At 63.9% G+C, this 57511-nt stretch carries 53 protein-coding genes (1 of these 53 cut by a window edge); 30 read left to right on the forward strand and 23 right to left on the reverse strand.

What is annotated here, in order from left to right; translation table 11 throughout:
• The 4 genes from HWX08_RS32465 to HWX08_RS32480 form a co-directional block, all read left to right on the forward strand.
• On the forward strand, positions 1–406 hold a 406-nt coding region (locus HWX08_RS32465), incomplete at its 5' end, for an acyl-CoA dehydrogenase C-terminal domain-containing protein (RefSeq protein WP_175869758.1).
• Between the two features lie 79 nt (positions 407–485).
• Entirely contained in the window at positions 486–2114 is a 1629-nt protein-coding gene (locus HWX08_RS32470) for an electron transfer flavoprotein-ubiquinone oxidoreductase (protein ID WP_425128496.1), read from the forward strand.
• Positions 2115–2162: 48 nt separating this feature from the next.
• Positions 2163–3356: a beta-ketothiolase BktB gene (gene bktB, locus HWX08_RS32475; RefSeq protein WP_069258304.1), complete on the forward strand. Its 1194-nt coding sequence runs from the start codon at positions 2163–2165 to the stop codon at positions 3354–3356.
• Between the two features lie 38 nt (positions 3357–3394).
• Positions 3395–4249 (forward strand): 3-hydroxybutyryl-CoA dehydrogenase, encoded by an 855-nt coding sequence (locus tag HWX08_RS32480; protein ID WP_174919708.1) that lies wholly within the window; start codon positions 3395–3397, stop codon positions 4247–4249.
• A 79-nt stretch (positions 4250–4328) separates the two neighbouring features.
• Here HWX08_RS32480 and HWX08_RS32485 read toward each other — a convergent pair whose 3' ends face one another.
• The 6 genes from HWX08_RS32485 to HWX08_RS32510 are packed head-to-tail and all read right to left on the reverse strand — an operon-like array spanning position 4329 to position 10463.
• On the reverse strand, positions 4329–5429 hold the full coding sequence (locus tag HWX08_RS32485) for a type VI secretion system protein TssA (RefSeq protein WP_174919710.1): 1101 nt from the start codon (positions 5427–5429) through the stop codon (positions 4329–4331).
• On the reverse strand, positions 5426–6499 hold the full coding sequence (gene tssG / locus HWX08_RS32490) for a type VI secretion system baseplate subunit TssG (RefSeq protein WP_174919712.1): 1074 nt from the start codon (positions 6497–6499) through the stop codon (positions 5426–5428). Before tssG ends, HWX08_RS32485 begins: the two co-directional genes overlap by 4 nt.
• Positions 6499–8388 (reverse strand): type VI secretion system baseplate subunit TssF, encoded by a 1890-nt coding sequence (gene tssF, locus HWX08_RS32495; protein ID WP_174919714.1) that lies wholly within the window; start codon positions 8386–8388, stop codon positions 6499–6501. The genes tssG and tssF overlap by 1 nt, the downstream gene beginning before the upstream one ends.
• A gap of 38 nt (positions 8389–8426) precedes the next feature.
• On the reverse strand, positions 8427–8984 hold the full coding sequence (tssE, locus tag HWX08_RS32500; protein WP_069258779.1) for a type VI secretion system baseplate subunit TssE: 558 nt from the start codon (positions 8982–8984) through the stop codon (positions 8427–8429).
• The gene (locus HWX08_RS32505; RefSeq protein ID WP_174919716.1) at positions 8977–9828 is read right to left on the reverse strand and encodes a type VI secretion system accessory protein TagJ; all 852 of its coding nucleotides are present in this window, start codon (positions 9826–9828) and stop codon (positions 8977–8979) included. Before HWX08_RS32505 ends, tssE begins: the two co-directional genes overlap by 8 nt.
• On the reverse strand, positions 9825–10463 hold the full coding sequence (locus HWX08_RS32510) for a TagK domain-containing protein (protein ID WP_174919718.1): 639 nt from the start codon (positions 10461–10463) through the stop codon (positions 9825–9827). The genes HWX08_RS32505 and HWX08_RS32510 overlap by 4 nt, the downstream gene beginning before the upstream one ends.
• Positions 10464–11006: 543 nt before the next feature.
• Between HWX08_RS32510 and tssH the strand changes: the two genes are divergently transcribed.
• From tssH to icmH, 15 genes are all read left to right on the forward strand, one after another.
• Complete coding sequence (gene tssH / locus HWX08_RS32515; RefSeq protein ID WP_174919720.1) at positions 11007–13688, forward strand: type VI secretion system ATPase TssH; 2682 nt, start codon at positions 11007–11009, stop codon at positions 13686–13688.
• A 37-nt stretch (positions 13689–13725) separates the two neighbouring features.
• Positions 13726–14268: a type VI secretion system contractile sheath small subunit gene (gene tssB / locus HWX08_RS32520; RefSeq protein WP_069258312.1), complete on the forward strand. Its 543-nt coding sequence runs from the start codon at positions 13726–13728 to the stop codon at positions 14266–14268.
• A gap of 27 nt (positions 14269–14295) precedes the next feature.
• Complete coding sequence (tssC, locus tag HWX08_RS32525; RefSeq protein WP_069258313.1) at positions 14296–15789, forward strand: type VI secretion system contractile sheath large subunit; 1494 nt, start codon at positions 14296–14298, stop codon at positions 15787–15789.
• An 88-nt stretch (positions 15790–15877) separates the two neighbouring features.
• Entirely contained in the window at positions 15878–16363 is a 486-nt protein-coding gene (locus HWX08_RS32530; RefSeq protein ID WP_034180312.1) for an Hcp family type VI secretion system effector, read from the forward strand.
• Positions 16364–16444: 81 nt separating this feature from the next.
• A complete protein-coding gene (tssJ, locus tag HWX08_RS32535; protein WP_174919722.1) occupies positions 16445–16948 on the forward strand; it encodes a type VI secretion system lipoprotein TssJ in 504 nt (167 codons plus the stop codon).
• Between the two features lie 31 nt (positions 16949–16979).
• Positions 16980–18326, forward strand: coding sequence for a type VI secretion system baseplate subunit TssK (gene tssK / locus HWX08_RS32540; RefSeq protein WP_174919724.1), 1347 nt, complete (start codon positions 16980–16982; stop codon positions 18324–18326).
• A gap of 162 nt (positions 18327–18488) precedes the next feature.
• On the forward strand, positions 18489–21137 hold the full coding sequence (locus HWX08_RS32545; RefSeq protein ID WP_174919726.1) for a type VI secretion system Vgr family protein: 2649 nt from the start codon (positions 18489–18491) through the stop codon (positions 21135–21137).
• Positions 21138–21216: 79 nt separating this feature from the next.
• On the forward strand, positions 21217–23091 hold the full coding sequence (locus HWX08_RS34230; RefSeq protein ID WP_208454970.1) for a zinc metalloprotease: 1875 nt from the start codon (positions 21217–21219) through the stop codon (positions 23089–23091).
• Between the two features lie 80 nt (positions 23092–23171).
• Positions 23172–24017 (forward strand): hypothetical protein, encoded by an 846-nt coding sequence (locus HWX08_RS32555; RefSeq protein ID WP_174919727.1) that lies wholly within the window; start codon positions 23172–23174, stop codon positions 24015–24017.
• 39 nt (positions 24018–24056) lie between these two features.
• Positions 24057–25031, forward strand: coding sequence for a hypothetical protein (locus tag HWX08_RS32560; protein ID WP_174919729.1), 975 nt, complete (start codon positions 24057–24059; stop codon positions 25029–25031).
• Complete coding sequence (locus HWX08_RS32565) at positions 25028–25174, forward strand: hypothetical protein (RefSeq protein ID WP_174919731.1); 147 nt, start codon at positions 25028–25030, stop codon at positions 25172–25174. Before HWX08_RS32560 ends, HWX08_RS32565 begins: the two co-directional genes overlap by 4 nt.
• On the forward strand, positions 25171–25422 hold the full coding sequence (locus HWX08_RS32570) for a PAAR domain-containing protein (RefSeq protein WP_174919733.1): 252 nt from the start codon (positions 25171–25173) through the stop codon (positions 25420–25422). The genes HWX08_RS32565 and HWX08_RS32570 overlap by 4 nt, the downstream gene beginning before the upstream one ends.
• Before the next feature lie 200 nt (positions 25423–25622).
• Entirely contained in the window at positions 25623–26855 is a 1233-nt protein-coding gene (tssL, locus tag HWX08_RS32575) for a type VI secretion system protein TssL, long form (protein ID WP_425128481.1), read from the forward strand.
• 26 nt (positions 26856–26881) lie between these two features.
• Positions 26882–30970, forward strand: a complete 4089-nt coding sequence (tssM, locus tag HWX08_RS32580) for a type VI secretion system membrane subunit TssM (protein WP_174919735.1) — start codon at positions 26882–26884, stop codon at positions 30968–30970.
• 19 nt (positions 30971–30989) lie between these two features.
• On the forward strand, positions 30990–32210 hold the full coding sequence (gene icmH, locus HWX08_RS32585; protein WP_174919737.1) for a type IVB secretion system protein IcmH/DotU: 1221 nt from the start codon (positions 30990–30992) through the stop codon (positions 32208–32210).
• A gap of 196 nt (positions 32211–32406) precedes the next feature.
• Here icmH and HWX08_RS32590 read toward each other — a convergent pair whose 3' ends face one another.
• Positions 32407–33072 (reverse strand): TetR/AcrR family transcriptional regulator, encoded by a 666-nt coding sequence (locus HWX08_RS32590; RefSeq protein ID WP_174919739.1) that lies wholly within the window; start codon positions 33070–33072, stop codon positions 32407–32409.
• 95 nt (positions 33073–33167) lie between these two features.
• Here HWX08_RS32590 and HWX08_RS32595 point away from each other — a divergent pair, with 95 nt between their 5' ends.
• A complete protein-coding gene (locus HWX08_RS32595) occupies positions 33168–33998 on the forward strand; it encodes a Rossmann-fold NAD(P)-binding domain-containing protein (protein ID WP_174919741.1) in 831 nt (276 codons plus the stop codon).
• On the forward strand, positions 33995–34480 hold the full coding sequence (locus HWX08_RS32600) for an anthrone oxygenase family protein (RefSeq protein ID WP_107313425.1): 486 nt from the start codon (positions 33995–33997) through the stop codon (positions 34478–34480). Before HWX08_RS32595 ends, HWX08_RS32600 begins: the two co-directional genes overlap by 4 nt.
• 8 nt (positions 34481–34488) lie before the next feature.
• Here HWX08_RS32600 and HWX08_RS32605 read toward each other — a convergent pair whose 3' ends face one another.
• Positions 34489–35289, reverse strand: a complete 801-nt coding sequence (locus HWX08_RS32605) for an AraC family transcriptional regulator (protein ID WP_174919743.1) — start codon at positions 35287–35289, stop codon at positions 34489–34491.
• A gap of 90 nt (positions 35290–35379) precedes the next feature.
• Between HWX08_RS32605 and HWX08_RS32610 the strand changes: the two genes are divergently transcribed.
• Together HWX08_RS32610 and HWX08_RS32615 are read left to right on the forward strand one after the other, a co-directional pair.
• Positions 35380–36288 carry a DMT family transporter gene (locus HWX08_RS32610; RefSeq protein ID WP_174919745.1) on the forward strand — a complete coding sequence of 303 codons (909 nt, stop codon included), beginning with the start codon at positions 35380–35382 and terminating at the stop codon, positions 36286–36288.
• A 26-nt stretch (positions 36289–36314) separates the two neighbouring features.
• A complete protein-coding gene (locus HWX08_RS32615) occupies positions 36315–37235 on the forward strand; it encodes an ATP-binding protein (RefSeq protein ID WP_425128484.1) in 921 nt (306 codons plus the stop codon).
• A gap of 161 nt (positions 37236–37396) precedes the next feature.
• On the opposite strand, the gene HWX08_RS32620 is transcribed toward HWX08_RS32615, so the two are convergent.
• Both HWX08_RS32620 and HWX08_RS32625 read right to left on the reverse strand, forming a co-directional pair.
• Positions 37397–39193 (reverse strand): hybrid sensor histidine kinase/response regulator, encoded by a 1797-nt coding sequence (locus HWX08_RS32620; RefSeq protein WP_174919747.1) that lies wholly within the window; start codon positions 39191–39193, stop codon positions 37397–37399.
• Between the two features lie 70 nt (positions 39194–39263).
• Positions 39264–39905: a response regulator gene (locus HWX08_RS32625; RefSeq protein WP_107313415.1), complete on the reverse strand. Its 642-nt coding sequence runs from the start codon at positions 39903–39905 to the stop codon at positions 39264–39266.
• 375 nt (positions 39906–40280) lie between these two features.
• On the opposite strand from HWX08_RS32625, the gene HWX08_RS32630 reads away from it, so the two are divergent.
• The 3 genes from HWX08_RS32630 to HWX08_RS32640 are packed head-to-tail and all read left to right on the forward strand — an operon-like array spanning position 40281 to position 43231.
• A complete protein-coding gene (locus HWX08_RS32630; protein ID WP_174919749.1) occupies positions 40281–40604 on the forward strand; it encodes a flagellar transcriptional regulator FlhD in 324 nt (107 codons plus the stop codon).
• Complete coding sequence (locus HWX08_RS32635; RefSeq protein ID WP_425128482.1) at positions 40601–41233, forward strand: FlhC family transcriptional regulator; 633 nt, start codon at positions 40601–40603, stop codon at positions 41231–41233. The genes HWX08_RS32630 and HWX08_RS32635 overlap by 4 nt, the downstream gene beginning before the upstream one ends.
• Positions 41234–41278: 45 nt before the next feature.
• Positions 41279–43231 (forward strand): ATP-binding protein, encoded by a 1953-nt coding sequence (locus HWX08_RS32640; RefSeq protein WP_244122801.1) that lies wholly within the window; start codon positions 41279–41281, stop codon positions 43229–43231.
• On the opposite strand, the gene deoC is transcribed toward HWX08_RS32640, so the two are convergent.
• Positions 43197–43877 (reverse strand): deoxyribose-phosphate aldolase, encoded by a 681-nt coding sequence (gene deoC, locus HWX08_RS32645; RefSeq protein ID WP_174919753.1) that lies wholly within the window; start codon positions 43875–43877, stop codon positions 43197–43199. The two genes, HWX08_RS32640 and deoC, sit on opposite strands and share 35 nt — an antisense overlap.
• Before the next feature lie 146 nt (positions 43878–44023).
• On the opposite strand from deoC, the gene deoR reads away from it, so the two are divergent.
• Positions 44024–44794, forward strand: coding sequence for a DNA-binding transcriptional repressor DeoR (gene deoR / locus HWX08_RS32650; protein ID WP_069258335.1), 771 nt, complete (start codon positions 44024–44026; stop codon positions 44792–44794).
• A 22-nt stretch (positions 44795–44816) separates the two neighbouring features.
• On the opposite strand, the gene HWX08_RS32655 is transcribed toward deoR, so the two are convergent.
• The 5 genes from HWX08_RS32655 to HWX08_RS32675 all read right to left on the reverse strand — a co-directional run bounded on the left by HWX08_RS32655 (position 44817) and on the right by HWX08_RS32675 (position 49853).
• Positions 44817–45869: an aldose 1-epimerase family protein gene (locus HWX08_RS32655; protein ID WP_174919754.1), complete on the reverse strand. Its 1053-nt coding sequence runs from the start codon at positions 45867–45869 to the stop codon at positions 44817–44819.
• Positions 45870–45871: 2 nt separating this feature from the next.
• The gene (gene fucP / locus HWX08_RS32660; RefSeq protein ID WP_174919756.1) at positions 45872–47245 is read right to left on the reverse strand and encodes an L-fucose:H+ symporter permease; all 1374 of its coding nucleotides are present in this window, start codon (positions 47243–47245) and stop codon (positions 45872–45874) included.
• Positions 47246–47286: 41 nt separating this feature from the next.
• Positions 47287–48213, reverse strand: coding sequence for a ribokinase (rbsK, locus tag HWX08_RS32665; protein ID WP_174919758.1), 927 nt, complete (start codon positions 48211–48213; stop codon positions 47287–47289).
• Between the two features lie 561 nt (positions 48214–48774).
• Positions 48775–49284 carry an AidA/PixA family protein gene (locus tag HWX08_RS32670; protein ID WP_069258339.1) on the reverse strand — a complete coding sequence of 170 codons (510 nt, stop codon included), beginning with the start codon at positions 49282–49284 and terminating at the stop codon, positions 48775–48777.
• A 65-nt stretch (positions 49285–49349) separates the two neighbouring features.
• Positions 49350–49853 carry an inclusion body family protein gene (locus HWX08_RS32675; protein WP_069258340.1) on the reverse strand — a complete coding sequence of 168 codons (504 nt, stop codon included), beginning with the start codon at positions 49851–49853 and terminating at the stop codon, positions 49350–49352.
• Between the two features lie 661 nt (positions 49854–50514).
• Between HWX08_RS32675 and HWX08_RS32680 the strand changes: the two genes are divergently transcribed.
• From HWX08_RS32680 to HWX08_RS32690, 3 genes are all read left to right on the forward strand, one after another.
• A complete protein-coding gene (locus tag HWX08_RS32680) occupies positions 50515–50970 on the forward strand; it encodes a hemerythrin domain-containing protein (protein WP_174919760.1) in 456 nt (151 codons plus the stop codon).
• Between the two features lie 37 nt (positions 50971–51007).
• A complete protein-coding gene (locus HWX08_RS32685; RefSeq protein WP_174919763.1) occupies positions 51008–52132 on the forward strand; it encodes a zinc-binding metallopeptidase family protein in 1125 nt (374 codons plus the stop codon).
• 151 nt (positions 52133–52283) lie between these two features.
• Entirely contained in the window at positions 52284–52505 is a 222-nt protein-coding gene (locus HWX08_RS32690; RefSeq protein WP_069258342.1) for a hypothetical protein, read from the forward strand.
• Here the strand turns inward: HWX08_RS32690 and HWX08_RS32695 are convergent.
• The 7 genes from HWX08_RS32695 to HWX08_RS32725 form a co-directional block, all read right to left on the reverse strand.
• Positions 52499–52879 carry a PHB depolymerase family esterase gene (locus HWX08_RS32695; protein WP_244122802.1) on the reverse strand — a complete coding sequence of 127 codons (381 nt, stop codon included), beginning with the start codon at positions 52877–52879 and terminating at the stop codon, positions 52499–52501. The genes HWX08_RS32690 and HWX08_RS32695 overlap by 7 nt on opposite strands.
• Before the next feature lie 130 nt (positions 52880–53009).
• Complete coding sequence (locus tag HWX08_RS32700; protein WP_069258343.1) at positions 53010–53264, reverse strand: GlsB/YeaQ/YmgE family stress response membrane protein; 255 nt, start codon at positions 53262–53264, stop codon at positions 53010–53012.
• A 183-nt stretch (positions 53265–53447) separates the two neighbouring features.
• Positions 53448–53759 (reverse strand): hypothetical protein, encoded by a 312-nt coding sequence (locus HWX08_RS32705; protein WP_174919765.1) that lies wholly within the window; start codon positions 53757–53759, stop codon positions 53448–53450.
• The gene (locus tag HWX08_RS32710; RefSeq protein ID WP_069258344.1) at positions 53759–54130 is read right to left on the reverse strand and encodes a phage holin family protein; all 372 of its coding nucleotides are present in this window, start codon (positions 54128–54130) and stop codon (positions 53759–53761) included. Before HWX08_RS32710 ends, HWX08_RS32705 begins: the two co-directional genes overlap by 1 nt.
• A 52-nt stretch (positions 54131–54182) precedes the next feature.
• The gene (locus HWX08_RS32715) at positions 54183–54431 is read right to left on the reverse strand and encodes a CsbD family protein (RefSeq protein ID WP_069258345.1); all 249 of its coding nucleotides are present in this window, start codon (positions 54429–54431) and stop codon (positions 54183–54185) included.
• Between the two features lie 595 nt (positions 54432–55026).
• A complete protein-coding gene (locus HWX08_RS32720; protein WP_244122803.1) occupies positions 55027–56409 on the reverse strand; it encodes an MFS transporter in 1383 nt (460 codons plus the stop codon).
• A 717-nt stretch (positions 56410–57126) separates the two neighbouring features.
• Positions 57127–57511: the final stretch of a CaiB/BaiF CoA transferase family protein gene (locus tag HWX08_RS32725; RefSeq protein ID WP_174919769.1), read on the reverse strand. The gene runs 797 nt beyond the window's last position; only the last 385 of its 1182 coding nucleotides appear in the window; the start codon falls outside the window, past its right edge; its stop codon occupies positions 57127–57129.

Here is a 57511-nt window from a genome sequence, read left to right on the forward strand (position 1 = left end):
GAAGGCGCTGATCGCGGAGATCGGCGAGACGGTGGCGGCGCTGGGCAAGCTGGACGGCGCGGCGGCGGCCTCGGTGAAGGCGCAGCTGGAGAAGGGCGCGAAGGCGCTGTCATCGGTGGTGGATTACGTGGTGGCGAACGTGAAGCAGGACCCGAACGCGGTGTTCGCGGGCAGCGTGCCGTACCTGAAGCTGGCGGGGGTGGTGCTGTGCGGGTGGCAGATGGGGCGCGCGCTGGTGGCGGCGCAGGCGCAGCGGGCGAGCGACCCGGCGTTCTTCGACGCGAAGATCGCGCTCGCGCAATGCTATGCGGAGCACGTGCTGGTGCAGGCCGGCGCGCTCGAAGCGTCGATCGTCGGCACGAAGGGCAACGAGGGCGTGCTCGCGTTGACGGAAGACCAGTTCTGACCGTAACGGTCGGGACGCAGGAGGAGACAGGATTTTGACCACACAGGACTTGCTCGCGCAGTACGGCCCGCGCGAATCGATGGAATACGACGTCGTGATCGTCGGCGGCGGCCCCGCCGGGCTGTCGGCGGCGATCCGGCTCAAGCAGCTGGCCGCCGAGAAAGGCACCGAAATCGGCGTATGCGTGCTCGAGAAGGGTTCCGAGGTCGGCGCGCACATCCTGTCGGGCGCGGTGATGGACCCGCGCGCGATCACCGAACTGTTCCCCGACTGGAAGGAACGCGGCGCACCGCTCGACGTCGAGGTGACGGAAGACCGCTTCCTGTTCCTGTCCGAGAAAGGCGCGGTCACCACGCCGAACTGGGCGCTGCCCGCCAACTTCCAGAACCACGGCAACTACGTGATTTCGCTGGGCAACGTCACGCGCTGGCTCGGGGCGCAGGCCGAAGCGCTGGGCGTCGAGATCTTCCCCGGCTTCCCCGCGGCCGAGATCCTGTACAACGACGACGGCTCGGTCAAAGGCGTCGCGACCGGCAACATGGGCGTGGGCAAGGACGGCGAGCCGACCGAGAACTTCCAGCTCGGCATGGAGCTGCACGCGAAGTACACGCTGTTCGCCGAAGGCTGCCGCGGCCACCTCGGCCGTCAGCTGATCTCGAAGTTCAAGCTCGACGCGAACGCCGATCCGCAGGCGTACGGGATCGGCATCAAGGAACTGTGGGAAATCGATCCGGCCAAGCACAAGCCGGGCCTCGTGATCCACACGGCCGGCTGGCCGCTGAAATCCGATACGTACGGCGGCTCGTTCCTGTATCACATGGACAACAACCAGGTCGTGGTCGGCTTCGTGGTGGGCCTCGGCTACACGAACCCGTACCTGTCGCCGTTCGAGGAATTCCAGCGCTACAAGACGCATCCGTCGATCCGCGCGTTCCTGGAAGGCGGCAAGCGCGTGTCGTACGGCGCGCGCGCGATCACCGCGGGCGGGCTGCTGTCGCTGCCGAAGACGGTGTTCCCGGGCGGCGCGCTGATCGGCGACGACGCGGGCTTCCTGAACGCGTCGCGAATCAAGGGCAGCCACGCGGCGATCAAGACCGGCATGCTGGCGGCCGACGCCGCGTTCGACGCGGTGCAGGCCGGCCGCCAGTCGGACGAACTCAACGCGTACCCGGACGCCTTCAAGCAATCGTGGCTGTACACGGAGCTGTACCGCGCGCGCAACTTCAAGCAGTGGATGGCCAAGGGGCTGTACCTGGGCACGCTGATGGTCGGGCTCGAGCAGAAGGTGATGGGCGGCAACGTGCCGTGGACGCTGCACCACAAGCACGCGGACCACGAGATGCTGAAGCCGGCGTCGCAATGCCAGCCGATCGAGTACCCGAAGCCGGACGGCAAGCTGACGTTCGACCGGCTGTCGTCGGTGTTCATCTCGAACACGAACCACGAGGAGAACCAGCCGGCGCACCTGACGCTGAAGGATGCGAACGTGCCGGTGAACGTGAACTTGCGCACGTACGCGGGGCCGGAGGGGCGTTTCTGCCCGGCGGCCGTGTACGAGTTCGTGAAGAACGACGACGGCAGCGACCGGCTGGTGATCAACGCGCAGAACTGCGTGCACTGCAAGACCTGCGACATCAAGGACCCGACGCAGAACATCGTGTGGGTCACGCCGGAAGGCGGCGGCGGGCCGAATTACCCGAACATGTAACGCAATGCATCCCCGCGCCTGCGGGCGCGAACGAACCGGAGTGAGACGATGAGCAATGCAGCGAAAGAAGTCGTGGTGGTGAGCGGTGTCCGTACCGCGATCGGTGATTTCGGCGGCAGCCTGAAGGATTTCTCGCCGACCGACCTCGGTGCGAAGGTGGTCGCCGACGTGCTGTCGCGCGCGAACGTGCCGGGTGACGCGGTCGGGCATGTCGTGTTCGGCCACGTCGTGAACACCGAGCCGAAGGACATGTATCTCGCGCGCGTCGCGGCGATCAATGGCGGCGTCGCGCAGCACACGCCCGCGCTGACCGTGAACCGCCTGTGCGGTTCGGGCCTGCAGGCGATCGTGTCGGCGGCGCAGACGATCATGCTCGGCGACGCCGACGTCGCGATCGGCGGCGGCTCGGAAAGCATGAGCCGCGCACCGTACACCGTGCCGGCCGCGCGCTTCGGCCAGCGCATGGGTGACGGCAAGCTCGTCGACATGATGCTCGGCGCGCTGCACGACCCGTTCCAGACGATCCACATGGGCGTGACGGCCGAGAACGTCGCGGCGAAGTACGGCATCACGCGCGACGCGCAGGATGCGCTCGCACTCGAATCGCATCGTCGCGCGGCGCGCGCGATCGCGGAAGGGCGTTTCAAGGATCAGATCCTGCCGATCTCGATCCGCACGAAGAAGGGCGAAGTCGCGTTCGACACCGACGAGCACGTGCGTCACGACGCGAGCGCCGACGATTTCACGAAGCTGCGCCCGGTGTTCAAGAAAGAGGACGGCACCGTGACGGCCGGCAATGCGTCGGGCATCAACGATGCGGCCGCCGCCGTGCTGATGATGAGCGCCGACGCCGCGCGCGCGCAGGGCGTGAAGCCGCTCGCCCGTCTCGTCGCGTATGCGCACGCCGGCGTCGATCCGGCGTACATGGGCATCGGCCCCGTGCCGGCCACGCAGAAGGCGCTCGAACGCGCGGGCCTGAAGATCACCGATCTCGACGTGATCGAGGCGAACGAAGCGTTCGCCGCGCAGGCGTGCGCGGTCACGCAGGAGCTGGGCCTCGATCCGGCGAAGGTCAACCCGAACGGCTCGGGCATCTCGCTCGGTCACCCGATCGGCGCGACCGGCGCATTGATCACGGTCAAGGCACTGTACGAACTGAAACGCATCGGCGGGCGTTACGCGCTCGTGACGATGTGCATCGGCGGCGGCCAGGGGATTGCTGCGATCTTCGAGAACATCTGATAATCGAACGCTCAGCACCCGAACACACAGGAAATTTCATGGCCATCGAAATCGTTGGCGTCGTGGGCGCCGGAACCATGGGCAACGGCATTGCGCAGACCGCCGCCGTTGCAGGGCTCAACGTGGTGATGATCGACGTGAGCGACGCCGCGCTCGAGAAGGGCATCGCGACGCTGAAGGGCAGCCTCGAGCGGCTCGTGTCGAAGGACAAGCTCGACGCCGCCACGCGCGACGCGGCGCTGGCGCGCATCACGACGTCGACCGACTACGCGAAGCTCGCGTCGGCCGATATCGTGATCGAAGCCGCGACCGAGAACGTCGAGCTGAAGGGCCGCATCCTGAAGCAGATCGAGGCCGTCGCGCGGCCGGAAGCGATCATCGCGACCAACACGTCGTCGATCTCGATCACCGCGCTCGCGGCACCGCTCGCCGATCCGTCGCGCTTCGTCGGCATGCACTTCTTCAACCCGGTGCCGCTGATGCCGCTCGTCGAGATCATCCGCGGGCTGCAGACGAGCGACGCGACCGCGTCGGCCGTGCGCGAACTGACCGAGCGTTTCGACAAGTCGCCGATCGGCGTGCGCAATTCGCCGGGCTTCGTCGTGAACCGGATTCTCGTGCCGATGATCAACGAAGCGTTCTTCGTGCTGGCGGAAGGCATCGCATCGGCGGAGGAAATCGACGCGGGGATGAAGCTCGGCGCGAACCATCCGATCGGGCCGCTCGCGCTGGCCGATCTCGTGGGCCTCGACGTGTGCCTCGCGGTGATGGACGTGTTCGTGAAGGACTTCGGGGATCCGAAGTATCGCGCGTGCCCGCTGCTGCGCGAGATGGTGACGGCAGGGCGGCTCGGGCGCAAGACGGGGCGCGGGGTGTACGACTACAGCAAGTAAGCGGCACGCCATGCCACTTCGCGCGGCCGCCTTCGGGCGGCCGCGTGCGTTGAGCGATGCAATCTTGTTTTCTGGTCGGTCACGAACCGTCGTCTTCCCATTGCGCCAGAAGCTCGGCCGGAATTGCCTTGACGACTTCGGCGTAGCGTTTGCCGACGAACTGTTCGGCGCGTTTGAGTAACACCGGAATCGGGCTGCTCGGTTCGTGATGTTCGAACCATGCCCGTGCGGCTCGAATCGTTGCAAGCGCCGAGTCGCGGTCGGACGGCATGGACTTATTTGGCGCCGAGGCACATTCAGGATCGCTTGCCGATACGGAATTCGCCGGCGCGGTCAGCATTACCGCGTTGTCCTGCGAAGATGTGTCGGGCATCGCGGTCGGGGCGGGAATCGTATCGGGCGGTTCGGCCGATTCGGCCTGCGTGGGCGTGCCTAATCTGTCGAGCAGTCGCGTCAGCATCGAAAGGTCTGGCTGGTGGGATTCGAGATGACTGTTGCACCACGCGTTGATCGTGGCGAGATGGGCGATCGTATCGTCGATGCCTTCGATCGTTGCGGGGTGCTGCGTGCGCAGATCCTGCAACTGCTGGATGACGGATTCGGGCGCGAGCGCATCGGCCGGACGCGGATGCGCGAAGGCGCGTTCGACGTCACGCACCTGCAGGCGGGTAACGGTCGACTTCACCAGTACGATTTCCCGGACATCGGCCAGCAACCCTTCGGCGTCCGATAGCGCTTGCAATGCGTTCATTCGCATTTCCAGCGCCGCGTCGCGATCGTTATCGGTGCTCGTCTGCGGATGGATATCGTCCGGAAAGGCTTGCACCCACGCAGCCAGCACCGCGGTTCCCTCTGCCAGGCCCACGACACCACCGAGACGTACGCGGCAACGTGTATACAGCACGGCGACACGCAGGTCCTTCGTGCGCATCATGAGCCGCCGGCAATCCCGTTCGATCTCGCTCCAGTTGAGCGGATCGGGCGCGCCCACGAACGCACCGTACTGTACGTCCTGTTTGGGGGCAACTCGGGAGAACAGCACGACGAAATCGTGGTCGTATTCGAGGTCCGGGCCACAGAGCAAGTCATCGCTTACGGGCGTGAGCCAGTCGAAATTCGGCACATTCGCGGCGGACGTCCGGGCCGGTTTGCCGGGCGCGGCGGATTGCTTCTTGCTCATGGTCGGTTCTTGAGATCAGTGGCACGGCGATCGAAATGCCGCACGTAACGTTCGGGCTCGAATCGCATGCCGGTAATGGACTTATGCGGAGACGGGCGACCGAGCCACCCGGACCAGCCCATGCGCTGCCGGCCGCCCATAACCGCAGGCGGAGCACTCTCTGGCTTGATACGCAACTCAAGCTCCCATCCCAACTCGTAGCCGACGAACGCCCGTACCCACTCGACGAGCCGAGGCAGATCCTCGCCCTGCGGCGTGAAGCGTAGGTAGGCGTCGAGATCGACCGGACCGATCACAATGCGAAAGCGATGCTGTCGATCCGGGGCGACGCGGCCGAGCATTGCACCTTGTCCCATTGTCGCCGTCGCTCCAGGACGACCCATGCGGCCGAGATCGGCGGGATCGATCTCGATCCAGTGAAACACGTTCTCCGCGATCGTGACCGGCACGCCGAAGTAGCGTTCGAGCGTGGCGCGTAGTCCGTCCGGATTGCGCGCTTCGCGCACGAGGTGCGCGGTGGCGGCGAGACGCGCGTGCGAGGGTAGGGGGCGCCGGCTGATTTCGCCGACGTCTTGCCCGACGAGGCACGCGATGTAAAACGAAAACCGCTCGTTGTCCTTCCGGTCAAGTCCGGCTGTGGACTGGGACGAAGCCCACGCGCGATAGAGCAGCGTGAAGAAGCGGTGATGGAAGAGGTCAAGAAAATCAACCGTCGTCGTATCTCGCCGGCTATCCTCGCGATCCTTCGCGATCTCGGTCACGTGGATCGGCAGCGGACCATTGGGGCCAAGCGTCCCGAGACCGAACAGTCGCACCTTCAATCGTCCATCGGATTCCTGAGCGTTGGCGATTTCGCGCGGTGCGAACGCAAGGCTCGGTTGCTGGCCGAGTCGGAACGGTTCCAAACGCGGTCGGGGTGCGGTGCCGATCGGATCGATCGCTGGATTCGCGCCGATGCGCCGTAACAGCGACAGGAATCCGAAACGCCAGGGCTCGGCCTGCAAGTGTTCGAGCAGCTCTGGCGACAGCGTGCTGTCGCGTAGCAGCACCGGCAGCGTCGCGCGCTTCATTACAATACTCCGCGCGTGCCCGTGCGCACTGGCCAGCGGGCAATGCGGCCACGCTGCATCGAATGCAGCTCGGTGTGCGTAAAGCTGTTGATCGAGACGTGCCGTGCGAGCCAGTGCTCGAGGATCGTGCCGAAGAGATAGGGGCTCATGCCAGAGAAGCCGGTCTCATCTACCGTCAGCGCGCACTCGATGCCGCGCCCGAACGTCATCGGGCCGGTCCCCGGCAGCTTGCGCGTCACCGGGCGTGTCTTGACGCCGACAAGGCTTTCGACTTGCCGGTTTTGCGCGGAGTCGCCTTCCGCGAGGTACAGGCGCAGCAGATCGCGAAGCCCCTGACCGCCTTCGCGGTGATCGAGATCGTCGAGCGGCAGATAGTTGAAGTTGAGTTGGCGGATCAGGCGCCACGCCATTTCCCGCTCGGCATACGGCGGCAGCGGCGGACTCGGCGGCCGGATGAGGCCGATGCTTTCCACCGGCGTGGACTCCGCGGTCTCCAGATCGCGTACGCCGTTGCGCGGCACGAGCGTGGCCAGATCGCGGTTGGTCAGGAGCGCGTCGACTGACAGGAAGCGGAGGTTTTCGGCATAAGGCGCCTCGTTCTGGTCGACGAGCGAGAGAAACACTTCGGTGCCGACGTAGGGAGTACGCGTGCCGTAACGACGCGCGGAATTGGACACGAGGCGCTGTTCACGCCGCGTTGAGAAGTAACGCCCGTGATTACCCTCGTCGTTGTTCAGTGTCTGGTAGAGCGAACGGAATTCAAGCTCTTCGGATGTGAGGGCCACCTGACCGTACACGGTCTCCACCGAAAACACCTCGTAGTCGAGCGGCGCCAGTCGCGCTGGCACGAGGTGAAACTCGGTCTCGCGCGGCGAGATTTCTATTCTGTCGGTGTGTTTGCTGAAGAGATTGATGACGGGCGTGCAGAAAAGCGCAAAGCGAGAAGCGTCAGCGAGGTTTGCGAGCGGCCCTGGCACCCGGTCGAGCAGGACGACGATTTCGGCTTCCCGGCCACGAATACGCGAGAGTCCTTCGGCGAGGCCGTTCAACGCAAAGAACCAGAACCGTCCCGGGCATGCAAAGTACTCGTGCAGCAGGTTGTGGCCGTGAAATTTCGCCCAGCTGAGCGGAAGCAGATTTTGGTCGATGCGCAACCCCTCGTGCTCTACCGCGCTCTGAGTAACCGCGGCAAGCGGACGACCGGGTACGCCGAATTCACCGGGTACGCCAATCACGGAAGCGATTCCGCCTGCGTGCAGCAGTTCGAAGAGATGCGAGGCGACCTGCTCATCACCTGCCAGGTAGACGGGAAGCCGATCGAGCCCCTTCAGATCGGCGATATGCACGTCGCCGGTCGTGGCGAGCTTGATCCGTAACGCGCCTCGTACTTGCGTATCCGGTGGCGTATAACGTTCGAGCGCAGGAATGTCGGGCGGAATACCGGTCAGGCGTGCGTCGGTGATCGTGAGCGGCCACAGCGTCACGTCTTGTCCACTCGTAAACTGGCACGCGGTTCTTTCTCCATCAGGAACCCGCGCAGTGAACGATGTGCCGCGCGCGATACGATACCCTTCGGTGAGTTTGCCTTCAGTCCGGCCCGGATACAGGCGTGCGACGGCAATCGAGGGAGTGGGCGCGACATAGTTCGGGTAGATAACTTCGAGCAACCGCTGCGTGAAGCGTGGGAACTCGGCGTCAAGCTTGATCTGCATGCGTGCGGCCATGAAGCTGAACGATTCGATCAGGCGCTCGACGTAGGGGTCGGCCACTTCGCCTGCCTGCATCCCGAGTCGACGCGCGATTTTAGGGTGTGCATGCGCGAATTCAGCAGCCAGCTCGCGCATGTAGATGAGTTCCTGGTTGTAGTAGTCGAGCAGTCGCGGGTCCATCGGAGTGGTCTCTTTGTTGTCGTTGTGTCGCGCCGGGCTCAGCTGGTGCGCATGCCGATGATGCGAATCTCGCTCGTTTCGAGATCCAGCGAGCTCTGCACCATGAATTCGAGCGGGTACGGATCCATGTGAATCAGTCCGCGGACTTCGAACGCGAGGACATTGTGATGCTCGCCGGCCTCGATGGCATGGCGAGGCGATACCACCAGCGAATCCGGAATCAATCGCGGTTCGAAATCGGTAATGGCCTGCCGGATCATGCGTTCGACGTCGTTCCACTGACGTGACGCGAGAAAGGCCCCCGCGAGCGGCGGCACGCCGAAGTTGACGGTCGAGGCGGCCGCATGCGGATGGCGCGCGCGATCGATCTGATCCTCGATGCTGGTCGTGTTCAGCAAATAGGCGAGGTCGCGCTGCACGATGTCACGCATCTGCTTGCGCGTGACCGTGTATTCCTCAGGGGCTTCGACGTGTCGATGCGGCGCGTCGTCGCGCAGCCGGTCGAGCAGGGTTGGCATCAGGTGCGCGTTGGCCCGGCGGGGTGTGCGAACAGCCAGCGTATCCGGGGCGGATGACGGTCTCTTGCGATCAGTCATCGACTCGCTCCCCGCCGGCGGCACCGTCAGCGACATGCGTGCCGAATTCCGCATTCGCCAATTCGAAGAGACTGAAGTCGCCTTGATCAGTGGTCCAGGTTTTCTGGCCGAGACCGATAACGCCGGTTCGTCCATGCTCGTGCCAGACGGTCGTGCGCCCGAGACGCACCGCATCGTCGCCGCTCTCCGACCCTGGATATCGTGCAGGCATGAAGCCACGGACGATGCTTCTGTCGACGAGCGTGAGCGTACATGGCGCCCATACCAGATCGACCAGTTTCGTCGGCAGTGACACGCGCCATGCAGCCAGATCGGCGAACGGCACCCAGCGATAGTGCCCGGCCGTGATGACCTCGCAGAACGGGCCGAAACGGGAGTCGCTATCGACGATCCAGTTCGCCGTTCCGTGCAGGACGTGCACCGGAACGGTCGACGCGGCATCGAGTGAAGCCTCACGCGCGGCGTCGGCCTGCTCGTTCTGTTCTCCGGCAGCCAGGCGCAGCGCATTCAGCAGACCCTCGACTCCTGCTGGCGGTTCGAGCACGAAGCCCGGGCGAGCGCGTCCCTCGACGACCTGCTTGCGCCAGCTTTCAGCCCGGATCAGGTCGCGATACACCTGTGCGGCTTGCGTCTGGCCAGGTTCGAGTTTTGCCCACATCTGCAATTGCTGGATCGCTCGCGGCCATTCGCCCGTTATGCACATCAACTGGAACAGCGCCCACCGATGAGACGCAGTGGCCGGCTGCGTGCGCAGACGCGTCGAGATGCACTCGATCCGTTCGCCGAGGGGGGGCTCGCTCAAGCGTTGGTTTTGAGGCGAGTCGGAGGCGGTGCGCCGGATCATCCCTCGTCCTTGCGTGTAGGGGCGGATAGCGGACTGTCTACCGACAGCGCATGGTGTTCGCGCCGAGTGAGCGGAGGCGGCAGGGCCGGCCCCCGCCGCGCGGCCGCTGCGTGAAATTCAGGAGGGGCAAACAGTCGCAAGATCTCCGGCACGGGTTCATCGCCCGGGATGTGCTCGGCGTGCAGATCGAGTTGCTCAAACATGTCTTCGAGCGAGTGATTGCCACACAGTAGCGCATCGATCGAATCGCATTCGCCGCGTACGCCCGGATCGACCTGCGAATCTGGCGCGAGCGTGTGCGGTGTCGGTTCATCCCCCGGTGGCATCAGTTCTGTGGTAACCGACGCATGGGGATCGGTCAGCGCGCGCCAGTACTGCGCGTGCAACGTCTCGACCAGGGAGTCGGCGCCGTCGGCGTTGGCTACGGTGCGTACCGGTGCATCGGCACCATCCATGCATCCGATACCGAGTTCGCGCAGCACATCATCGCTGTTGTACGGGTGGTCGATTACTTCGTAATCCGGAAGGTATGGGCATTCCACGCCGGGCGTCTGCCGCTCTCGGTATCCGTCAGGCACGGGCTCGGTGTGCGAGATATTCGGTTGGCGACGCCACGGCTGACGAAAGGAACGCATCTGGGGGTCCGATGACTGGAATTTCGCATTTTAACCACGAGTCCGGGCGGTTCGTCTATCGTCGCGGAGATAATCGACTTTTCGAGATGGGTTGTGAATATTTTTGAGATTGATCGTGAAATGTTAAATGCAGTAACGGTTGGTGTGAAAAAGATATTAAAATCAATTGGCTGCATATTTGTGAAAAATTGCAAATAATTGGGATATCGAAAATATCTCAAAATAACAATGACTTGGATTGTCTTGATCTGAGTGTGTCGGCCTGGGGCGCTCGCGGGAAAGTGTGTGATTTGGGGCGGGGGCGATGCGATGGATTCCGGGTGGTGCAGCTTGATTTCGGTAATTGAGGTCAATGGAATGGATTGACGGAAATTGAATTTCGTGTCGATAATGCCGCTCCGATTCTAATTGGCCGATTGAATCGGATCTAAGAGAGAGCGATGGATCGAGTATTTCCAGCGATATCAGTCGAAGCATCTACGTAGCAGTCCTGATATCAAGGGAATGATGCTTGGGGCATCGCGGCCACCAACTAAGAACATCATGACCATTTCGCGCCAAGCACTGTTCGGTAAGCTCGGGGTTCGGCTTTACCGGAGCATCGAGTCGGCGACGAGTTTCTGCAAGTTGCGCGGGAATCCGTTCGTCGAGCTCATCCACTGGCTGCATCAAATGCTGCAGCAGCCGGACGGCGACCTTCAGCGGATCGTTCGTCACGCCGGTATTGATCGCGACACGCTCGAGCGTGACTTCGCGCGGGCGCTGGCTGCGTTGCCGGCGGGCGCAAGTTCGATCAGCGATTTTTCGTGGCACATCGAATCGGCAATCGAGCGCGCGTGGGTGCTTGCGACGCTCGAACACGGTGACCGCCGCGTGCGCGGTGCGTGGTTGATCGCAGCACTCGTGTCCACGCCTGACTTGCGGCGTGTGCTGCTTGGCATCTCCCCCGCGTTCGGCAAAATCCCGGTCGACGGCCTCGCCGACGTGCTTCCGGCCTGGATCGGCGGTTCGCCGGAAGCGGCTGATGATCCGTATGACCGCAGCGAATTGTTACCTGCCACGCCGGGCGAGGCGTCCAGCGCGATGCCGGGTGCGCCGAAGAGCGGTTCGCTTGAGCAGTACTGCACGGATCTGACGGCACTGGCCCGCGCTGGCGAAATCGATCCGGTCATCGGCCGCGAGCTCGAGATCCGCACGATGATCGACGTGTTGCTGCGCCGGCGGCAGAACAACCCGCTGGTGACCGGCGAAGCCGGCGTCGGCAAGACGGCCGTGGTCGAAGGTCTCGCCCGCGCGATCGCGTCGGGCAACGTGCCGCCGAAGCTGGCCGACGTGCGGTTGCTCAGCCTCGATGTCGGCGCGCTGCTGGCCGGTGCCAGCATGAAGGGTGAGTTCGAGGCCCGCTTGAAGGGGCTACTCGAAGCGGCCGCGAAGTCGGCTGCCCCCGTGATCCTGTTCATCGACGAGATCCATACGCTGATCGGCGCGGGCGGCCAGGCGGGCACGGGCGACGCCGCCAACCTCCTGAAGCCGGCCCTCGCGCGCGGCACGATCCGGACGATCGGCGCGACGACCTGGGCCGAGTACAAGCGGCATATCGAAAAGGATCCCGCATTGACCCGGCGCTTTCAGGTGCTGCAGGTCGCGGAGCCGTCCGAGGTCGCTGCCATCGATATGGTGCGGGGGCTCGCGCAAACGTTCTCGGCGCATCACGGTGTCGTGGTGCGCGACGATGCGATCCGGGGTGCAGTGACGTTGTCGCACCGCTACATTCCGGCACGCCAGTTGCCGGACAAGGCGATCAGCCTGCTCGATACCGCCTGTGCGCGGGTCGCGCTGTCGCAACATGCAACGCCGCGCGAGCTCGACGACGTCCGCCAGCGCCTCGCGGCCGCGCGCACGGAAGAGGCGCTGCTCGTGCAGGAGGCCCGCGTCGGTCTGGACGCGGAAAAGGCACTAGCCAATGTGCGGGTGCGCATCGACACGCTGGCAACGGAGGAGGCCGCGGTCGACATGCGTTGGCGTGAACAGGTCGCCGCCGCGCAGGCGCTGCTTGCCGCACGCGGGGGCGCGGCAGGATCGCCCGATGATTCGCCGATGCCCGTTGAACGGCTGCGCGAGCTCGAGCGCGCGCTGGCTGACCTTCAGGGCGAGGCACCGCTCGTGTTTCCGGAAGTCGACGAGGCGATCGTCGCGGAGATCGTTTCGGATTGGACCGGTATCCCGGTAGGTCGCATGGTCACGGACGAGGTGGCCGCCGTGCGCCGACTACCCGAAACGCTGGACGCGCGCGTGATCGGTCAGGCGGATGCGCTGCGCCTGATCGGCGAGCGCGTGCAGACCGCGCGGGCCGGCCTGACCGACCCGAAGAAGCCGCTCGGCGTGTTCCTGCTCGCGGGGCCGTCGGGTGTGGGCAAGACAGAAACAGCACTGGCACTGGCCGAGGCGCTGTACGGCGGCGAACAAAACCTGATCACGATCAACATGAGCGAGTATCAGGAAGCCCACACCGTGTCGGGCTTGAAAGGGGCGCCGCCCGGGTATGTCGGTTATGGGGAGGGCGGGGTGCTGACCGAAGCGGTACGCCGCCGTCCGTACGCGGTCGTGCTGCTCGACGAGATCGAAAAGGCCCATCGCGACGTGCATGAAATGTTCTTCCAGGTGTTCGACAAGGGCTACATGGAGGACGGCGACGGTCGCCACATCGATTTCCGCAATACCACCATCCTGCTGACCAGCAATGTCGGCTCCGATCTGACCGCGGGCCTGTGCGCCGATCCAATGTTGTCGCCCGATATGGACGGGTTACGGGATGCACTCGTCCCCGAATTGCTGAAAGTCTTCCCGGCTGCCTTTCTCGGACGAGTGACGGTCGTGCCTTACCGGCCGCTGGCCGACGCCGCGCTTGCTCGCGTCGTCCGTCTGCATCTGGGGCGCGTGGCGAAGCGCATGGCCGACAGTCATGAAATCGCGCTTACCTATGACGAGGCGTTGGTCGACTACATCGTCGGCCGTTGCCTCGTACAGGAGACCGGTGCGCGAGTCCTCATCGGTTTTATCGAACAACATGTGCTGCCTCGCCTGTCGGCCCTTTGGCTCGACGCGTTCACGTCGAACGCCGCGCTTGCACGTATTGCAATCGGTGTCGCCGATCCAGCCGCAGCGCCTGTGCAGGCGTTGACGTTCGATGCATTGCCATCCCGTTTGGACGAAGCGCTTTGCTGAGCGCAGTCCACTTACCACCGTCCAGGAGAACCTGTTCATGTCCGCTTCCAGCAGTTCGCAGAAATTCATCGCGCGCAATCGTGCGCCGCGCGTGCAAATCGAGTACGACGTCGAGGTCTACGGCTCGGAGAAAAAGGTCGAGCTGCCGTTCGTGATGGGCGTGCTGGCCGACCTCTCCGGCAAGCATCCGGTCGAGCCGCTGCCGGCTGTATCGGATCGGCGGTTCCTCGACATCGATATCGACAATTTCGACGAACGCATGAAGGCGATCCGTCCTCGCGTCGCGTTTGCCGTGCCGAACACGCTGACGGGTGAAGGTCAGATGATGGTCGACATGACCTTCGAGAGCATCGAGGACTTCTCGCCGGCCGCCATCGCTCGAGAAGTCGAGCCGCTGCGCCGGCTGCTCGAAGCGCGTACGCAGCTTGCGAACCTGCAGACCTACATGGACGGCAAGTCGGGTGCCGAAGCGCTCGTTACCCAATTGCTGCAGGATCCGGCGCTGCTCGAGTCGCTTGCCTCCGCGCCCAGGCCCGTGCGTCACGAGGGCGATGAAGCCGAACGGAACAAAGCGAACTGACCGACGAAGCGATCGAGGATGACCACCATGGCGAAACAGCAAGCACAGGCCGACCACGCTCAGACGGCCATTCAATCCGACTTTACGCAACTGCTCGAAAGGGAGTTCCGCCCGAAGACCGAGCAGGCGCGTGAAGCAGTCGAACATGCGGTCCAGACGCTCGCCGAGCAGGCGCTGACGCAATCGACCACGATCAGCGACGACGCATACAAGAGCATCGCCGCGATCATCGCGCAGATCGACCACAAGCTCTCCGAGCAGATCAATCTGATTCTCCACCACGACGACTATCAGGCGCTGGAGTCGGCCTGGCGTGGTCTGCATCACCTTGTATCGAACACGGAGACGGACGAGCACCTCAAGATTCGCGCCCTCGACGTATCGAAGACCGAACTGCACCGCACGATGCGCCGGTACAAGGGCATCGCATGGGACCAGAGTCCGCTCTTCAAGCAGATCTACGAACAGGAATACGGCCAGCTCGGCGGCGAACCGTACGGCTGCCTGGTCGCCGACTACTATTTCGACCATACGCCGCCCGACGTCGACCTGCTGGGCTCGATCGCGAAAGTCGCCGCGGCCGCGCATACGCCGTTCATCACGGGCGCGGCGCCGTCGGTGCTGCAGATGGAGTCGTGGCAGGAGCTCGCGAACCCGCGTGACCTGACGAAGATCTTCACGCAGAACCTCGAATACGCGGCATGGAATTCGCTGCGCAACACCGAGGACGCGCGCTATGTTGGGCTCGCGATGCCACGCTTCCTCGCGCGCGTGCCGTATGGTGCGAAGACCAATCCGGTCGACGAGTTCGATTTCGAGGAAGACACGAATGGGTCGGATCACAGCCGCTACGGCTGGGCGAACGCCGCGTATGCGATGGGCGTCAACATCAACCGCTCGTTCAAGCAGTACGGCTGGTGCTCGCTGATCCGCGGCGTCGAGTCGGGCGGCACGGTCGAGAACTTGCCGTGCCACACGTTCCCGACCGACGACGGCGGGGTCGACATGAAGTGTCCGACCGAGATCGCGATCTCGGATCGGCGCGAGGCCGAACTGTCGAAGAACGGCTTCATTCCGCTCGTGCATCGCAAAAATACCGATCACGCGACCTTCATCGGCGCGCAGTCGCTGCAAAAGCCGGCCGAGTATCACGACGCGGATGCGACTGCCAACGCGAACCTGTCCGCACGCCTGCCGTATCTGTTCGCCTGCTCGCGCTTCGCGCACTACCTGAAGTGCATCGTGCGCGACAAGATCGGCGCGTTCAAGGAGCGTGAGGACATGCAGCGCTGGCTCAATGAATGGGTCATGCACTACGTCGACGCGGATCCGGCCAACTCGTCGCAAGACACCAAGGCGCGCCGGCCGCTCGCAGCAGCCGAAGTCCTCGTCGAAGACGTCGAAGGCAATCCCGGCTACTACCAGGCGAAATTCTTCCTGCGTCCGCACTTCCAGCTCGAGGGGCTGACGGTTTCGCTGCGGCTCGTCACCAAGCTGCCGTCGATCAAGGAAGCCGCTTGATTTAGAAGCTTCGCCCTCTTGGATCGGGCGTCGGACCATTCTCTCCCGTAGCGCCCGACCCGTTTTCACTCACTCAAGGAGCATTGGCATGGCACAAGACATTTTCCTGAAGATCGACGGCATCAACGGCGAATCGCTCGACGACAAGCACAAGGACGAGATCGAAATCCTGAACTGGGACTGGGAAATCCTGCAGGAATCGACGATGCATGCCGGTAGCGGCGGCGGTGCAGGCAAGGCGACGGTCAAGGATCTGACATTCGAACACAACATCGATCGCGCGAGTCCGAACCTGATGAAGTACGCGCTGACCGGCAAGCACATCGACCAGGCGACGCTCGTGATGCGCAAGGCCGGTGGCAACCCGCTCGAGTACCTGAAGCTCACGATGAGCGACGTGATCGTCACGCGCGTGAAGCCGTCGGGCAGCAAGCTGGATGCCGAGAAGAGCCGCGAAACGGTGTCGCTGTCGTTCGCGAAGGTGAAGCAGGAGTACGTCGTGCAGAACGCGCAGGGCGGCAGCGGCGGTGCCGTGACGGCCAGCTTCGACATCAAGGGCAACAAGGAAGCGTAAGCCCGGGAGGTGCCGCGCGTTGGGAGAAGGCTGCTTTCTCCGCGCGCGGCGCATCTCGCTGTCCATCAAGGTGAAATCTGCATGCGTTCGATCCTGACTGCCGCCACCCTCGCCAGTGTTGTGTTGATTTCCGCCTGTGCGAGCGGCGAGCCGAAACCCAAGGAGCCGATCCGGCTTGACATGATGGTCGACGCGAAGGTCGACGTCAATCCGGACGACCGCGGACGGGCGGCGCCGATTGTCGTGCGCCTCTATGAGCTGAAGAACGACAACGCCTTCAATGCGGCGGACTTCTTCACGCTGCAGACCCAGGAGAAGACCGTACTGGGCGACGACGTCGTGAAGCGCGACGAAGTACAACTGCGGCCTGGCGAGCATCGGACCATTGCTCGGCGCCTGGACCCGGCAACGACCGTCATCGGCGTGATTGCGGCTTATCGCGACTTGCCGAATTCCGTGTGGCGGACGGTCTACACGATGCCGATCGCACCCGACAAGGCGTGGTACCGCTTCTTCACGCCGAAGCTGAAACTGAAGATCGATCTCGAGGCCAAGGCCGTCCGGATCGAGGAAGCCAAGAAATGAATCACGTCGCGCAACGAAACGGACGATACGTATGAGCTGGTATGCCAAGGTCGCCTGGCAGGAAGGATTGTTTTTCCGTCCGCAACTGTTCCAGCAGCAGGATCGCTATTTGGAGAAGTACGCGCACATGCGCGCGGCGCCGCTGTCGCCGTTCTTTTTCGGTTTTTCGCACTACGCACTCGATCTGGAATCGCTCGCGCTCGGCAAGGTGATCGTCAAATCCGCCGCCGGCGTGTTCGCCGACGGCTCGCCGTTCGACGCGCCGGGTAACACGCCGCTGCCGCCTCCGTTGACGATTCGACCGGAGCATCTCGATCAGGTGATCTATCTGGCGGTACCGGTCCGACTGCCGAATTGCGAAGAGACGACGTTCGTGAACACTGCGGATTCGCTGGCGCGCTACCTCGTGTTCGACACTGAGTTGCGCGACACGAATTCGGTCGGCCTCGCACCCGAGTCCGTGCAGCTTTCGAACCTGCGCTTGCGCCTTCTGCCAGAGAAGGAACTCGGTGATGCGTGGATCGGCCTCGCACTCACATGCGTGAAAACGATTCGTGCGGATGGCAGCATCGAGCTCGACAATACGCTCGTGCCACCTGTTTCGGGTTTTGGGGCGAGCGATCTGCTGACCAGCTGGGTCACGAAGATTCACGATCTCGCGAGGTTGCGCGCGAATGCGCTGGCACAACGGCTGGCGGGCACCGAGGACACCACCGCGAGTGCCGCAACGGTCACGGATTACCTGTTGCTGCAGATCCTGAACCGGTACGAGCCGTTGCTGCAGCACATGCTGCGCGTGCCGACCACGTCGCCCGCGGACATCCATGCGTTGTTGATCGGCATGGCGGGCGAGCTGTCGACGCATCTGCGCACGGATACGCGCCGGCCGCTCGATACACATCCGCCTTATCAGCACACGACGCCGCACCTGTGCCTGAAGCCGGTTGTCGACGACACGCATCGACTGCTCAACGCCGTGCTGGTGCGCAGCGCACAAAGCATTGCACTCGAGGATCGGGGCCACGGCATGCGAAACGCGGTGGTCGATCCGGTCGACATGCAAGGTTTTACCGCCGTCGTGCTCGCCGTGCATGCCGCCATGCCGCCTGACCTGCTGAAGCAGCAGTTCCTTGCACAAGCAAAGGCCGGTCCGTCCGACAAGCTGCCAAGCCTCGTGCGCAGCCACTTGCCGGGAATCAGTCTCCAGACCTTGCCTGTTCCGCCGCGGCAGCTCCCGTTCAACGCGGGCTACATCTACTACGAGTTGACCCAGGATGGGCCGCTGTGGGAGGAGGTTGTGCGTCACGGTGGTTTGGCGTTGCACGTAGCGGGTGATTTTCCATCACTCAAACTGGATTTGTGGGGCGTCAGAGGGTGATTGGCGAAGACGGGCGATTGACCTGCATGAAGGTACCGGGTACCCGAGGCAATCACGAACCGGCGGCAATTGGACACGATAGTCGGGAATGGGCGTCGGCCCTCGGCGGATCTTCATGGCGCTGCCATGACACGAATCGATAGAGCTTGAGAAGGGGAGTCCATGTACATACCAACGCAATCCCGCGTCGTGTCGATTTCGGGTGCGGCGCTTCCTGGCGTGGCAGGCCGGTCAATCCTTCTGCCTATCAGACTTCATGGTCAAGAAGAACTCGGTACGCTCGCCGAGTTCACGCTGGAACTCAAGACCTTGCATATGCCGACGTTGCCCGTCTATGAGGCACGTGATCGCATCCAACCGGAAAAGCTGGTCGGAACGGAACTCACCATCTCAATCGAATTCGATGGCAAGGGGACGTTCTCTCCCGGCATACCAGGCGGTGCCGGGCTGGGCAACCTGGGCGCAGGCAAGCGCGAAATCGTCGGCTTGATCACCGAGTTTACGTCTACCGGCGAGGACGATCGGTACGCCTATTACGAGATGAGCGTACGGCCGTGGCTGTGGCTCACGACGCTCAACCGCGAAAACCGCATCTTCCAGAACAAAAACGTCGTCGAGATCACGGAATCGATTCTCGGTTCGAGCCTCTATCCGTTCAAATACGAATGGCGGTTAGGTGCGGTTGGATTGAAGGGTGTTTACCCGACGCGCGACTATGTGCGGCAGATGTGGGAATCTGATTTTGAATTCCTGAGCCGGTTATGGTGCGAGTGGGGCATCTACTACTTCATGGATAGCTCGACGTTGGTGCTGTGCGACTCGCCTGGATCACACAAGCCGCACGGAAACATGTATGACACGATTTCTTATCACGCACCGGCGGGGAAGCAAGTCGACGAAGAGCATATCCATCGCCTGACGGTGTCGCGCCGGCTTACCGCGGGAGCGGTGAGTTTGATCGATTACGATTCGACCCAATCTCGTGCAAATCTGTCGACGGTAGTCGATCGTCCGAGTGATATTCCATTTAGCAATGCAGAGCACTATGCGTGGGGCGATTACTCGCAGCCGTTGGCAGGGACGATGGGGCTGTCTGGAATGCCGAACAGTTGTGTTCAGGAGGCGCGATATTTGGCAGGGGTGCGTGTCGACGCAGAGCGTTGCAGGAGCTTGCGTGCGAAGGGGCGCGGCAACCTGCGTGGAATAGCGACGGGCCACACCTTTCACCTCGAAGGGTGTCCGCAGGCGCGCACCAATGCGGAATACCTGGTGGTCGCCGCGACGATCGACATTCGTAACAACGATGAAGCCACGGGCGGCGAACCGTACCACTGCGTAACGGATTTTGTGCTGCAGCCCGCTACGACGTTTTTTCGTAGCCGCCCGAAGCGCAAGCCGCCATGCGGATCGGAAACGGCCGTCGTGGTGGGGCCTGCTGACCAGCCGATATGGGTCGATGGCTATGCGCGCGTGAAAGTCCAGTTCGTGTGGGACCGGCTCGGTTCGCGTGACGAGAATTCGAGCTGCTGGATGCGGGTGTCATCGCCGTGGCAGGGGAGCGGCTTCGGGTTCGTGGCGTTGCCGCGCATCGGCCAGGAGGTGACGGTGAGCTATCACGAAGGGGATCCGGACAAGCCGTATGTGTCGGATCGTCAGGTGAACCAGTTCAACCAGCCACCGTGGGTGTTGCCGAAGAATCATGCGTTGATGGGCTGGTGCAGCATGAGCCTGACTGGCAGTCAGGCTAACCAGGTAGTGGTTGACGACACGCCTGGAAAACTTCAGGTCCAGATTTCGAGCGATTACGCGCAGTCGAGGTTGGTGCTTGGGTATAACACCCGCATCGAGGGAGGCACGGGACGACAGCAGGAGCGTGGCGTCGGGTTCGAGATGGCGACGGAAGCGCACGGGGTGATGCGGGCAAACCGCGGAATGCTGGTGACGACAGAGGCGCGGGAAGGGGCAAGCGCACCGGCGAAGGACATGGCAGAGACCGTGGCTCGCTTGACCCAGGCGAGGGAACTGCATGAGGAGATGGCGCATCTGGCGCAGCGGCACAACGCGCAGGAAGCCGGGGTGAGCCAGCATGATGCGACGCAGGCGATCAAGACGCAGAACGAAGCGATAAAAGGCGATGTCGCCGATCCGAGCGAGAACCTGTTTCCGGAAATGAGTCGCCCTGACATCGTGTTGGCGAGCGCGTCGGGTATCGGCATGAGCGCGGCGCAAGGCGTGCATATTGCAAGCCAGGGGGACCACGCAGTGACGGCGGCACGAGACGTGAGCGTGTCGTCCGGCAGATCCTTGATCGGCTCGATCAAGGGCGCGATCTCGTTGTTTGCCGCGAAGCTGGGTATCCGGCTGGTCGCAGCGCAGGGCAAGGTCGAGATTCAGGCGCAAGACGATGCGATGGCGCTCGCGGCGCTGAAGGATCTGACGGTTACCAGCCTGGACGGAAAAATCGTGCTGAACGCGTCGAAGGAGATCTGGATCGGCGTAGGCGGCTCGTTCATTCGCATCACCGCCGACGGCATCGTAAACGGGACCACCGGGCAGATCCAGGAGAAGTGCGCGAAGTGGAGCAAGGCGGGAGCGGAATCGATGCGAATCCCGTTTTCCGACAGCTTCGGCAAGATCTACGAAGGATTCTTCAAGCTGCATTGGGAAGGTACCAATCAGATTGCGCCGTATCACCCGTATCGCATCACGCGTGCCGATGGCAGTCGGATCGAGGGCATCACCAATGCCGACGGGGAAACCACACTGCATCTGGCCGAATACAGCGAATCCTTGAAAATCGAACTTCTGTGACTCACCGATGACGAGCCAACGACCCACCAGGAAAACGTCCGCGCCTCCACCTGAACTGAAGCTGAAGTCAGGCGGCTCGGTGTGCAAGGTCGAACTGCCGCAGCGCCCTCTGCGCATCTACTTCCAGACCTATCCGGGCGTGAGCGGTAGCGAGGCAGACCGTGCGTTAGCGGGTATCCCGTACAAGCTGCGTATTCCCGGTCATCCCGAAATCGAGGGCAAGACGGAGCCGAACGGGCAGATTCTGCTGCCGGGCCTGCAGCCCGGTATGGCGGGGGAGCTCCAGATCCTGGGAACCGTGATCCACCTGCGCCCGCGAGACTACAGCGCCGATGAAACCACCGACGGCAGAACCACCATGGGCATCCAGGGCGCCAAGCGTCGCTTGATGATCATGGGTTACTACGACAAGCCGTATCGTTTCAACGGTTTGAGTCAAACACCCGACGACAAACTGGATCATGTCGAAATCGAGGAGGCGATTCTGCAATTCCAGGTGGACAACGGGATGGTGCCAAACGGGGAGATTGAACGCCATGAGATCGTCGGCGGCAGGATCGATACCAGCCTGCGATATGGTTTCCATCGTGATCTGTCCAGTTCGACGATCAAGCAGTTCCATCCCGACTTCGTCGCGAAGCTGGCGGCGGGTGGTGGCAGCGCCCCGCCGGGCACGATGGTGCCATGCGCCGTGCCGCCATCAACGCCAGCCAAGGGAAAATCGCCGGCCAAGGCGAGTTCGGCAGCGGCGCCTCAACCGCTCGTTCGCGAGATCTACGAGGGGCATCGATTCGTTCCCGTTCGCTTCGTTCGCCAGAATCCGGGGCGTTTCAATCCACGGCAACCGGAACTGGACGAGCGGGGTTTTGTGGACGGCCGTGCCGGCCCGGTTGTGAGCCTGATGGCGGGGGAAACCATTCAGGTGCGGATGGTGCGCGTGCATGTGGCGAGGGGTGTGCCGCTGTTTCTCAAGAGCAGTGATGAAACCGTGGTGAGGGTTCGGTTCCTTGCTGATGATGTTGTTGAGCTCACGGGTGTTGCAAGGACAGGGCGGTCCATCGCAGTTGTCGATCCGCGAAACTCGACGGTTGAGGTGCGCTATGGAAGTTCTGATGGCCCGCTACTGCACAGGTTGTTTGTGGAGCACTACGATCCAATTACAGTTGCGGTGGCCGTTCATCTGGTATCCATCGGGCAGAACGGACATCCTGAAATTCCACGCGTTCCCCCTTCGTTGCAGCGTTCGACTATTGAGCCGATCTTCGACAGCATCAACGACATCTGGCGTACAGCCGGTATTCGCTTTCAAGTCACGCAATGGCTTGACGACACCATCGATTTGAATCAGGCGGGGGTGATGACCGTCCAAGGCGCTATCAATGAGTTTAACGACGTGACCGGTTTGAACCGCATAGCCGCACATCTGAATATGTACGTCGTGGACTCGATGATTGGAGGCGGTATTGGTTGGGGGGCGAGGAATACAGCGTTGGTGGCTGCTGAGCAAATGCATGGCGCCGGACCTTCCACAACAGATCAGTTGGTACAGACCTTTGCTCACGAGATCGGTCATTTCCTTGGCCTTTGGCACCCCGGCACGGCGAATTCGGAAGGCGATAACCTGCCATTTCCACCTCAGCATCCAGAAGACCATGCCATGCAGGACTACTGGTCTCGTCGAAGCTTGATGTATGTCTACACCAGTCTAGGGCCCACTAATCCGCTGGCGCCCAATGTCAGGCAGCGCGGCCGTCAGTTGGACGTTGGAAATGGATGGTTCGTAGGCGGAAAGATGCTTTGCTGCAAGGTGGTGCCGAAGATCGTGTCAAGTGAAAAAGATTCAGAGATTGTCACCACACGCAGTATCGCGATACTCAATCAGGTCATTGAAACAAGGACGACAGCATGGAACTCACGAATCGATACCGAAATTGGCGATGGCTTGTTTGCTTGATCCTGATGCTTGGAGGAATGGGTACAACACGGGCACAAGATATTTCTGCTTCAACCACCTCTACCTCGGAGAGTAAAACCATGCCGACACTGGTGCACCTGATCAAGCTGGAGAAATGGGATGATGCGCTCCAGTATTGCCAAGACCACAAGGATGCAGCTATTCCAGAAATCAATTTTGTCCTTGATACGCCAAAGCTAAGTTCTGCAACGGCAAATTTCATGTATCACTGCCTTCGTCAGATTCGAACTGCAGAGTCCGCGATACTGATGGCAAAAGATTTTCATGGCGGATGGCGGGAGACCGTGTACGGACTGATTGAGAACCCCCGCCCGGAGGCCTACCCCATCCTCAAAGCAAGGTTGAAGTTGCCACAGGAAGAGAGGGATAAGGATCTTCTGCTGACTATGGCGCAGATGGATGTGCCGGTTGAGCAACGCGTTGCCGACATCAAACCATACCTCGAGGCCAAATACTACGGGACACGTCAGGGGGCTGTTCTTAGTCTGGCTCTGCTGGACGATCCAGACAGCACGGAGCGCATGGTCTATGAGCTCGGCACGAAATACCGGCAATCCAAGTCGAATTTCTTGCGTGTCTTCTACGATTTCCGAGCCTGGCGCATCCCCAAATTCGTACCGGTACTGATCCCGGTACTCAATGATCCGATGCCGCTCGATGACATCGGCATTCGCATGTACCTGCCTGGCGGTGGCGAGCAATCGATGACTCCAGAGGAAGAGCGTTATAGCCGTGCTCGCGACTACGCGCTGAACATCATTGCGAAAACGCTCAATCTCGACTTGCCATTCAAGATCGAGGATCAGACCACGTACACGAAGGAGCAACGTGACCTGGTCAAGCAGAAGCTGCGGGACCTCGGTTATACCGTGACGGACGAGCCGTATCCGGTCACGCCTGCTTGAGCGGATTTTCAATCAAATCATTCCAACTACGTCAACGGCATGGAACTCACACATCGACACCGAAAATTACGATGGCTTGTTGTCTTGATTTTGTCGCTGGGAGCGACGGGTACAGCGTTGGCTCAAGGTGTTCCCGCTTCAACCACCTCTGCCTTGGAGAGTAAAACCATGCCGACACTGACGGATCTGATCAAGCACGAGAAATGGGATGGCGCGATTAAATACTGCAAAATATATAAGGACGTAGCCATTCCAGAAATCAATTTAGTTCTTGATACGCCAGAGCTAAGTTCTGCAACGGCAAATTTCATGTATCACTGCCTCCGTCAGATTCGAACTGCAGCGTCCGCGATACTGATGGCAAAGGATTTTCACGGGGGGTGGCGGGAAACCGTGTATGGCTTGATCGAGAATCCGCGCCCGGAGGCCTACCCCATCCTCAAAGCAAGGTTGAAGTCGCCACTGGACGAAGTAGACGAGGATCTTCTGCTAACTATGGCGCAGATGGATGTTCCGGTTGAACAGCGCGTCGCCGACATTAAGCCATATATCGAGGCGAAGCATTACGGGGTGCGTCAGGGGGCCATTCTCGGTCTCGCGCTACTGGATGATCCGGGCAGCATGGAGCGTGTTGTCAAGGAGCTTGGTACTGATCGGCTACAGCGTAAGCAGGACTTTCTACGCGTCTTCTATGACTTTCAAGCCTGGCGCATCCCCAAATTCGTACCGGTACTGATCCCGGTACTCAATGATCCGATGCCGCTCGATGACATCGGTATTCGCATGTACCTGCCGGGTGGTGGCGAGCAATCGATGACTTCAGAGGAAGAGCGCTATAGCCGTGCCCGCGACTACGCGCTGAACATCATTGCGAAAACGCTCAATCTCGACTTGCCATTCAAGATCGAGGATCAGACCACGTACACGAAGGAGCAACGTGACCTGGTCAAGCAGAAGCTGCGGGACCTCGGTTATACCGTGACGGACGAGCCGTATCCGGTCACGCCTGCTTGAGCGCATTTTCCGATCAAATTATTCCAGCAAGCCAACAGCATGGAATTCAAGAATCGCCACTGAAACTGGCGATGGCTTGTTCGCCTGATCCTGTTGCTTTGCGCAAGCCGAAGTTGTTTAAAAAACGAGGAAACATTTCATGATCAATTTCATCCGCCTCGGCGACACGACTGACCATGGGGGCAGGGTAACGACCGCGTCCGAAACGGCTGACTACGACGGCATCCCGCTTGCCCGAAAGGGGGATTTGATCGAATGCCCTTGGCATCCTGACGTGCAGCCGAACGTGATCGAGGAGGGCGACGAGGACATGCTCGACGAGGGCCGTCCCATTGCCCGTGCGGGGCATCGTGGCACCTGCGGTTGTCACCTCGTTTCGAGCTTGCAGTGAGGCCACGCGACCGTGCTGGATTTGACTCGTCTGCCGGGACTGACCGTTCTCAGCATGCTGGATACGGTAGCGCCTGTACGTATCGGCACAATTCGCGAGCGCGCGGGGCCCATCAGGTCGTGCCAAGCATATCGACGCACTGTACGACACCGAAACCGGCCAGTGGCATTTCGTAAGAGAGACATGAAGGAACAGGTATCGTGACGAACGAAACGGACGGACTGGAAAATCCCGACACGCTAGATGGATCGATCCCGTCCGGAGAAATGCCGGAGGACCGTCTGCGCCGCATCCTTGCGGCGACGAATCCGCTGCTCGAGGCCTCGCGCGTGCTGCTGCGGGCACTGGCCGACATGCCATATTCGCTGTCTTCCAGTGCGGTCGAGCAATTGCGGGAATTGCTGGGGCAGGAAGTCGATGAGTTTAAAAAGCTGTGCACACAGGCCAATATCCGACGCGACCATATGGTCGGCGCCAGCTATTGCCTGTGTACGGCGCTCGACGAGGTGGCGATGCGGACCGCCTGTGCACACGATCGAGCGCTGGCGGCGGCATGGGTCCACACGAGCCTGGCAGCGACGTTTCATCGAGATGTCGACGGCGGTGAAAAGATATACATGCTGATTGGAAGACTCATGTCGGAACCCCGAGAGCACCGCGATCTACTGGAAGTCATCTACCGTGTTCTGAGTCTTGGTTTCGAAGGCCGGTACCGGTTTGAGGCAGGGGGGGCACGCCGTCATGGCGAGATTCGCCGGCACATCTATACCGAGATCATGTCGAGGCGCGAGCCGGTGCCCCAGGCACTGTCGCCGCACTGGAAGAGCGATGCGCGCAAGCCGCATATGTCGTTCTGGGAGTTTCCCGTATGGATCACGGCCACGGTGCTGTCGGTGGCGCTGCTCGGCCTGTTCGGCTACTTCAAGTATGAACTGGCGACACACAGTGTCGGTATCCAGAAACAGATCGCGGACATCGGCCGCATGACACCGCCACCCGTGCCGCAGCAACTGCATTTGAAGCAACTGCTCAAGGACGAGATCGCGGCAGGCACGGTCAGCGTGGACGAAGATGCGCGCCACAGCGCGGTGACGTTTCGGGGCGATGCGATGTTCCAGCCCGGCGGCGTCGCAGTCAAGCCTGCAATGGCACCGCTCGTCGCGAAGATTGCGGGCGAGATCGTGAAAGTACCAGGCAAAGTGACTGTCCTGGGTTATACGGACAATCTGCCGATCCGCAGTCGCCAGTTCCCGTCGAACGGCGCACTGTCGGAGGAGCGGGCGACGCAGGTGATGCAGATGCTGCAAGCCGCCGGTGTGCCGGCCAACCGTCTTGAAGCGGTTGGCAAGGGCGACGCCGAGCCGATCGGTGACAACCGTACTTCCCAGGGGCGTGCGCTGAACCGACGTGTCGAAATCGTCGTCGCGCATTAGCCCCCGATCTGCATCCGGAATTGAACATGAAGAAGTTCCTGTCGTTTCTCGCATCGCGCCAATTCCTGGCGTTCCTCGCGCTCATCATCGTTGCGTTGACGATCTGGTTTCTCGGGCCATTCGTCGCGTTTGGCGGTCTCAAGCCCCTGGCCGGGGCCGGTATGCGCGTACTCCTGATCGCGCTGCTGCTGGCCGGCGTGCTGCTTTGGCTTGCGGGATTGCCGACGAGCGTCGTGTCTGTGGCGTTACTGTGTCTGTTGATCTGGTATGCGTCGCCACTGCTGTCGTTCGGACGCAGCGCACCGTTTGAGCCGGTTTCAGCTCGCCTGATCGCGATCGCTCTTGTGCTCGTGGCGTACCTCGTCTACGGGATATTCAGTCTCTGGAAGAAGATGCGCGACGACGCGCGGTTCCTGGAGAAAGTGCTGCGAGCCGGCGGCAAGAAGGAGTCGTCGCCTGCGGCGCCACGATTGCAAAAGATTGAAGCAATCGTCGCGAGTGCGTTGTCGCGGCTGAAGTCGATGCGCACCGGCGCTCGGGGGCCACGCAAGCTGCTCCAGGGCAAGCGCTACCTGTATGAATTGCCCTGGTACATCACACTCGGCTCGAACGGCTCGGGAAAAACGAGCGCATTGCTCAATGGCGGTCTCGCATTTCCGGTGGCGGAGCAGATGCTACGCGCAGCCGGGGAACGCTCGGATCGTGCTGCTTCGATGGACTGGTGGTTGACCAACGACGCGGTGTTGATCGACACGGCAGGGTATTACACGAACCATGGCACCTCGATAATCGGAGACGTTGACGCTTCGGGTATGAAATCGGACAAGCCGGCACCTGGCGTGCCTGGTGAGGATGGGCCTGGACATCCGAAGCCGGAAGCAGGTGATGACGTTGCGAACGGCGCTGTTTTGACCGAATCGCGGGCCGCCGCAGCGCCGAAATCAAGTGCGAAGGTCGTTGCGGTTCGTGCCAACGCTGGCCACCCGAGGCAGGCTCTGGACCGCGCCGAATGGCTGGGCTTTCTCGGCATGCTGCGCCGGCATCGGCCTCGCGCGCCCATTAATGGCGCGCTGCTCACCGTCGATCTTGCGACGCTGGCGAGTGTGGACGAGCAGGCACGTATTGCCGAAGCGGCTGCATTGCGCGCACGACTGACCGAGTTGCGCAATGAACTGGGTATTCGGTTCCCGGTCTACCTCCTCGTGACGAAGATGGATCGCCTGACCGGGTTCACCGACTATTTCGGCACGCTGACCTCGGAAGGACGCGCACAAACCTGGGGTTTTACGCTTCCGTACGGCGAGGAGACGGTTGTGACGGAGGGGCTGCGTGCACGCTGCAACGATGAGCTTGCCCTGCTCGCTGATCGGCTTGCCGGCTCGGTCGATATGCGCTTGCAGGACGAATACGATCCCGTAAAGCGGCGACAGCTCGTCGCATTGCCGGAAGAATTTTCGGCGTTGGTCGGGCCGATGGTCGACCTGATTGACCGTGTGTTTCTCGACTCGCGTTATGACGACACTCAGTTGCATTCAACGCTGAGGGGCGTGTATTTCACGAGTTCGCAACAACGCGGCGGCGAGTTCGTCGCCGAGCACCGTACGGTCGTACAACGTCTTGCGTCGACCCAGAAGCTGGCGTCCGTTGCACCGGCACGCCCGGAGGGCAGCCAGAGCTTTTTCTTGCACGATTTGCTGACTCGGGTGATCTTCCCGGAGGCCCATCTCGTTGTCCCCAACTTGCGTTGGGAATACCGCTTTCGGCTACTGCGCATGATCGGTCATGCGCTTGCCTTGCTGCTGTTCGTCTGGTTCGCGCTGGGTTTGCGCGTGAGCTTCGGCAATAACAGCGACTATCTCGATGTGATCGGCCGAAAGGTTCAGGCATTGGCGAGCCGGGTAACACAGCTCTACAAGGAGCCGAAACCTGAAGCGGTGCCCGATACGCTGACGGAGGCACGCTACCTGCCGGCTTTCCCGAACCTGGACCTGTCTGGTCCCGCCAGTACGTGGCGCTATGGTCTTTACACTCCGACCGATATCGTGGCGGAAAGTCATCGCACCTACGACGCGCTGGAGGACAATCTGCTGTTGCCGCAGATTGTGCGTCGGATGGAGGAGGTGATGTCGGGCGCGATTGCGGCCAAGGACGCGAAGACGGCCTACGACGCGCTGCGCGTCTACCTGATGCTTCACGACAACGCGAAATTCAATGCCGCCGACGTCAAGGCGTGGGTGCTCGATGATTGGGCGAAAAACGACAGCGCGGCGATTTTTGGCGGCCGCGCGTCGATGATCGAGCACGTGCAGCAGCTGTTTTCAGGCGACCGCGTCGTGAAGTCGCCGTTGATTCGTAACGACGGACTGATCCAGCAGGCCCGAGCGTTTCTCGACGGCAGCAACGCGACGGACCGCCTGTACCAGCGTGCGAAGGCGGCGATGCTGAAGGAGGCGCCCGACGAGTTCACGCTGCTGCGGGCCGTCGGGCCGCAAGCCGGCACCGTGTTCACGCGGGCGAGCGACCAGCCGCTCTCGCGCGGCGTGCCGGGCCTCTTCACGTTCGACGGCTACCGCAATCTGTTCGACAAGCGACTGCCGGAATTCGTCCAGATCGCGCGCGACGACGATGCGTGGGTGATGGGTCGCTCGTATCTGGGCGAGGCTCAAAAAAAAACGGCTGAGATCGTGAGTAATGCGACCGGGGTGGACGATGCACTGACGGATGCTGTCCGCCGCGAGTACCTGATGGAATATGCGCAGCAGTGGGACGCGTTTCTCAACGACATCCGGACGGTGAGCGGCACGAGCCTCGCATTCAACCTTCAGGTGCTGCGCAGCTTTGCGGCCCCCGACTCGCCGCTCGCGCGACTTGCCCGCGCGGCCGTGCATGAAACGACGCTCACGGCGCCGGTGACCGGGGCGGACGGTTCTTTTCTTCAGAAGGCGGCCGGTCAGCTCAACCAGAATGGCGACAAGGTACTTGGCATCCGCGCATCGGAACGCGTCGAACGCGATCTCGTTGACAACCATTTCGCAGCGCTGCGCGAGGTCGTGACGGGCAACGCCGACTCGCAGGCTGGTCCCCAGGCGGCGGCCGCGCAGGCCGGAAGGACGGGCCTCGACGGCGTGGCCAACCTCGTGAACGATTACTACACGGCGCTCACGGTTTCCGACAACGCATTGTCGAACAACAGCATGCCGCCGGCGACCGACACGGGGGCGAAGCTCAAGATGACGGCCAACACGATGCCCGCGCCTTTCCGGGCAGTGCTGTTGCAACTTGCTGCAGACGGCTCCCGGGAAGTCAACCAGGGTATCGGCCAACTGCTGTCCCGGCAGATGCAGGCGGTGGTTGGCGACGCGTGTCGACTCTCCATCGAGGGCAACTATCCGTTCTCGCCCGACAGCAAGCGCGACGTCAGCATCGACGACTTCACCCGTGTGTTCGCGCAAGGAGGCGTGATCGACGATTTCTTCACGAAGACGCTGGCGCCGTTCGTCGACACGGCGGCGAAGCCGTGGCGCTACCGGACGCTGCCCGGCGCGACGGAACCTGTCCAGGGACCCGATCTGGAGCCGTTCGAGCATGCGAAGGCGATTCGCGACGTCTTCTTCAATGATCCAGGCAATAAGCAGCTTACGTGGAAGGCCGACATCCGTATTCCCGAACTGGATCCCACGATCACAAGCCTGTCGCTCGACATCGACGGCCAGAGCTCGCTCTACCGGCATGGCCCGGTGGCACCTTTCGCGGTGTCGTGGCCGGGGCCGCGTGGTGGCGTTCACACGGAGATCACCGCCAGTCCTCGCATTCGCCCCGATACGTCGACGATCGTGGCTGACGGACCGTGGGCGCTGATGCGGTTGCTCCGGAAGGGGCAGGTTGTCGAGGCGGCCACGCCCGGCCGTACCCGCGTCGCGTTTGACTTCGATGGTCGCAAGGCGGTGCTTGACGTTGCGAGCACGGGAAGCGTGGCGAATCCGTTGACGAGCGATGTGCTGAAGACATTCCGCTGCCCAACCTCGATGCCGGTGTTCAACCTGTCCGATAGCGGACCGCCCCCTGGATTGCCGCGCGGCGCGATGCCGGTGATCCCGGCAGGCGTTTCCCAATGAACCGCGAGGAACCTGCACGGTGACGATTTCGACCGCCGATTCGAGAAACCGGGCCGGAGTGCTGGCATCTCCGCCATTTGCAGCGCGCCTGAAGGCTGCGGAGCAAGCGGTCAATCCGATGCTTGAATCCTCACGCGTCTTGCTGCTTGCTCTGGTGAGCACGCCGGCTGCACTGGACCATGAAGCTGTTGTGCATCGGCGGCAATGGCTGGAACACGAGCTCAGGCTGTTCACGCGTGTCTGTAACGAACTGAAGCTTCGATCCGAGCACGTGGTCCGCGCGAGTTACTGCCTGTGCGCCGCACTCGATGAAGCAGCGATGCAGACGCGTTGGGGAAACGGCGAGGTGACGGGGGTTGACTGGCAGTCAAACAGCTTGGCGGTGGCGTTGGGCCACGATCGGCAGGGCGGCGATCGGGTGTTTCGATTGATCGATGAGGCGATGGGGAGCCCACGCGAACACCTCGACCTGATCGAACTGTATCAGAACATCCTCGATCTCGGATTCCAGGGGCGCTACCGCTTTGCGAGCGAAGGCGCGATGCGCTTGTTGAACATCCGTGAACGTGTGCATGACGTCGTGAGGACGAGTGGACTTGGTGTCGTTCGTGAGAGTGAACTTTTCCGACTACCCCGACACACGGTGGTTGATCCGTGGGTGCGTCCCGCGCCGGTGTGGCGATCGTCTTGGTGGATTGCTGCCGGGCTGGTCGTTGCGTTGTCGCTGGCGGCGGCGGGATATGCCGCTGTGGGCCATCGGGTTGGCGGCACGCAGCCCGCTTCGGCGACGTCATCGCTCGATGCGCTGACGGAGCAACTCGGATCGAGCCTGCGCGATGAACTTGCTGCCGGAAATGTCGATTTGAGCCGCGATGTAGCGAAGAACGCGCTGACGCTCAGATTCAATGGTATGTATGGGTCCGGCGACGTGACGGTGGCGCCGTGGTGGGCTTCCATGATGGCTTCGATTGGTCGGGCCATTGCCTCGTCGGCACCAACCGCCCACGTCCGTATCGCCGGCTACACCGACGCCATACCGGCGGGTACGACGCGTCAGGGTACCAATCAGGCGCTTTCAGAAGCTCGTGCTCGGCAGGTCGCGCAGATTCTCGTGGCGGCTGGCGTGCCGAACGAGCGCGTCAGCGTGGCAGGCCAGAGCGATGCCGATCCGCTGGCCGATAACGCCTCGAAGGAAGGACGCGCGAGAAACCGCCGCGTCGAAGTGACCGTATCGAATTGATGCAGGAAGCCGCAAGACATATTTCCCGGAGAAGGCCGGAGATGAAGGATGCGCAAGGCAACTGAAATCGCCGAGAATCTGATCTTGCCGCTACGTCGAGCATCGCCGTTCCCCTGAAAGAATTATGCGATCCGAAGTATCGTGCGTGCCCGCTGCTGCGGGGGAGGGTGTCGGTCGCGCGGCCTGACTTGCCCGACTACGCCTCAAGCACCGCCAGATCCCGCGGCAGCATCCGCTTGAACATTGCGAGGGTCTGCCGCGCCGCCTTCGGCGGCTGCGTGATCGCATGGCGCACGGCCGCGGCGATCTGGATCATCATCAGTTCGGCGAACGCGCTCCGTTGCACGCATGTCGTGTCGGGCGCCACTTCTCCCAACGCATCCGCGAACAGCGCGGCCAGAAACTCGCCGTCTGCCCGGTCGAGTTCCTGCAGCGCGCGGTCGGCCTGCGTCGCGCGCCAGATGTCGCGCATCAGCGGCTCGTCGACGAACATCCGGTAGTAACTGTCCGTGATGCGGGCGAGCGTGTCGTGCAGATCGTCGAGCGTCTTCATCGTGGCCAGATCGTGCCGCACACAGTCGTGCCCGACTGCGTTGTAGCGCTCCGCGAGCGTGCCGATCACGGCCGCCTTGTCCGGAAAGTACTGGTACAGCGAACCGAACGAGATGCCCGTGCGTTCGACGATGTCGCTCATCCGGAATGCGTCGCAGCCCTTCTCGATCATCACTTCCGACGCGCACGCGAGGATGCGCTCGAACCGCTCGCGGCTGCGCTGCTGCGTCGGCACGAGTCGCGCGCGCGCCGGCGCGTCCGCTGCCGCCGCTTCGGGCCCGTCGTTCCGCCCCGATTTTTGTCGGCTCATGCCGCCTCCGGAAAAACTTGACGTCGGTAATGCGAGAGTCTATCGTGTTTTTGAAAATGCGAGGAACTCTCGTATTTTTGTCAAAGGAGACGCTCATGTCGGCACTTCCCATCCTCATCGTCGGCGGTTCGGGCAAGACGGGCGCCCGTGTCGACGCCCGGCTGCGCGCGCGCGGCCTCGCCACCCGGCCGGTGTCGCGCACGTCGGCCGTCCGCTTCGACTGGACGGCGCCCGCAACGTGGCCGTCCGCGCTGGAAGGCGTGTCGGCAGCCTACGTGACGTACCAGCCCGACCTGGCCGTCGAAGGCGCGGTGGACGCGATCGCCGCATTCGCGCGGCTGGCGCGGGAAAGCGGCGTCGAGCGCGTGGTGCTGCTGTCCGGGCGCGGCGAGCCGCGCGCGCAGGCCGCCGAGGCCGCGCTGCAGGCGTCGGGCGTGGGCTGGGGCGTGGTGCGCGCGAGCTGGTTCAACCAGAATTTCTCCGAGGGCTATCTGGTCGACGGCGTGCTGGCGGGCGTGGTCGCGTTGCCGGCCGGCGCGGTACGCGAGCCGTTCGTCGATGCGGACGACATCGCGGACGTGGCCGTGGCCGCGCTCACCGATGAGCGGTTCGCGAACCGCGTGATCGAGGTCACGGGCCCGCGCGCGCTGACGTTCGCCGAAGCCGTCGGCGAAATCGCGCGGGCCGCCGGCCGGCCGATCGCTTATCGCGAGATTCCGCCCGATGCGTTCGTCGCGGGGCTGCGCGAGGTCGGCGTGCCGGAGCCGGTCGTCGCGCTGCTCGACGATCTATTCGGCGTGGTGCTCGACGGGCGCAACAGCGCGGTGACGCACGGCATCGAAGAGACGCTCGGGCGGCCGGCGCGCGATTTCGCGGACTATGCGCGCGAGGTTGCCGCCACCGGCGTATGGCGCGCACGATCATGATCGCGTTCGCGAGCGCCGCATTGCTGTGGGGTTCGGCCATCGGTTGCGGGCTGATGGCCGGCGTGTATTTCGCGTTCTCGACGTTCGTGATGACGTCGCTGGGGCGGATCGCGCCGCATGCCGGCGTGGCCGCGATGAACGCGATCAACGTCGACATCGTGCGCTCGCCGTTCATGCCGCTGTTCCTCGTCACGACGCTGATGGCGCTCGCACTGGTCGTGCTCGCGCTGCTCGATCGCGATCAGCCGGGCGCGATGGCGGCACTCGCGGGCGGCGTGCTGTACGTTTTCGGCATGTTCGTGGTGACGATGGCCGTCAACGTGCCGCTCAACGATGCGCTCGCCGCGGCCGATCCGTCGACCGCGCACGGCGTGGCGCTGTGGACGCGCTACGTGCACGACTGGACGCGGTGGAATCATGTGCGCACGGTGGCGTCGGCCGCCGCATGCATATTTTTCATCGCGGGGATCGCGGCGCGGTAGGGCTGCCGCTACGCGTAAAACGCCGACGGCGATACGCCGAAATGCCGCTTGAACATCGCTGAGAATGCGCTCTGGCTGCTGTAGCCGTGATCCATCGCGACGGTCAGCACTTTCTCGCCGTGCGCGAGGCGCTTGAGCGCGAGCAGCAGCCGCGCCTGCTCGCGCCAGCGGCGAAAGCTCAGCCCCGTCTCGCGCCGGAACGCGCGATGCAGCGTGCGGACCGACAGGCCGAGCAGGTCGCCCCATTCGGCGATCGTGCGCAGGTCGTCGGGCGCGGCGACGAGCGCGTCGCAGATCGTGCGCAGGCGTGGGTCGTGCGGCCACGGCAGGTACAGCGGCAGCAGCGGCGCGACGGTCACCTCGGCGAGCAGCAGGTGCATCAGGTGATCGTGGCGCGAACCCGGCGCATAGTCGAGCGGGATGTCGACCGCGGCGAGGATCAGCTCGCGCAGCAGCGGATGCACTTCCACGACGCAGCTGCGCGCGGGCAGGTGCTCGACCGCGCCCGGCTCGACGAACACGGTGCGCATCTGCACGTCGCCGCTCATCTGCACCGTATGGTCGAGGCCGGCTTCGAGCCACACGCCGCGCGTCGGCGGCACGACCCACGACGCGCCGTCGGACTGCACGTGCATCACGCCCTCGATCGCATAGAGAAGCTGCGCGCGGCGGTGGCGGTGCGGCGCGATCGACGTGCCGTGCGCGTACGTCGCCGTCATCGCCGAGACGGGCATCGGCGTCGATTCGAAGCGCAGGTGAGCACCGGGCGGGGTGGACTCGAGTGTCCGATTGGCGACAAGTCGTGACATTTTGGCGTGAGACAGGCAGTTGGACGGGCGGGCACGATGGCGTTCCCATCCACGCCAGATCCCTGTCAGGATATTAATCCGTCAAACGCGATGAACAAGTCTCCTTTTCTGTTTCCCTTCTGCGCGATCGCGCTGTGGGCCGGCAACGTGGTCGTGTCGAAGCTGTCGGCGTCGACGATCGACCCGTCGGCGATCACCTTCTACCGGCTGCTGCTCGCCGTCGCGTTGATGAGCGTATTCGCGCTGCGCCCCGCGTGGCGCAATCGCGCGGCGCTCGTCGCGCACCTGCCGAAGCTCGCGGTGCTCGGCTTTCTCGCGATGGCGCTGTTCCAGAGCCTGTCCTACGAGGCCGCAAAAACGACCAGCGCAACCAACATGGCGATCATCACGGCGCTCGTGCCGCTGATGACGATGCTGCTCAGCTCGCTGCTGCTCGGCGATCCGCCGGGCGCCGGCATGGTGGGCGGCGGCGGGCTGTCGCTCGCGGGCGTCGTCTACCTGATCGCCGAGGGGCACCCGGCGACGATCGCCGCGCGCGGCGTGCATGCGGGCGATCTGCTGATGCTGGCCGCGTCGGCCGCGTATGCGCTGTACGGCGTGCTGCTCAAGCGCTGGCGCATCGGTGCGCTGCCGGCGTGGCAGTCGACCTACGTGCAGGCGCTCGCCGCGCTCGTGTTCATGGTGCCGATGCTGGTGCGTTTGCCCGCGCAGGCGGCGTGGCCGACGCGAGCGAGCGTGCCGCTGATCCTGTATGCGGGCGTGCTGGCGTCGGTGGTGCTGCCGTATCTGTGGATGCAGGGGGTGCGGCTGCTCGGCCCGAGCCGCTGCGCGATGTTCATGAACCTGTTGCCGGTGATGACGGCCGGCGGCGCGATCGTGCTGCTCGGCGAATCGTTGCGGCCGTATCACCTGATCGGCGGCGGGCTCGCGCTCGTCGGCGTGGCGATCGCGCAGCGGTTTCCGTTCCAGGCGAGCGCGTCGCAAGGTGTGCGGCAATGAGCGGCGATCGCGGCATGCGGAACCTGATGGCCGCGCTGCCCCACGCGCGCGGGTCCGCGCGTGGGCCGGCGCTCGTGCATCAACTCGAACGGATCGCAACCGCGCTCGAGGCGCTGGCGGGCACCGGCCGTCCGGCCGTCGTCGATTTCGATGCGGCGATCGCATTTCGCTGGCGCGGCTTCGACGGCGGCCCGCAGGCGACGCCGCTCGAACCGGTCGCGACCCCCGCGCTCATCGCGTTCGACGCGCTGCGCAACGTCGAGCGTCAGGTGGCGATCGTCGAACGGAACACGCGGCAGTTCGTGCGCGGGCTCGCGGCGAATCACGTGCTGTTGACCGGCGCGCGCGGCACCGGGAAGTCGTCGATCGTGAAGGCGTGCCTGCATGCGTTCGCGCGGCACGGGCTGCGGCTGATCGAGGTCGGCAAGGAGCAGTTGGGCGACCTGCCCGCAATCGTCGAGTTGGTGCGCGCGCGGCCCGAACGGTACATCGTGTTCTGCGACGACCTGTCGTTCGAGGCGGGCGAGACCGGCTACAAGGAACTGAAGACGGTGCTCGACGGCTCGGTCGCGAGCGACCTGTCGAACGTGCTCGTATATGCGACGTCCAATCGCCGCCACCTGATGCCCGAGCAGGCGAGCGACAACGCGAACGTGTCGCGCGCGGAGAACGGCGAACTGCATCCGGGCGACGCGGTGGAGGAGAAAATCTCGTTGTCCGAGCGCTTCGGCATCTGGGTGACGTTTTACGCGTTCACGCAGGACGCGTATCTGGCCGTCGTCGAAAGCCGGCTCGGCGAAGCCGGGTTCGATGCGCAGCAGATCCGCGCGGCGCGCGAACCGGCGCTGCAGTGGGCGCTGGAACGCGGTGCGCGGTCGGGGCGCATCGCCGCGCAGTTCGTGCGGGATTACGTCGGGCGGCTGGCGGAAGAGGCGCAGGCGCGCTGAACGCGTTGCGTGTCGGTCTCGGCACGGCCGGCTCGGGTCGGTCGAGGGCGTTGCGTGCGTCCGATTCGGTCTGATGAACCGACCGCATCCACCGAAACCGCCCGTCGACATGCGTGTTCGCCGTTCAGCGATCGCGTGCGACGTCGAAAGTGAACCACACGCTAGGGCGGCCCCGCGCGTCGCGCCGGTGTGCCCGTCCGCGCACGCAGCAGGCGCTCCATCGCGGCGCGCAGCTTGTCGCTCGGCACCGGCTTGTGCAGCAGCATGAAGCCGCCGTGCTTCGACCGGCCGGGGCGGCGCGCGGTCGTGTCGCCTGTGATCAGCATCGCCGGAATCGCCGTGTTGTACTCGTCGCGCAGCCGCATGATCGCGCCGATGCCGTTCTCGTCGCTGTGCAGGTGCAGATCGCAGATCAGCAGGGTCGGGCGCACGTCGTCCGACGCCAGGCGCGCGATGGCCTCGCTCGCCGACGCGGCCGCGACGACCCGGTAGCCCCATTGCGCGAGCAGGATCGACATCCCGGTGCGGATGGCCGATTCGTCGTCGATCACGACCACGAGGTGGGCGGCCGCGGCGGCCGTGTCAACGGTGATCTCGTCGGCGACAGCGGCGGGCGGCAGGACGGTCGCGGGCATGCGCGCCACCTGCAGTTCGAAGCACGAGCCGCGCCCGGGTTCGGAGCGCAGTGTCAGCGGGCAATCGAGCAGCTCGGCCAGACGCCGCACGATCGCCAGGCCGAGGCCCATTCCCTGTTCGTGCCCGCGGTCGTGGTGGGACAACTGGTAGTAGTCGTCGAATACGCGGCCTTGCTGGTCGGCCGGGATGCCGCGCCCCGTGTCGATCACCTGCACGCGCACGTGCGTGCGCGTGGGCCGGCAGCCGACGACGATGCGTCCGGTGTCGGTGTAGCGCACCGCGTTCGACAGCAGGTTGCGTACGATGCGCTCGAGCAGCACCGGATCGGAATCGATGACGGCCCTGCTGCGCACGTACGACAGCTGCAATCCCTTCGCGTGCGCATCGACGGCGACGTCGCTGCACACGCGCTCCAGCACCGTGCCGATCGCGAACGGCCGGCGATGCACGGGCACGACGCCCGCATCGAGCCGCGAGATGTCGAGGATCGCGGTGAACAGCTCGTCCATCGCGTTGACGGACTCGTTGATGCGCTCGACGAGCAGCGCGCCGTCGGCAGGCATCTGCACGTGCCGCAACGCGCCGACGAACAGGCTGAGCGCATGGACGGGCTGGCGCAGGTCGTGGCTCGCGGCCGCGAGAAAGCGCGACTTGACGTGCGCGGCCGCGGTGGCGAGATCCTTCTGCTGCCGGAAGTTTTCCGCGAGCTGGGCGGCGCGCTGGCGCTCGCGTTCAGCGATGCGCTGCGCGTCGATCAACTGGAGCTGTATTTCGATCTGGTCGCGGAATTCCTCGACGAGCCGGAGGTATCGTTCGGAGTACGCATTCTCCTTGCAGTCGAGCAGGCAGATCGTGCCGAACGTCGTGCGGTCGGGCCAGTGGATCGGCAGGCCGAGATACGAGACCATGTTGACGCGCAGGTCCGGGTTGTCGCGCCATTGCGGCGATTGTCGCGCGTCGGGCACGACCAGCGAGCGATCGCTGTCGATCACGGTTTCGCAATAGAGCCCCGAGCCGGACAGTTCGGCCGATTCGCCCTGATAGAACGGATTGGTTTCGTTGCGGCTGGCCACCACCACCTGGATGTCCTTGCCGACATGACGCATGATCAGCCCGGCCGGGACGCCGACGATTTCCGCCATCAGATCGACGAGGCGTTGCCATCGCTCGATTACCTCCGCGGCGAGATCGAATGGGCCGTCGTGGCCGGCCGGTGTGTCGGGGGCGGCGCGGCCGTCCGTGGGGGGAGGCGTGGAGGGCATCGACGATCCCGCGGGCGTTGGCGATGCAAAAAATCTAGATGATTTGCGTCGGGTTGGCAATTCGCGGAGGCACCTTCCCGTATCGACGGCCGGTTCGACCGGCGTGCCGCGGCCCGATGGCCGGAGGCGCTCAGATGAGCCCGGCCTTCCTGCCGGCGGCGGCCGCCTGGGTCCGGTTGATCACGTTCAGCGCCTTGAAGATCGCGGTGATGTGCGCCTTGACGGTCTTTTCGGACAGGCCGAGCTTGTCGGCGATGAGCTTGTTCGGCACGCCTTCCGCGAGATGGCGCAGCACTTCGATCTGGCGTTGGGTCAGCGTCGTGTCGCGCAACGCGGGCGCCGCGCTCGCGGCGCCGTCCGGCGGCGGCGCGGCCTGCTCGTCGAGCAGGAGCGGCGGCACGTAGCGTTCGCCGTTGAGCGCGAACCGGATCGCCGACAGCAGCGTGCGCGGGCCCGCGGACTTCGGGACGTAGCCCATCGCACCCTGCGCGAACGCGTTGCGCACGGCGCCCAGGTCCTCCGACGACGACAGCACGATGACGGGCAGCCCCGGGCGTTTCTGCGCGAACAACGCAAGGGCTTCGAGCCCGTCCATGCCCTGCAGCTTCAGGTCGAGCACGACGGCGTCGAGGTCGGTGTGCCGGTCGAGCATGCGCAGCGCACCGTCCGCATCGCCCGCCTGAACGACGATCGTGCTGCCGTCTTCCTGGCGGAGCAGCATTTCCACGCCATCTCGCAGGATCGCGTGATCGTCGACGATCAGAATTTTCATTGGGACGATGAAGTGGGGGTGGCGGCCGGTGTCGATTCAGGATGAGCGAACCGGATTGTACAAGACGTAAGTCTTAATACTAAAGTCTTACTTTCGCTCGATTTATCCTGCATTTGTCTTGCGCCTAACGTCGCGTTTACATTCGACGAAATATCGCCGAGACTCAATCGCAACGGTTGGCAATGCAGATGAATTCGGGTGCGCCCGCATCGAGTCTCGGCCCGCCGCATCCGTGCGGCGCCAATCGTGCGGGCAGGTCCGGTTCCGATATGCCGGATTGAAAGAAGGGAATGACGATTCGGAATAAACGTTTTTATCGGCACGCATTTTGACGATGGCTCATTGATCCTGATCGCGCATCAATCGAGGTGAACGATGAAACTTGCCAACGACAGTGACGCAATATGGGAATTGAACATGTCGTATCTGTGCCTCGCGCAGCGGCTGCTGCGGTCGGATCCCGCGATCGGCATGTTTCGTCTGGGCGTGAGCGCCGAGACCGCCGTCGAGCTGGCGGCATTGTCGGTGAAACACATGAACGATCTCGCTTCGTCGGGACAGCTCATCTGCGCGTTGCGGCCGAGCCGGCACGGCGTGATATCGGCGCTGACCCGGCCGACGCCGCCGGTCGACCTCGTGCGGCTCCACACCGCGATGGCGCTGGCCGGCATGGCGCTGCCCGACGAGGTCGCATCGTGAACGATCCGGCCACGCGGCGCGGCCTCGCCGACGACGCGCAACGGACGATGCAGGCGGCGACGCTGATCCGGCTCGGCGCGCGGCTGCAGATGCTGGAAATCGAGTGTGCGCTGCCGCATGACCATCTCGCGCGCCTTTACCGCGAAGTGCGCGGTGTCGCGGCCCCGAAGGGGATGCTGCCGTCCTCGACGGACTGGTACATGACGTGGCGCGCGAATCTTCATGCGTCGCTGTTCCATGGCATTTACCGTTTCCTGCGAAACGACGCCGGCTGCGCCCGGCTCGACGCGCTGATCAAGGCCTACATGCTCTACGCCGAACACGCCGGGGCGGCCGACGCCGCGCTCCCGCTCGATCTGACGCGGGCCTGGATGCTCGTGCGTTTCGTCGACGGCGCCGTGCTCGAGCTCGCGCCGTGCGCGCATTGCGGCGCGTCGTTCGTGACGTACCGCCATGCGCTGCGCCGCCATCCGGTCTGCGTGGCCTGCCGGTTGCCGGCCCGCGCCGGCAAGGGGGCGGCGGCCGCCCAACGTGCGACGCGACAGGACATGGGCACGCCATTCAGGCCGCGCAGCGAGCCCGGCGCTGTCGGGGCGCGTGGCGGCCTGGGAGAATGCGATGCCGGCTAGCGCGGCTGCTGCGGCAGCGGTCGACGCCGCGCGTGAGGCGCGTGCATGGCGAACCGGGCCGGCATCGTGAATTCGGGCGGCTTGCCGATCCGGCAATGGATGCACGCCGGCTTCGCGCTGGTCGTGGCGCTGACGGCGGTGGCGTGCGGGACGCATGTCTGGGAAAGCTACCGGCAATACCGGCAAGGGTGTCTCGACCTGCGCGACTTCGAGCAGGTCGAGCGCGCGATGGTCGCGTTGAACCGGATCTCGGCCGAACGCTGGCCGGTCAATGCGCTGCTCGCGCATCGACGGCGCGATGCGGCGCCCGATGCGGTGGCCGTGAGCGCATCGCGGGCGCGCTCCGACGACGCGCTCGATGCGCTGCGCGCGCATCTGGCACGGACGCGCGTGCTCGACGCACCCGCGCTCGGAATCGCGTTGCACGCGGTCGACGCGATCCGCGCCGAACTGGCCGACGCGCGGCAGGACGTCGATGCGCTCGCCGCGCAGCCGCCGGAAGCGCGCCTGGCGTGGCAGGTACGGTCCGTGCAGGACCGGATGTTCGCGGCCGCCGACGACGTGGCGGCGCTCGCGCGCGACATGATGACGGGCACCGCGATGCGCCACCCCGACATGGCGAACGCGCTGATGCTCGCGAACCTGCTCGGCCACCTGCGCGAACACAGCGGGCGGCTCGGCTCGCTGTTCGTCGCGTCGCTGATGCGGCGGGAGCCGCTCGACGACGAGCAGCTCGCGCGGATTCTCCAGACGCGCGGCCGCGTCGTGCAACTGCGTGCGCTGATCGGCGGCGCGATCGCGCCGCAGTTCGCCGACGCAACGCTCGCGAACGACTTCGCACGGCTGAACGATGCGATGGACGGCAGCCTCCTGCCGCTCGTCGCGACGATGATCCGCGCGGGGCGCACCGGCGACTATGCGATGAGCGCGGAGGATTTCGCGCGGCGGATCATGCGCGATCTCCTGCCGGCGGAACAACTGCGCGATCGCGTGATCGACGTCACGCGATCGCGCGCCGTCGCGCTGCGCGACGCGGCCGGCATCAGGATGGCGTGGTCTGCCGCTGAAGCGGCATGCTGCATCGTCATTCTGTTTCTGCTCGTCCGCGGCACGCAGCGCACGCTGTCGAAGCCGCTCGATGCGTTGAGCCGCGGCATCGTCGCGCTGAGCCAGGGCGATCTGTCACCGGCCGTCGCGGTGCCGGGCAAGGGCCCCGAGATCGCGCGGTTGAACGATGCGCTGGCCCGGCTGCGCGGCGCGTACGTCCGCCGCGAAGTGCTCGAGCGGCAGCGCAACGACATGCTGACGCTGTTCTCGCACGACATGCGGGCGCCGCTCACGTCGGTCGTCGTGCTCGTCGGCGCGCCGGCCGCGTGCCCGCCGGACTGCGCGTTGCGCGAACGCCTGCACGAGATCGGCAGGCTGACGCGTCATGCGTTGGCGATGGCGGACGGCTTCGCGCAGGTATCGCGGGCCGAAGCGGGCGAATACGCGCTGGAGCTCGTCAATCTCGCGGACCTGCTGAATCAGGCGCGGGACGAGATCTGGTCGCACGCGAACGACAAGCACATCGACGTCGACGACGTGCCGCCTTGCGACGACGCACTGGTGCACGGCGACCCCGTCCTGCTGTCGCGCGCGCTGGTCAAGTTGCTGGGGAACGCCGTCGAATACAGCGCGCCGCACACCCGCGTCGAATGCAGCGTCGAACTCGCCGACGATCGCGCGTCGGTGTGCTGCGTGATCCGCGACCACGGCTACGGAATCGCGATCGACGAGCAGCCGAGACTGTTCGAGCGCTACCGGCGCTTTCGCCTGCCGGGGCAGCCCGACGCGAAGGGCGTCGGGCTCGGGATGGCGTTCGCGAAGGCGGTCGTGGAGCGCCATGGCGGCGAGATCCGCGTGCGCAGCGCCGCGTGGCAGGGGACGACGGTGACGGTGAGGCTGCCGGCGGCGGGCGCCGTCAGTACGCCGACCCGCTGCCCGCCTGATCCGTGACGATCGCGACGCCCGAGCTGGTGCCGAGCCGCGTCGCGCCGGCTTCGATCATCGCCAGCGCGGCTGCGCGGTCGCGCACGCCGCCCGACGCCTTCACGCCGAGCACGGGGCCGACCGTGCGGCGCATCAGCGCGACATCCGCGAGCGTCGCGCCGCCGTGGCCGAACCCCGTCGACGTCTTCACGAACGCGACGCCGAGATCGCGGCACATCTCGCACACCCGCACCTTCTCATCGTCGGTCAGCAGCCCCGTTTCGAGGATCACCTTGAGCGGCACCGCGCCGCATGCGCGGTGCACGGCGTCGATGTCGGCCTTCACGTCGTCGACGCGGCCGCTCTTCAGCGCGCCGATGTTGATCACCATGTCGATCTCGCCGGCGCCGGCCGCGATCGCGGCGCTGGCTTCGAATGCCTTGGCGGCCGACAGCCCCGCGCCGAGCGGAAAGCCGACCACCGCACAGACGAGCACGCCGGTCTCGGCCAGCTCGCGCGCGGCGAGCGGCACGTTCGCCGAATTCACGCAGACCGAGTAAAAGCGATGCTCGGCCGCCTGGCGGCAGAGTTCGCGGATCTGCGCGTCGCTCGCGTCGGGCGCGAGCAGCGTGTGATCGATGGTTTGAGCGAGTTGGGCGTTGGAAAGCGGCATGTTTCAGGACTCCACGGAGCGTGTGCTAAAAGGTCACACGTAAAGTTGATGTTTTCACATCGGTTTGTTACAAATACGACATTCCAGCCGGGCCTGCGCGCCCGGCACGACAAGCGACGGATGCGACGGGCAAGCAGGATACTGGCATGGAAACGAAAAAGGGCGAACGGATCAGGACACTGATGAACGTGCTGCAAGGGCAGAACGCGATTCATCTGAAGGAAGTCGCCGAGCTGTTCGGCGTCTCCGAAATGACGATCCGCCGCGATCTCGCGGACAACCCGCACGGCTTGAGCCTGATCGGCGGCTACGTGACGCGTCACTTCGCCGCGCAGCGCAGCGACATCGGCGAGTATGTGGTCAGCGCCGAGAACGACCGGCAGACCGAGGAGAAGCGCCGCATCGGCAAGCTGGCCGCGCAGTTCGTGACCACCGGCGACACGATCTTCGTCGACTGCGGCTCGACCACGCCGTTCATCGTCGATTTCATTCCGGATGAGCTCGAATTCACCGCGGTCTGCAATTCGCTGAACGTGTTCGCGAAGCTGCAGCAGAAGCCGCACTGCAACGTGATCCTGTGCGGCGGCGTGTATCACCGCAAGAACATGGTGTTCGAGTCGACGGCCGAGACGGGCATCCTCGACACGGTGCGCGTGTCGAAGGCGTTCATCTCCGCGGCCGGCGTGAGCGAGCGCTGCGGCGTGACCTGCTTCAACTTCCACGAAGTCGACGCGAAGAGAAAGGTGATGGCGCGCGCGCAGAACCGCTTCCTGCTCGTCGACCACACGAAGTTCGACGAAGTGCGTGCGGCCTATTTCGCCGAACTGACCGACTTCAACTACGTGATCTCGGACGCTCACCTGAGCCCGCGCTACGAAACGACGATCCGCGAACACGGGATCGCGCTCGTGACCTGACGCCGCGCGGGCCTGCGGCGCGTCACGCATCGCGTGCTTCCGCCGCGCTCAGATAGCCGGTGACGACTTCGAAGCGGCGCGTCGCGCCCGGCGCGAGCGCGGCCACGTGGCCCTTGCGGCGTTCGGCTTCATACCCCTCCGGCTCGCAGGTCGACGGCAGCGCGAACGCGGCGACCTGCTGATCCGCGTTGTGAAGGATCCAGCGCGTGGCGTGAGGGAACTGCTCGGGGCGGTACGCGGTGTGAAACGCGCCGCCGTCCGGATGCGCGAGCCGGAAATGCGCGACGCCGTCCGCATCCGTTGCCACGTCGTTCATGAAGAACACGATTTCCGGGTCGTACAGCGCGGGCGTATCGAGCGTATGAAGCCGTTCCGGTTCGCGCGCAAGCGTGGCCGTATAGTCGCGCCAGGCGGCGGTCGGCTTCACATGGGCGGGCACGCTGTCCCGCAGTCGCAGCCCGCGTCGAGACAACGCTTGCACGAAGCGGCCGCCCGGCACGTACGCGTAGTTCAGGTGCGCCATGTACATCAGGTCCATCGGCGTGCCGCCGAGATTCGTCACGTCCATCGCGATCGTCATCTGCGCGCCGTGTTCGGCGAGCCGCACCGACGGGCGCGCCACGTAGTGGCTGCCGAAACCCTGCACGTATTCGTATTCGCCCGTCACCTCGACGAATGCGCCGTGCGCATCCGTGCCGACGACGAGGCTCGCGCGGTCCATCGGCGCGCACGGCATCTCGCCGTGCAGCGCATGCGTGTCGTCCGGCCCCGGGCAGCCGTTGCGCAGCAGCCCGCTGTGGAACATGAAGCAGCCGTAGGTATCGATGATCGACGCCGCGCGCTTCGGCTGCCGGAACATGTGCTTCATCGTCAGGTCGCGCCCGTCGAACGCGGCGGCCCAGATCATCTGGCCGAGATACGGCAGCACGACGATGTGGCCGCGACGGTTCTCGATCTTCAGCGCTTCGACGCCGGACGGATACGCGAACGCGGTGACGGTGAGGCCGTCGGTGCGATACAGCGTGCGCGGCGGGTCGCGGAAGTCGTCGCGCCGCAGTTCGATTTCGCCTCGCATGCTCACGCTCCCGACGTGTTGCGCGGGGCGGCGTAGCGCGCGGGCGCGTTGCCGGCGGTGGCTGCGTCGGGCGTCGCGGCGGGCAGATGGCGCAGGCAGTAGAAGCCGTAGTAGACGATCACGACGAAGCACGCGAGCGGCACGACGAACGCGAGCTGCATGTTGCCGCCCGTGTGATCGGAGATCAGCCCCTGGATCAGCGGCACGACCGCGCCGCCGACGATGCTCATCACGAGGATCGAGCCGCCGTACTCGGTGTCCTTGCCGAGCCCGTCGATCGTGAGGCCGTAGATCGTCGGCCAGCACGGGCCGAGGAATATGCTCACGCCCACGGCCGCATAGACGGCCGTGATGTTGTGCACGCTGATCGTGTACGCGAGCAACGCGATGCACAGGATGCCGTAGACGATCAGCACCTTGGCCGGCCCGACGCGCTTCATCACGAGCGTCGCGATCAGCTTGCCGACGAAAAACGCGAAGAACGTCGCGAGCAGGTAGTGCGACGCGCCGCGCTCGGTGAGGCCGCCGATCTGCATCGCCAGCCGGATCGTGAAGCTCCACACGCCGACCTGCGCGCCGACGTACAGGAACTGCGCGAGAACGCCCGCGACGAAGCGCCGGTTGCCGAACAGGCGCGCGAGCGTGCCGCGCGCATCGATCCGGTGCGTGGTCGCGCCGGGGCCGTTGCCCTTGCAGGCCGGGTAGGGCGTGAGCGCGAACACGACGAACACGGCCGCGAGCACGACGATCAGCCATTTGTACGGTTCGAGCGTGGCCTGGATCATCGCGAGCTGGTGCACGTGCGCGTCGGCCGCCGACATCGCGGCGAGCTGCGCGTGCGACGCATCGCCTTCCTTGAAGATCAGGAAGCTGCCCATGTACACGCCGGCCATCGCGCCGAACGGATAGAACGTCTGCGAGATGTTCAGCCGCCGCGTGCTGGCTTCGCGCGGGCCCATCAGCGTCGAATACGAGTTCGATGCGGTTTCGAGGAACGACAGGCCGGCCGCGATCACGAACAGCGCGACGAGGAACATCCCGTACTTCGCCATCGACGCGGCCGGAAAGAACAGCAGGCAGCCGGTGGTGTAGAGCAGCAGGCCGACGAGGATCGTCGTCTTGTAGCTGAATTTCTTCACGACGGTCGCGGCCGGAATCGCGAGGAAGAAGTAGCCGAGATAGAACGCCGACTGCACGAACGCGGATTCGAAGTCGGACAGGAAGAACGACTTCTTGAACTGCGCGATCAGCACGTCGTTCAGGTTCGCGGCGGTGCCCCACAGCGCGAACAGGCAGCACAGCAGCGTGAACGCGAAGAGCGGCGTGCGGTTCAGGTAATAGCCGTCGGGGGTATGTTCGATTCGGGCTCGGCCCATGGGTGTCTCCTTCCCGGTTGTCTCGTCGATGAAGGCGCCGGTCAGATGCCGGCGTCGCGGAGGAAGCGTTCGAACGTCGCGGTGTCGGCGTACGACTTCTGCGTGCCGAGGCCCGTGACGGAATGCGCGGCGTACGCGGACGCGTAGCGCATCGCGTCGAGCGCGTCGCGCGACGCGGCGTAGCAGCGCGCGAAGCAGCCGATATACGCATCGCCGGCGCCCGTCGTGTCGCGCGCGTCGACCGGCACGCCCGGCACGTGCCGCACGCCGTCGCGCGAGACCAGCAGCGAACCGTTGCTGCCGAGCGTGACGAGCACGTGCTTGAGGCCGCGCGCGATCAGCGCTTCGGCGGCCAGCGCGGCGCTTTCGCGGGAATCGACCGGCATGCCCGACACGATCGCGAGCTCGGTTTCGTTCGGCACGAAGAATTCGACGGTGCGGATCCGCTCGAAATCGAGATCGGCCACCGCGGGTGCGGGGTTCAGCAGCACGGGAATGCCGTGCCGCGCGCCGAATTCGATCGCGTGATAGACGGTGTCGAGCTCGATCTCGAGCTGCAGCACGATCAGCGCGCATTCGGCGAGTTGCGGCGCGGCCGCGTAGATGTCGGCCGGGTTCAGGTGGCGGTTCGCGCCCTTGACGATCAGGATGCTGTTGCTCGAATCGGGTTCGACGAAGATCGGCGCGACGCCGCTGGGTACGCCGGCGATCTTGCGCACGTGGGTGGTGTCGATCCCTTCGCGCTCGAAGTTGCGGATCGTGTTGTCGGCGAAGACGTCGTCGCCGACTTTCGTGACCATCACGACGCGCGCGCCGAGGCGGGCGGCCGCGACGGCCTGGTTCGCGCCCTTGCCGCCGCAGCCGAGCTCGAAGTTCGGTGCCTCGAGCGTTTCACCGCGGGCGGGCATGCGCGCGACATAGGTCACGAGGTCGACCATGTTGCTGCCGATGACGGCGATCGTCTCCATCTGTGTCTCTTCCTTGGTATGGGGTGCGCCGCGTGCGGTCGGCGGCGGTCTGCAAGATGTGATAATAGAATCACATTACATGTGAAAATGCAATCATATGATGTTGGTGGGGTTACTTTGGGCGGGAATGGGGGTGCGTCAGCCGGGGATAAGCGACGGATGCCGACGCACAAAAAGGTCGTACTTACGAGAAGGGGGCGGGCTGAAACGCGCAAAAAAGACTGCACCTCGCATTTCACGATGTGACAAATGGAAGCAACTGATTGATATCAATGAGGCAAGTCGCTCGTGAAAGGGGCATGGCGTGCGCGGAACGCGGGATCGAAAAAATTGGGTGAGTGCGCAACAATATGCCCCTCGTCCCAAGGCCGGCGGCGCGACTTTAATGCTTGTTTTCCAGGGTGGGGGAGGCTTTCGACATTAGCCGTGGTGGACGCCTATGTCGCGCTTCAACACCATCGTCTGGAACTCGGCGCACCTCCTGGAAACATCTTGCCGACGGCCTGACGCTGCTCAGTTCCGCAGCTTGACCATGGCCGCCCCGCATTTGCGGAAGGAGCCTTACTGGACGCCGACGATCTCGATCGTCGTTTCCCAGCGGAAGTAGCCCGATACGGTACCGTCGCGATCGAGCACGGCGAAATCCGCCGTACAGGTGGTAGTGCCCGGGGCCAGCACTTCACTGCGCCAGAAATGGTCTTTCATCGGCTGGCACGACGGATGAAGCAGGTCGTCGCCGTCCGGCACCGGCGTGGCGGCGTCACGGACATTCGCGTCGATCGGCGCGACGATCCCGGCGTCTTTCAACGCGAACCGGATGAACAGCACGGTCACCTCGGCGCGCAGCGCGAGCGCGGTTTCGCGCAGGTGAAGCTGGTCGCCCGGCGACAGGCCGGCAAAGAGCCGGTTGTCGTTGTGGCCGACCTGCCCCGCGTCGCCGGGGCTCAACACGTAGATGTGTCGGCCGTCGATCGCGGTCGGCGCGTCGGCATCCCGGCTCGCATCGGGGTAGGCCGACAGCAGCGTGACGGCGTCGACGATCGCGAGTACATCGTAACGAAGACCAGACATGAACACGCCCTCCGCAACAGGGGGGCGGCACGGACGGCCGTCGCGCGGCCGCCCGCGTGCCGCGATCAGTTATGGATCGAGATGAACGGATCCCACGAGAAACAGCCCTGGCTCTTGCAGTTGCGATCGATGATCTGGAACAGGAAGTGGTAGGTCACCCGGCCGACCTTCAGGCATTCCGACGACCAGTAGTAGTTCGCGACCTTCTGGCACGTCGGCACTTCGGGATTGCTCGTGTTCGGCACCGGGATCGACGCTTCCGCGACCCGTGGCGTCGGCGTCGAGATCAGATCGTTGCCGACGTTGCCGATGAACTTGTAGAACACCACCTGGTTCTCGAAGCCCAGCGACAGGCTCGTTTCGCGCCAGCGGATCAGGTCGCCGACCTGCGCTTTCAGGTCGAGCTCGCCACCCGCCTGTCCGGAGATGACGTTGTCCTGATTGGTCACCATATAGACATAGTGCCAGTCGATCAGCGTCGGCGCGGCCGGATTCTTGCTGGGATTCGGATATTTTTTGAGAATGGTTTCGGTATCGAACGAAACGAGCACATCGGTTACGCGTGACATAAAAGCTCCCGTTTTAAGTAATGGGATACATCGTTGCGTGAATTGCGTTGTGCGGCCGCCATCGCCTTATTCCGCAAGGATTTGTGGTGGTATCGATCCACGCGGCAGCGACGGCGAATGCAGATTACCCCGTTTGGTTAATTGTGGAAGCTGCCAAAGTAAACAGGGTGGTTAAAATGGTTTATAAGGATAATGTTGAAATATGAATCAATTTAATCGATGAATAACAAAAATAGGTGGGCATTGAATATGACAATTAATTGGTCCATTGTTTTTAGGCGCGAGAAAGGGGGCGGATGAGACCCTGCTCCCCGCGTTCAGTACGGTGACGGGGTAGAGTCCCTTCCACAGAGGAACGGCACTGAAAAAGTGATTCATCGAAGAACAAATCATCGGCATCTTGAAGGCCAGCCGAAGCTGGCATGAAGCCGGCGGAGCTGTGCCGCAAGCACTGCATCTCGGAAGCGGCCGTCTCCGAAGCAATTCGAGTGTCACGTCGTACTCGGCGATGCACGGTTCCCCGTCGTTGATTGCGCGTCGAGTGCCGAAGGTCGCACGGGTATGCACTAGTGCATTTGCAACTGTCGCGACGCGCGCAGGTTTGTGACCATGTCGGAGCCACGGCGCACTGCGCCGGATGCCGTCCACCCGGGAGCCCCGCATGTCCGAAACGATCTTCGATGCCCTGCGCGAAAGCCACGAGATCCAGCGCGCATTGATGCGCCGACTGTTGCGGTCGAGGCCGGACCCGGATCGGGGCATCCTGTTCGAACAGCTGCGCATCGAGCTTGGCGCGCACGCGGCCGCCGAGGAGCGCTTTCTGTACGCTCCGATCCTGATGGACGACCGCGGGCTTCATCCGTCGCGCGATGCGCTTGCCGATCATCACCGGATGGACGAGATCGTCGACAACCTGCGCGGCCGCGACGCCAACTCGCGCGGCTGGCTGGCGACTGCCCGGAAACTGTCCAAAGAATTGCACGATCATCTGAAGGAAGAGGAGAAGATCTTCTTTCAGATATCCGGAAAGATCCTGCGCGATACGGAGAAGTCGACGCTCGCGAAGCGATACCGGAACGACTATCTGCGCATGCACGCGCGGCTGGAGAGCGAATAGCGGACGGCGACGTCCTCCTCTACCCGGACGGCACATCATGAAAACCTTCCACTGCGGCCAATGCTCGCAACTGGTGTTCTTCGAGAACGTGAAGTGCGAGCGCTGCGATGCACTGCTCGGCTATCTGCCGGACGTCGGCGAAGTCGGCGCGTTCGAGCCCGCGGGCGACGGAACATGGCGCAGCCTGCACGCGGCCGCGCTCGGGAAACGCTATCGGCAATGCGCGAACTACGCGATCGAGCACGTTTGCAACTGGATGATTCCGGCGGAAAGCAACGACACGCTGTGCCGCGCATGCGTGCTCACCGAGACGATCCCCGACCTGTCGTCTCCCGGCAACCGGCTGCTGTGGTTCCGGCTCGAGGCTGCGAAGCGACGGCTGCTGTATACGCTTTTGGTGCTGGGCTTGCCGGTGGAATCGCGCGCGCAGCAACCGGGACACGGGATGAGCTTCGCATTCAAGGCGTCGACGGAGAATGAGCCCGTCATGACCGGCCATGCGAACGGCCTCATCACGGTGAACCTCGACGAAGCAGACGACGCGAAGCGCGAGCGGATCCGCGCGGACATGCGCGAGCCCTATCGCACGTTGCTCGGCCATTTTCGGCATGAAATCGGCCACTACTACTTCGACCGCCTCGTGAGCGGCAGCCGCTGGATCGACTCGTTTCGTGCCTGTTTCGGCGACGAGCGCGCCGATTACCAAGCGGCGCTCGATGCACACTATGCCAACGGCGAACCTGCGGGCTGGGAGAACGCGTACGTCAGCGGGTACGCGACGATGCACCCGTGGGAAGACTGGGCGGAGACGTGGGCGCACTACCTGCATATCGTCGATACGCTCGATACCGCGACCGCGTGCGGGCTCGTGCTTGCCCCCGACGACACGAGCCTGCCGACGCTCGCCGACCAGACGTCCGTCGACGAAGCGAGCTTCGGCAACCTGATGCGGCGCTGGTTCCCGCTGACCTACGCGCTGAACAGCCTGAACCGCAGCATGGGGACGCCGGATGCCTATCCGTTCGTGCTGGCGCCTGCCGTCGTCGCGAAACTGCGCTTCGTGCACGATGTCGTGGCCGCATCGGGCGCCGCGACGGCGGGCAAGCCGTCGCTCGTCGCGTATGCGGCGGGGAGCGGGGCGGAGCCTGACAGCGTGACGTAGACGTCCGGCCCTGGCGACTACCGGCACGGTTCGAACACAGGCACGCGGCATGCGCGTGATGCATGTCGCCAATGTTTGATGCAAACGACGCGTGCGCTTTCACGCAGGATGGGCCTGCGCGGGCGTCCCGCTTTTCCAAGGAGAATTCCCTATGAAATTCCTTTCGATCGCAGTGGTGTGTGTCGCGTTGTCGGCTGCTTCCATGTCGGCTCAGGCGGCTGGATGCCTGAAGGGCGCGGCGGTGGGTGGGGTGGCCGGGCACGTCGCCGGCCATCATGGCGCGGTCGGTGCGGCGGCGGGATGTGCGATCGGCCATCACCATGCGGCGAAGAAGGCGAAAGAGGCGAGCGCGGCGGCTGCGGCGTCTCAGTGACGCGACGGGACGAGCGGCCGCAACCAGCGGCCGCTCGTCCGTTCCCGCCGGACGGCCGTCGCGGCAAGCCGGATGGTGCCCCGCGGCCACTCCGTCGAACGGCGCGAGATCGGCGCCGAATAGGCGGCGTCAGGTGCGACCCGCGTGCCGAGCGCGAACGACTCGGCCGCCTGCTGGCAGCCGTCAAGCATGACGACGAGCGGGCCATGGCGCGGCGCGCCGCGCGGACGATACAGCGAGCAGGTGACGTGATTGACGAAACGGCCGGGTGCCGGCAGCGACGAGAAAAACGAGCAGGCCCATACGCCGTCATTGGACAGCGCGGGCCGCTTGCGGGAGGCGGGCTTCGTACGCGGCGTCGCCGTGCGTCGCACGGCCTTTCTCTTGAGCGGCGAAGTGAACGGATTCGATCCCGGCCAGAGACTCACCGGTTGTCGCGGCAAGATCAGTAAGCGGCATGCGACGTCGCATGCCGAATGGTGACGAAAAAAGTGCGGCCGACCGTCAGACCGCGCGATTGAACAGCCGAATCACGAACAGCAGGATCACGGCGCCGATGACGGCGATGATGATCGAGCCGAGAATGCCACCGAAGCCGATGCCGAGCAATCCGGCGAGCCAGCCGCCGATCACCGCGCCGACGATGCCGACCACGATGTCGATCAGCAAGCCGAACCCTCCACCCTTGACGAGCACGCCAGCGAGCCAGCCGGCGATTGCGCCGATGATCAGCCATACGATCAAACCATGTACGTCCATGATGTTTCCTTATCCTTAGGATTTACGACAGATTCGTGAAACGGGATCTGCCCGGCGGTCCGCGCAATACAGGACAAAACGCGGAACGGAATCGCTTCTTTTTGCACTACCCGGCGAAGCCGTGCCGCACGACTGAAATGGCCTGAAGCAATCGGGCCGGCATGCGCTCGGGTCCGCACCGGTCTACTTCTGCATGATGTCCCGCGTCATTCGCCCGATTAACGTGACCAGTCCGGTGCGAACGGCCGTCGTCACAAGCCGCCGCGGCCCGAGGATCACGAGACAGGCCAGCGCCACTGCGACGGCTGCGCCGGTCGATCCGCCGAGGGTCGGCAGTTTCATCGCCGGATATACCGCGATATCGCCGGGACGGGCCCGCCGTGTCATTTCGACGACGTGGTTCGACGCGGACAATTCGGCACGGGTCGCTGCCATGCGGGCCAGCAGTACGCGCCGCCTCGATTCCGGCGAACCGTCGGGGATTCGGCTTTTCATCACAGGCTCTCTTTGATGGTCTGGATGTCGCGCTGCAATTCGTCGGTCAGGACGGAAAACGTGCCGCGCTCGGCACGCATGCGCACCGCCGCGAAGGAGGCGATCGACACGCACACCCAGAACCCGGCGACGATCCATGACGTCTCGATCAGGTACGGCGTTCGTGCGGCGCTGACGATCGCCGCCACGCACACGAAAGCCAGCCCGAACGTTACGCTCAGGCCGAGCAGTGCGTACAGCATCAGATCGCGCAAGAAGTACTTCCTGGCGAGATCGAATTCGATTGCCGCGAGACCCGCGTAATCGGTCAGGCGCGCGACCGAGAATTGCGCGACATCCTGCCATTTCCTGATTCTTGAAAGCAAAACCATGACATGCTCCGATGATGACCTCAATGCATGCCGTCGGGCTCGCGACAGCCGATCAGCGCTTCGACCACAGTGCGCCGATGACGAAACTCACCGCCGCAACGGTCGCCAGCGTCGCAATCGGATTGCTTGCGGCAACGTCGCGCACCTGCTCGAGCGCCTCGCCATAGGTTTGCTGAACCGCGCCGGCCACCTGACGCGCTTTTCCCTCGAACTGCATGTCGGCACTGCCCGTGGCGTCCCCTACCGCTTCCTGCGCCTTGCCCGCCAGCTTCTGTACCGTGCCTTCCGTCTTTTCGAACATGATCGACCTCGTCGTTCAATCGGGTTGCCTGACTATCGGGACAACGATGGATCACATTCGTGAAGCCGTTCGATATCCCGGGACTCAGTGTAGAGAGGCCGCGCGTTGCGCGTCATGTTCAAATGCACCGGGACGGGTAGTGCATTTGAGGGGGGCGGTGACGAATCGCACGCGGGATCGCGTCGGGGCAGGGGGCGCGGTGGCTGTCGAAGTGCCGACGAGTGGGCAACGAAGCAACGCACGATTGCACATGCGCGCTGCTTGCAAGGATGCGCGGCGAACGAATTTACGACGTCCGCCGGATACTTTATCGCTTTATATCGCTTGGGATAACCGGCTCGCAAGAACAGAATTTTCGCTGCCGGAACGCCGGGCCATGCGTGTCGCATGGCCCGGCGTTCGCTTCATGGGTGGTCGATCGCAAATGCCCATGCGACGCGGCGCGCCTGATCAATACGGCGGACATTGCCGTCCGCCGTGCACGGATATCGTGCTGCTCGCGTTCGCGGTGTGTTTCACAGCGCGAACGACCTGACGACGCCGTTCTGCGGCATCGACGACGTCGCGCGCGAGTTCGGTCTGACGCCCGAACAGGTTAGCCCACCTGCGTGCCATGCTCCTCCGCAAGCAACCGTCGATAATGAGGCAGCGCACCGAACAGCAGCCACGCGGCGAGCGCCGCCGCGATCGTGCAGATGATGCCGATCGAATTGCCGACCATCTTCGGATTGCCAAATACGCGATCGGTGAAGAGCGCAATCAGCGTCGGCCCGAGCCCGAAGCCGATCAACTGCGCGAAGAACGAGTAGAGTGCGCCGACGGTGCCACGCATGCGGCTGGGCGCGACGAGTTGCAGCGCCGCGGCCATGCACCCGGTCGGCAAGGTGAAGAAAAACACGGTTCCGGCAGCCGCAGTCAGCGTCCCCGTCGCGCCGGGTGCGAACGGAATGCTCGCGCAGCAGAGCAGCATCGGGATCATCGCGAACGCAGCCGTGCGCAACGGTGCGTCCTCGTAGCCGCGCTTTTCGAACCGGCGCACGACCCAGGGCCCTGCCAGCGCGCCGGCAATCCCGCAGCAGACCACCAGCGCGCCGAAACGAAACCCGACGAGCGCCGCGGGCATGCCGTGCGAACGGATCAGGTACGTTGGCATCCATGCGGGCATGCCGAGCACGACGATCGCGAGCATACCGACGCCGAGCAGGATGCGCGCATAGAATCCGCGTCGCGCCCACAGGAACTGAATGGATTCCCGGGTCGAGAACTGCCGATCGTCCGCACTCCCGCTGACGACCTTGCTGCGCATGGGCTCGCGTACCGTCAGCCATACCAGCAACGCGAACAGCATGCCAGGCAGCCCGATCAGCACGAACGCGAGCTGCCAGGTTTCAAACCCGGCGAGCATAGGAAACTGCTGATGGACGTCGCGGGCAAACGAGATGACAAGGCCGCCGGCGACGAGCGACAGTCCGCCGCCAAGCATCGGCCCGAGAATGAACACGCTCATCGCGCGCGGCATCCGCTTCGCCGAAAAGCAGTCCGCAATCATCGACAACGCGACCGGAAACACGCACGCCTCGCTGGCGCCGACGCCGAAGCGCGCGAGGAACAGCCCCTGGAACGTCGTGGCCTTGCCGCACAGGGCCGTGAAGATACACCACAGGCAAATGCCGACCAGCAGAATGTTGCGCCGGTTGGTCACGTCGACCAGCCGGCCGAAAAGCGGCGATGCGATCAGGTACGCGGAGATGAACGCGATGCCCTGCACGAGGCTGAGTTGCGTATCGGAAATGGCGAGCGAATGCCGGATCGGGTCGACGAGCAGGTTGAGGAGCTGGCGGTCGATATACGCGAGCGAATATGCCAGCGTGATGATAGCCAGGATGTACCACGACCTGAGACTGTCGTGGACGACCCTCGACGAGGATCGTCCCGCTAGCGCGTCATCCAGGCCGCCAACGGGCGGGATTTCATTCATGGCATTCCTCATCTTGTCTCCGATGCGATCGTCTGATTCGTGTGAAGGGGGATGTCGAGACGGCATGTCGCTTGCGCGTCACGCCGATCACTCGCATCCGGACGGCCTGGGTCGTCGGTCGACGCATTGGCGATTTCGCCGCCACGCGTTCGATAACCAAACTATCGTTAGGTAGTTTGGCGCGGCATGAAGTGATGTGCCATGAGTGTTATCCATTAAGCGTGGCTGCCATGAACCGTGAACTGCCACGCGGCTTCCACGCCCTGTGCCGAGGCACGGCGCACTCGATGTCCTGCGTGCTCGTTGCCGACCCGCGACGTTGTGCAGGCCAATCCGCTGACCGAGCATCGCGGCGTGAATCCCGGACGGCATTCGGACTGGCCGCAGGACGTGAACGGGTTCTTCCCTGGCACCCGCAGATCTCGGCGAACCCGTTCTGGACGCACGCGTTCGGGCCGACATCGGCCAACACGACGATCCGGGAGGCGCGCTTCTACAACAAGAAGCCGAAGAGCGTGCGGAAGCGCATGCAACTCGAGCACTTCACGTCGCATATCTCCGACGGAGTGCTCGAGGATCTCGGCAACATCGAATCGATGCGGGCCGGCATGGAGACGGGCGCGCGCGGGCCGGTTGGCGCGCGATGCGGGCAACGAAGCGAGCGCGCACCGGCCGTCGTGGCGACGGCGGTGCGCGTGACGAGGCGACCGGTTCCGGTCAGACGATCTTGCGCGAGCGCAAATCGGCCACCGTGCGCGCATCGAGCCCGATGCCGGCGAGGATTTCATCCGTGTGCTCGCCGGTCAGCGGCGGCCGCATACGAATTTCCGGCGGCGTGCGCGACAGCGAAACCGGCGTCGCGAAGATCGGCACCGGTTTCGGCGCGCCGGGATAGTCCATCCAGCGGATCACGTCGGCGGCCTTGATGGTCTCGTCCTCCAGTGCCTGGCGCGGCGAGTTGACGGGGCTGGCCGGGATGCGCGCCTGCTCCAGCGCGGCGAGCGCCTCGGCCAGCGTCTTGTCCGCGCACCATGCGCTCATGAGTTCGCTCAGGAGCGCGCCGTTCTCGCCGCGTCGCGTATCGTCGGCGAAGCGTGGATCG

The organism is Burkholderia metallica, from assembly GCF_902832845.1.
Lineage (GTDB): Bacteria > Pseudomonadota > Gammaproteobacteria > Burkholderiales > Burkholderiaceae > Burkholderia > Burkholderia metallica.

Excerpts from the sequence above, each read along its gene's own strand:
- HWX08_RS32700 (WP_069258343.1), bottom strand. The coding sequence starts at position 53,264 with ATGGACGTACATGGTTTGATCGTATGGCTGATCATCGGCGCAATCGCC.
- HWX08_RS32675 (WP_069258340.1), bottom strand. The coding sequence starts at position 49,853 with ATGTCACGCGTAACCGATGTGCTCGTTTCGTTCGATACCGAAACCATT.
- HWX08_RS32560 (WP_174919729.1), top strand. The coding sequence starts at position 24,057 with ATGGAACTCACACATCGACACCGAAAATTACGATGGCTTGTTGTCTTG.
- HWX08_RS32470 (WP_425128496.1), top strand. The coding sequence starts at position 486 with ATGGAATACGACGTCGTGATCGTCGGCGGCGGCCCCGCCGGGCTGTCG.
- HWX08_RS32505 (WP_174919716.1), bottom strand. The coding sequence starts at position 9,828 with ATGATCCGGCGCACCGCCTCCGACTCGCCTCAAAACCAACGCTTGAGC.
- tssJ (WP_174919722.1), top strand. The coding sequence starts at position 16,445 with ATGCGTTCGATCCTGACTGCCGCCACCCTCGCCAGTGTTGTGTTGATT.
- tssB (WP_069258312.1), top strand. The coding sequence starts at position 13,726 with ATGTCCGCTTCCAGCAGTTCGCAGAAATTCATCGCGCGCAATCGTGCG.
- tssC (WP_069258313.1), top strand. The coding sequence starts at position 14,296 with ATGGCGAAACAGCAAGCACAGGCCGACCACGCTCAGACGGCCATTCAA.
- bktB (WP_069258304.1), top strand. The coding sequence starts at position 2,163 with ATGAGCAATGCAGCGAAAGAAGTCGTGGTGGTGAGCGGTGTCCGTACC.
- HWX08_RS32485 (WP_174919710.1), bottom strand. The coding sequence starts at position 5,429 with ATGAGCAAGAAGCAATCCGCCGCGCCCGGCAAACCGGCCCGGACGTCC.
- HWX08_RS32545 (WP_174919726.1), top strand. The coding sequence starts at position 18,489 with ATGTACATACCAACGCAATCCCGCGTCGTGTCGATTTCGGGTGCGGCG.
- HWX08_RS32600 (WP_107313425.1), top strand. The coding sequence starts at position 33,995 with ATGATCGCGTTCGCGAGCGCCGCATTGCTGTGGGGTTCGGCCATCGGT.
- rbsK (WP_174919758.1), bottom strand. The coding sequence starts at position 48,213 with ATGGAGACGATCGCCGTCATCGGCAGCAACATGGTCGACCTCGTGACC.
- HWX08_RS32555 (WP_174919727.1), top strand. The coding sequence starts at position 23,172 with ATGCCGACACTGGTGCACCTGATCAAGCTGGAGAAATGGGATGATGCG.
- tssM (WP_174919735.1), top strand. The coding sequence starts at position 26,882 with ATGAAGAAGTTCCTGTCGTTTCTCGCATCGCGCCAATTCCTGGCGTTC.
- tssK (WP_174919724.1), top strand. The coding sequence starts at position 16,980 with ATGAGCTGGTATGCCAAGGTCGCCTGGCAGGAAGGATTGTTTTTCCGT.
- HWX08_RS32720 (WP_244122803.1), bottom strand. The coding sequence starts at position 56,409 with ATGAATGAAATCCCGCCCGTTGGCGGCCTGGATGACGCGCTAGCGGGA.
- tssH (WP_174919720.1), top strand. The coding sequence starts at position 11,007 with ATGACCATTTCGCGCCAAGCACTGTTCGGTAAGCTCGGGGTTCGGCTT.
- HWX08_RS32685 (WP_174919763.1), top strand. The coding sequence starts at position 51,008 with ATGAAAACCTTCCACTGCGGCCAATGCTCGCAACTGGTGTTCTTCGAG.
- HWX08_RS32680 (WP_174919760.1), top strand. The coding sequence starts at position 50,515 with ATGTCCGAAACGATCTTCGATGCCCTGCGCGAAAGCCACGAGATCCAG.
- HWX08_RS32530 (WP_034180312.1), top strand. The coding sequence starts at position 15,878 with ATGGCACAAGACATTTTCCTGAAGATCGACGGCATCAACGGCGAATCG.
- HWX08_RS32615 (WP_425128484.1), top strand. The coding sequence starts at position 36,315 with ATGGCCGCGCTGCCCCACGCGCGCGGGTCCGCGCGTGGGCCGGCGCTC.
- HWX08_RS32510 (WP_174919718.1), bottom strand. The coding sequence starts at position 10,463 with ATGCGTTCCTTTCGTCAGCCGTGGCGTCGCCAACCGAATATCTCGCAC.
- HWX08_RS32605 (WP_174919743.1), bottom strand. The coding sequence starts at position 35,289 with ATGTCACGACTTGTCGCCAATCGGACACTCGAGTCCACCCCGCCCGGT.
- HWX08_RS32570 (WP_174919733.1), top strand. The coding sequence starts at position 25,171 with ATGATCAATTTCATCCGCCTCGGCGACACGACTGACCATGGGGGCAGG.
- HWX08_RS32715 (WP_069258345.1), bottom strand. The coding sequence starts at position 54,431 with ATGTTCGAAAAGACGGAAGGCACGGTACAGAAGCTGGCGGGCAAGGCG.
- HWX08_RS32610 (WP_174919745.1), top strand. The coding sequence starts at position 35,380 with ATGAACAAGTCTCCTTTTCTGTTTCCCTTCTGCGCGATCGCGCTGTGG.
- HWX08_RS32590 (WP_174919739.1), bottom strand. The coding sequence starts at position 33,072 with ATGAGCCGACAAAAATCGGGGCGGAACGACGGGCCCGAAGCGGCGGCA.
- tssF (WP_174919714.1), bottom strand. The coding sequence starts at position 8,388 with ATGGACCCGCGACTGCTCGACTACTACAACCAGGAACTCATCTACATG.
- HWX08_RS32710 (WP_069258344.1), bottom strand. The coding sequence starts at position 54,130 with ATGGTTTTGCTTTCAAGAATCAGGAAATGGCAGGATGTCGCGCAATTC.
- tssG (WP_174919712.1), bottom strand. The coding sequence starts at position 6,499 with ATGAAGCGCGCGACGCTGCCGGTGCTGCTACGCGACAGCACGCTGTCG.
- tssE (WP_069258779.1), bottom strand. The coding sequence starts at position 8,984 with ATGACTGATCGCAAGAGACCGTCATCCGCCCCGGATACGCTGGCTGTT.
- HWX08_RS32705 (WP_174919765.1), bottom strand. The coding sequence starts at position 53,759 with ATGAAAAGCCGAATCCCCGACGGTTCGCCGGAATCGAGGCGGCGCGTA.
- deoR (WP_069258335.1), top strand. The coding sequence starts at position 44,024 with ATGGAAACGAAAAAGGGCGAACGGATCAGGACACTGATGAACGTGCTG.
- HWX08_RS32595 (WP_174919741.1), top strand. The coding sequence starts at position 33,168 with ATGTCGGCACTTCCCATCCTCATCGTCGGCGGTTCGGGCAAGACGGGC.
- HWX08_RS32670 (WP_069258339.1), bottom strand. The coding sequence starts at position 49,284 with ATGTCTGGTCTTCGTTACGATGTACTCGCGATCGTCGACGCCGTCACG.
- HWX08_RS32690 (WP_069258342.1), top strand. The coding sequence starts at position 52,284 with ATGAAATTCCTTTCGATCGCAGTGGTGTGTGTCGCGTTGTCGGCTGCT.
- HWX08_RS32480 (WP_174919708.1), top strand. The coding sequence starts at position 3,395 with ATGGCCATCGAAATCGTTGGCGTCGTGGGCGCCGGAACCATGGGCAAC.
- HWX08_RS32630 (WP_174919749.1), top strand. The coding sequence starts at position 40,281 with ATGAAACTTGCCAACGACAGTGACGCAATATGGGAATTGAACATGTCG.
- HWX08_RS32625 (WP_107313415.1), bottom strand. The coding sequence starts at position 39,905 with ATGAAAATTCTGATCGTCGACGATCACGCGATCCTGCGAGATGGCGTG.
- fucP (WP_174919756.1), bottom strand. The coding sequence starts at position 47,245 with ATGGGCCGAGCCCGAATCGAACATACCCCCGACGGCTATTACCTGAAC.
- HWX08_RS32640 (WP_244122801.1), top strand. The coding sequence starts at position 41,279 with ATGGCGAACCGGGCCGGCATCGTGAATTCGGGCGGCTTGCCGATCCGG.
- deoC (WP_174919753.1), bottom strand. The coding sequence starts at position 43,877 with ATGCCGCTTTCCAACGCCCAACTCGCTCAAACCATCGATCACACGCTG.
- HWX08_RS32655 (WP_174919754.1), bottom strand. The coding sequence starts at position 45,869 with ATGCGAGGCGAAATCGAACTGCGGCGCGACGACTTCCGCGACCCGCCG.